We start from the raw sequence: 56,714 nt of genomic DNA, 5'->3' as shown, positions 1-56,714 counted from the left end.
CATATCCAGCTCAGCGTTGGAGTAGAAAGCCAGCGTGGAGGCCTCGTAGAAGCCCTGTGCAGCCAGCAGACGCTTGGTCTTGAGCTGCTGCTTCTGGTCGTAGTTCAGGCCGCCGTTGGTAACGGAGGCAGTGTTCAGGAAGGTGGGCACGATATGGTCGTAGCCGTACTCACGGATGACCTCCTCGGCCAGGTCCGGGAAGCTTTCCACGTCATCGCGGTACAGGGGTGCGGACACATCCCAGCTGCCATCGGCCTGCACATCCACGGTGAACTCCAGACGCTGCAGGATGTCGATCATGGTCTGGTCGGGCACGGTAATGCCCAGCACGGCGCAGATCTTTGCCGGGGTGGTGACGATGTGCTTGCGCTCCAGCGGGCGGCCATCGGTCAGATCGTATTCCAGCGTAGTGATATCACCGCAATCCAGCTGCTGGATCAGGTGCAGAGCGCGTGCCAGACCCAGCTGCGGAGAATAGCGATCCACGCCCTTCTCGTAGCGGGCAGAGGAATCGCTGTTCTGACCCAGTGCACGGCTGGTCTTACGCACGCTGTCGCGGGCAAAGGTAGCGCACTCGAACAGCAGGCTGGTGGTGTTATCGTCCATGCCGGAGTTTGCGCCGCCCATGATACCGGCCAGTGCCACCGGCTTTTCGGCATCGCAAATGACCAGATTGTTGGGGTTCAGGGTGAATTCCTTCTCGTCCAGCGTGACGATTTTTTCGCCCTCGTGGGCGCGGCGCACATCAATAGTGCGGCCGGCGACCTTGTTCAGGTCAAAGGCGTGCATGGGCTGACCCATTTCCAGCAGGGTGTGGTTGGTGATATCCACCACGTTGCTGATGGAGCGCAGGCCGCACAGTGCCAGATGGCGCTTCATCCAGCGGGGAGACTCGCCCATGCGGATGTTGCGGACATAGTGTGCCATATAGCGAGGGCACAACTCCGGTGCTTCCACCTTGACGGTGATGGGAGCGTCCGGCTCGCAGACGGCCTTGTAGTCCATGGCGGGCATATGCAGGGGCTTGCCCAGAACCGCAGCCACCTCGCGGGCAATGCCCAGAACAGACTGGCAGTCCGGGCGGTTGGCGGTGATAGAGATATCGAAGATGTAGTCGTCCAGACCCACCACCGGGGCAATGTCGGTGCCGGGGACAGAGTCCTCGGGCAGGATGAGCAGGCCGTAGACCTCAGAGCCCGGGAACAGGTCATCGTTCAGACCCAGTTCTGCGCCGGAGCACAGCATACCGTTGGACTCCACGCCCTGCATCTTGCGGGCCTTGATGGTGATACCGCCGGGCAGAGTGGAGCCATCCAGTGCGGTGGGCACGCAATCGCCCAGCTTCATATTAGCGGCACCGGTGCTGATGCGGATCTCGTGGCCGTAAGCGCCGCAGTCCACCACACACTTGGTCAGATGGGTGCCCTCCTGCTTTTCCATCTCCACGATCTTGCCGACGACCACCTTGCTGATGCCAGCATCCAGCGGGATGAGCTCTTCCACCTCGAAGCCGCAGGAGAACAGCTTCTCCTCCAGTTCCTGTGCGGTAACATCGATATCAACGAATTCTTTTAACCAACTGAAAGGTACTTTCATTGTTTGTTCTCTCCCCTCTTATTCGTGGAACTGCTTGAGGAACTGCAGATTATTCTCGAACATCAGACCGATGTTGTTGATGCCGTACTTCAGCATGGCGATACGCTCGATGCCGATGCCAAAGGCGAAGCCGGAGTACTCGTCCGGGTCAATGTTGCAGTTCTCCAGCACCTTGCGGTTGACAACGCCGCCGCCCAGCACCTCGATCCAGCCGGTGTGCTTGCACAGGGGGCAGCCCTTGCCGTGGCACTCGAAGCAGCTTACGTCCACCTCCACGCTGGGCTCGGTGAACGGGAAGTAGGAGGGACGCAGACGGGTGCGGGTATCGGCACCGAACATCTTCTGCACGAAGGTGTTCAGCGCGCCCTGCAAATCGCCCAGCGTGATGCCCTTATCCACGACCAGGCCTTCCATCTGGTGGAACATGGGGCTGTGGGTAGCGTCCGAGTCAGAGCGGAACACGCGGCCGGGGATCAGCACCTTGATGGGCGGCTTCTGGCTGTCCATGGTGCGGATCTGACCGCCGGAGGTCTGGGTGCGCAGCAGGAATTCATCGGACAGATAGAAGGTATCCTGCATATCGCGGGCGGGGTGATCCTTGGGCACGTTCAAGCGGGTGAAGTTGTGGTCGTCATCCTCGATCTCCGGGGCATCTGCCACGGCAAAGCCCATGCCGGAGAACACGTCGATGATCTGGTTGGTGACCAGCGTCAACGGGTGCAGACCGCCCACAGAGCGAGTCTTGGCGGGCAGGGTGATATCCACCGTCTCGGCGGCGTTGCGGGCAGCAAGTTCTGCCTGCTTCACGGCCTCGGCGGCGGCATCGTAGTCTGCCTGCACCTTCTGCTTGAGTTCGTTGATGATCTTGCCCATGGCGGGGCGCTCTTCCGGCGCAACGGTGCGCAGATTCTTCATCAGGGCAGGGATCTTGCCGTTTTTGCTGAGGTATTCCTGCCAGAAGGAAGCCAGCGTCTCCTTGCTGGACACCTGACCAAGGCTTTCAGCGGCCTGCTTGGCCAGCTCATCGATCATTGCTTGCATGGATTTTCTCTCCTTTATTCTTTGTGTTCATGGAGCGGAGTACAACAAAAAAGCTCCGTCCCCTGCCCGACTGCTCAGGCAAAAGGGACGAAGCTGTGACCATTTCTGCTCCGCGGTACCACCCGGTTTCCGTCCGCACAAAGGCAGACGGCACTCAAACGCCGTAACGGGGCGCAACCGTCCTGTGCTAATAGATGCGTCCGCATCGTTCGCGCAGACCGCTCGGGAGCGAACTTCAGCCCCTGCCGCACATGGAAGCCCTTTCAGCCGGTGAAGCTTCTCTCTTTGCCGTGCAGACAGCGCCTACTCTCTCCGTCGCTGCGTTTGGTATTATGATAACCAAGAGTTATGTTACCACATTTTGCGGCGGTTTGCAAGCCGCAGAGCGGTTTTTGTTTGTTGGAGTTGCGTTTTGCGCCCTCTTTTCGGTCAGGCGGCAGGACTCGCAGGCTGTTATGCAGCACACCGCGAACACCAGCAGGGCACAATCTGTCGGCACGCGCCGCATGGGCACTACACGGGCGCACAGGGTATTGAAGCTTTCCACGGCACGCTCCGGCAAGCCCAGATAAAACAGCGCCAGCGAAAGCGGCAGGTGCAGTGCCCTGCCCCATAATAAGGGTTTGAACGAGACCTCCGGCGGGCAGAGGGTGCGCACTTGCAGCAACACCGATGCGCCCTGCACGCTGAGCGCGGCGCAGCACAGCCCGCTTGCCCACAGACCGGTGCGGGCGGCGTAGTCGCAGCCGGAGCACACCTCCAGCAGCATCGCCGGAAAGGGTGCAAGCGCCGCAGGCAGCAGCAGCCCACAGCCTGCCGCCAACAGCCGGAAATACAGCACAAAGCCGCATAATTTCAGGTAGGTCACCGCCGCCTGTGCAAGGATGGCATCCAGCGCGGGCGGCGGTTCTGCTTGCGCGGCAGCGAGCGGCACGGTCAAAGGCTCCGGTATGCCGCGGACACGGCAGAGCAGCGCCGCCGTCAGCCAGCCCGCCAGCACCTGTGCAGCAAACAGGCACACCCCCGCTGTGCGGCTGCCCAGCAGCTGCTCCCCTACCGTCAGGATGACAAAGGATGGCCCGGAGCAGATGCAGGCAGGCAACAGAGCTGAAGCTTCCTGCGGGGTCAGCTCCCTGCTGCGGACTGCCTCGGCAGCAGCGGCGGCGGCAGGAGCAAAGCCGCCCACAAGGCCGATGAGCAGCACACTGCCCGCGCTGCGGCTGCGCAGACCGATACAACGCACCACCGGCCAGAGCAGCACGCCCAGCACCTCGCCCGCACCGCTGCGCATGATAAGCGCCGACACCACCAGAAACGGAAACAGCGACACCAGCAGCGGCCCGCCGCAGAGCGCAAGACCCTGCCGCAAGGCATCCGCACAGGTCTGCGGCGCGGCAAATACCAGCGCCGCCGTGGCTGCACCCAGCAAAAAAAGCCCCGGATGCAGCGGTTTGCAGCTTTTACTCATAAGCACGCCCTCCCCCTCCATATATATGGAAGCATGGGCTGTGCAATGTACAAGGCGCGGGACGGGAGGGACAAAGATGGCCAGAGCACACCACGACCGGCGCACCCCGGGCGACTGGCTGCGCGGGCTGTTCCGACAGCCGCCGCCCGGGTTTTACAGCCGCCCTGCCGTATACCTGAGCGGCGACCGGATGGAGATAGAGCATTTTTGCACGGTGTTGTTCTTTGATGAAAACAAGCTGTGTCTGCGGCTGGCGAAGGGGCGGTTCACAGTATACGGCAGCGGGCTGCGCATCTGCACCCTGACCGCCGCACGGCTGACGGTGCAGGGGCAGTTTTTGCGCACCGATTTTTCCGATGAATAGGAGGCCGTCATGGAAGCTGCAAGCCTTTGGGCCGGAGTGCGCTTTACCGCCCGGAACGGCAGCCCCGAGGCGCTTTTGACCGATGCCGCCGGGCAAGGGCTGCATTTGTATGGCATCTCTGCCCGGCCCGGCGGCTTTTGTGCCCATTGCGCAGCATGGCGGTACCGGCGACTTGTAGCCCTTGCCCGGCACAGGCGGGTGCGGCTGCGGGTGGATAAACGGAAAGGGCTATATTTTTTGCTGCGTCCGCTGCTGCGGCGCAAGGGGTTATGGACCGGGTTAGCCGCTTGGGGGCTGATACTGCTCTGGCTGCAAGGGCTTATATGGGCGGTGGACTACAGCAGCCTGACCACCGGGCAGCAGGCGCGGGCGAGTGCAGTGCTGCGCAGCTGCGGTTTGCAGCCCGGCACTGTCGTAATCGAGGAGCTGCTGCGCACCGGAGAGTACGCCCTGCTGGAAAGCGGCGAGTTCTCATGGGCAAGCCTGAATTTTGAAAAAGGCAGGCTTGCGGTAGAAGCTGCTCCTGCCCGTGCACGGCCCGAGATCGCCGCAGGCACTCTGCATGGGCTGCGGGCAAAGTGCAACGGAACGGTGCTGCGTACAAATCTTGCCAGCGGAACCATGCTGGTAGTGCCCGGGCAGACTGTGGAAGCCGGACAGGGGTTGATTGGCACGGCGCGCAGCGAGCGGGACGGCACCTTGATCTTTGCCCCGGCGGCAGGCACGGTAGTGGCACAGCTGGAATGGGAGACAAATCAAAGCATTCCGCTGGCAGAGACCCTGCCGCAGCTGACCGGCGCAAATAAAGCGAATTACCGGCTGTTTTTTGCCGGGCATTCTGCCGCACTTTCGCCCTCCGCGCCCGAGGGGGACGGGCTATACCGCACCCGGCATCTGCAATTAGAGGTTTTTGGTCTGCCCCTGCCATGTGCGGTGGAGGAGACCACCTATTACGGGCAGCAGCAAAAAACGCTGTACCGTACCGAGGCGCAGGCGCTTACGCTGGCACGGCTGCAAGGGCTGCGGGCGCTGCACGATGCTTTCCCGGATGCCGACATCCTCGCCCGTCGGGAGGCATGCACCGTGCAGGAGGAAACACTGCATTACAATGCGGTGTATACCGTGGCGGCAGACATTTGCACATAGCAAAAGCCAGATGGTTTGGAATGGTCTCCGCTTTGCTCTGACCATGCTCACCGGAAAGATCAATGTTTATTTACCGGTCTGGAAAATCTGCGGATTTTCCAGACCGGTCTTTTCACGGGAGGGAGTGTGACGGAAAACGGCAGCTGTAAAAGCAACTCGATTCAGAAGCGCAGAAGCAAAAAAGGCGGCTGCACACAACTGCGCAGCCGCCTTTTGAAAAGCAAAATTTTTTATTGTACGGAATGTTCGGCTTCAGCGGCCTGTGCAGCCTGTGCATCGTACTCAGCAAGCAGGGCGTTCAGGTCGTACTGGTACTTGCTGTGGCAGAAGTGGCACACCACCTCACAGTTGGGGTCCTCGTCCCGCATACGCACAAGCTCTGCACGGCCAAGGCTGAGCAGCATCTCCTTGGTGCGCTCGGCGCTGCAATCGCACTGGTACTGCACCGTGCGCTCGTCCAGCACGTTGGGGGCAAAGCCCGCCAGCGCCATCTGCATCATGTCCTCGGGGGTCTTACCGGCATGGAGCAGCTCGGTGACAGAGGGCATGGCGTTGATGTTCTTTTCCAGCTGGTCGATCTCAGCATCGGTAGCGCCGGGCAGCAGCTGCACCATAAAGCCACCTGCGCAGAGGATGGACAGGTCCTTGTCCACCAAAACGCCCAGCGCCATCACGGTGGGCACCTGCTCGCTGTAGGCATAGTAGCTGGTCAGATCCTCGGCGATCTCACCGGATACCAGCGGCACCTGCCCGACTGTGGGCTCCTTTTGCAGGCGGTTATCGCGGATGACGGTCAGCACGCCATCCTTGCCCACGGCAGTGCCCACGTCCAAATGGCCGTTGGCTTTGGCGGGCAGCTCCACCAGTGGGTTGTCGATGCAGCCCTTCACGTTGCCGGTGCCGTCGGTGCAGGCAATGAGCACGCCCGCAGGGCCGCCGCCCGCCACACGCAGGGTGATGCGGTCGCGGTCGTCCTTGAGCATAGAGCCCATCAGGGTCGCGCCCGTAAGCAGACGGCCCAGTGCCGCACTGCAGGTAGCGCTTGTGGTGTGAAGCTTTTCTGCTTTACGGACGATCTCGGTGGAATCCACACCGCAGAACACGACACCGCCGTTCTCGGACAGGCCGCGGATCAGGTTTGCCATAGGTTATCCCTCCAGTTGTGTATACTGTTTTGTTGCGCAGAAGAAGTAGCGCTGGCTTTCCTCGGTCAGCGGGCCAAAGGTTTCACCATCGCAGACTGTTTCCAGCGCAAAGCCGTGCTTTTCCAGCGATGCACGAATAGTATCCAGATCATAGGTATACTCGCAGAATTCCTCGTGGAAATGCTCGCCGGTCTCGTGATAATCAATGTCCACCGTGATCTCCACCTTGCGGTCGGCGGCGTTATAGTGGTTGCGCCACACGCAGGAGGCATCCTCTTCCTCAAAGGTAAATGCGTTATCGCCCAGAACCTTCTGATGCTTATAGGGGGTGTTCATATCAAACAGGAACACGCCGCCTTTTTCCATAAAAAAACCCGCATTGGCAATGGCGGTATCCAGATCCGGGATGTGGTTGAAGGTGTCAAAGGTGGATACTGCTGCCCGGATGGTGCCGTAAAGATCCAGCTTGAGCAGGTCCTGCCGGAGCAGCAGCAAACGACCGGAAAGTCCCAGCTGCTCGGCCTTATCCCGCACCACGCAGAGCATCTCCTCCGACTGGTCGATGCCGATCATATCGTAGCCCGCCTGCGTCAGCATCAGGGTCAGTTCCCCGGTGCCGCAGCCAAGGTCGGCCACAATGCCGTCATGGATGCCGTGGGCTTCCAGCTTTGCATGGATCTGGCTGTACAGGGCGTCGTAGTCTGCCTCGCCGTTGAATTCATCGTAAAAATAGGCAAATTCGTTGTAAGCCATGGCGTTACTCCGCTTCCTCGTTTTCCGCAGCCACTGCGGCGTTGAGCACCGCCTGCAGCTCCGGGATGCCGTAGCCGTTTTCGCCGCTGGTCAGCACCACTTTCTGGCAACCGTAGGGGCGGCAGATGTTTTCAAAGTCCTCCTGCGTTTTGGCAAGCTGGCTCTTTTTCAGTTTATCCGCCTTGGTCAGCGCCACCACATAGGGGATGCGGTGGTAGTGCAGATAGCGCAGCATCTGCAAATCGTCCGCGCTGGGGGCGTGGCGGCAGTCCAGCAGCTGCACCAGCAGGGTGTGGTGGCGGGGTGCCTCGAAGTAGCTGTTGATGAGGTCGTCCCAGCGCTCGCGGTCGGCGTTGCTCACCTTGGCGTAGCCGTAGCCCGGCAGATCCACAAAGTAGCAATCATCCACCGAATAGAAGTTGATGGTAGCTGTTTTGCCCGGCGTACTGGACACGCGCGCCAGATTTTTGCGGCTGCACAGCTTGTTGATGAGGCTGGATTTGCCCACGTTGGAGCGCCCCGAAAAGCTCAGCTCCGGGCGATCACTCTCGGGCAGCTGGCTGGAAATGCCATAGCTGGCAATAAAATCTGCTTTATTGAAGATCATGGCGTGTTCCTTTCTGTTTTTCAGCAGACAGCGCCCGGCTGGTTCTTCTCAGGCGCAGCGGGGATGCGGCTCTCCCCTGCCTTGGACTTTTTGGTGCGGGGACGGCCTGCGGTGCTCTTTGCTGCCTTCGGCTTGAGCAGGGCAGCAGCCAGCACCTGCGAGAGGTTCTGCATGGGCAGGAAGGTAAGATTCTTCTTGACCTCCTCGTCCACGTCATACAGATCAGGCTCGTTATCCTTGGGGATGAGCACGGTCTTCATACCCTCACGGTAGGCAGCCATGCTCTTTTCCCGCAGACCGCCAATAGGCAGCACATTGCCGTGCAGGGTGATCTCGCCGGTCATGGCTACATCGCCGCGCACCGGTACGCCGGACAGGCAGGACACCAGTGCCGTGGTCAGGGTGACGCCGGCACTGGGGCCGTCCTTGGGCACAGCGCCCTCGGGGGCGTGGATGTGCAGATCGCACTTTTTCAGCCGCTCGGGGTCGATGCCGTATTCCTCGGCGTGGACGCGCACCCAAGTGACTGCCAGCTGTGCGCTCTCCTTCATCACATCGCCCAGAGAGCCGGTAACGGTGATCTTGCCGGTGCCGTTATCCATGACCTGCACCTCGATGGGCAGGGTCTCACCGCCTACGCTGGTCCATGCCAGACCGTTGGCGATGCCCACGGCGTTGGTGCGGTTAAGGAAGTCCGGCTTGACGATGCGGGGGCCAAGCAGCTCTTCCAGCATGGTAGCGGTAACAGCTACGCTCTCCACCTCGCCGGCAGCGATCTTGCGGGCGCACTTGCGCAGCACGCTGGTGATGGTACGCTCCAGATTACGCACACCGGCCTCGCGGGTGTAGCCGTCGATGATGCCGTAGAGTGCGCTCTGGTTCATGGTGACCTTGCCGGTCAGGCCGCAGGCCTTGAGCTGCTTGGGCAGCAGATGCTTGCGGGCAATGTTATACTTTTCCACGCGGGTGTAGCTGGGCAGCTCGATGACGTCCATGCGGTCCCGCAGCGGGCCGGGGATGCTGCCCAAGTCGTTAGCGGTGGTGATAAAGAGCACATGGCTCAGATCAAACGGGATATCAATGAAATGATCGTTGAAGGTGCTGTTCTGTTCCGGGTCCAGTGCTTCCAACAGAGCCGCCGCCGGGTCGCCCCGGAAGTCCCCTGCCAGCTTGTCGATCTCGTCCAGCAGCATCAGGGGGTTGGAGGACTTGGCGGTGATCATGGCGCTGATGATCTTGCCGGGCATGGCACCGATGTAGGTGCGGCGGTGGCCGCGGATCTCGGCTTCGTCCCGCACGCCGCCAAGGCTGATGCGCACATACTTGCGGCCAAGGCTTTCGGCGATGGAGCGTGCAATGCTGGTCTTGCCAACGCCCGGAGGGCCGACCAAGCAGATGATCTGTGCCTTCACATCCGGTGCCAGCTTGCGCACGGCAAGCATTTCCAGAATGCGATCCTTGACCTTTTTCAGGCCGTAGTGGTCCCGATCCAAAATCTGCTGGGCGCGGTGGATATCCAGATCATCCACGGTCATGGTGTTCCACGGCAGATCCAGACAGGTATCCAGATAGGTACGGATGACCGTGGCTTCCTGATTGCTGCTCTGCATCCGGGAAAGGCGGTCTACCTCCTTGAGCAGCTTTTTCTCGCTGTCCTCGGCAAGGTGCAGCTCCCGGATCTTGCGGCGGTAATCATCAGCTTCGGCGTGGGTATCGTCCCCCTCGCCCAGTTCGTCGTTGATGATGTGCAGCTGCTCGTGCAGGTAGTAATCGCGCTGGTTCTTGTCCATGGACTCGTTGACCTTTTCCGCGATTTCCTTTTCGATTTTCATCACCTGACATTCGCGGCGCAGCATTTCCACAAGGCGCTGCAGGCGGCCGTTGAGGGTGTTTTCGTTCATCACGGCCTGCTTGTCCTCGTAGCGGAACAAGAGATTTGCCGGCATATACTCGGTAAGGAACATGGGGTCATCGCTGGAAACGATGGTGAACACCACGTCCTTGGCAAGGCGCGGGTTCATGCCCAGATACTCGTCAAAGCCGGTCTTGAGGGCGCGGAGCAGCGCTTCGGTCTCCACAGCTTCTTCGGGCTTTGCGGCACGCACCGGAGCGGAGCGCACAGCAGACAGCAGAAAATCGCCGGTGGTATCCAGCTCGGTCAGCTTGGCGCGGTACTTGCCCTCCACCAGCACCTTGACCAGCTCGTCCGACACGCGCAGCACCTGCTTGACCTCGGCTACTACGCCGTAGGTATACAGATCCTGCTGGGTGGGCTCGCTGGTTTCCATCTCCTTTTGGGCTACCAGAAACACGTTGGAGTTATTGGCCATGGCCCACTCCACGGCGGCAATGCTCTTTTCCCGCCCGACTTCAAAATGAACAAGGTTGTTGGGGAACACCACCAGCCCGCGCAGTGCGATGGTGGGTAGATGGAGCTCCTTACGCTCGACCTTGATGGTAACTTTTTCAGACATATACAAACACCTCCCGACTGCCGCTCGAGTTTCCATGCTGCGGCAGCGCTATCCTTTGGGGTCTTTTTGATAAAAATACAGTTGTTTCCTTATTATACAGATTTCCGGCCAAAATGCAACTGCCTTGCCGGAATGGTCGGTCAATCGGGGCGGTTTTCATGGGTGTTGAAGCCCATTTTGCCCAGCGCGGGCAGCAGCGCACGCAACGTGACCGAGGTGAGCGCACCCATGACAAGCCCCAGCACCAGCATGACCGGCGCGTAGTACAGCGACAAGGACGAGGAGATGATGACCCCCGCGCCCAGCAGCTGCCCCACGTTATGCGCCAGTGCGCCGCAGACCGACAGGATGAACCATGTGGGGCGCACCGGCAAAAGATAGTACAGCACCCACATCACCGCAAGGGACAAAAGCCCGCCGCACAGCGAGAGGAAGCCTGCCGTGAAACCGGACACCAGAAAGACGAACAGCGCCTTGAGCACATCCAGCACCAGTGCCTGCCGGGGACCCATGAAGAACAACGCGTACATGACCACGATGTTGGCAAGCCCCAGCTTCATGCCCGGCAAAAGCCCCGGGATGACCAGCGTACCCTCAATGAAGGAAAGCGCCATGGCCAGCGCAAACAGCAGACCGGACAGGGCGATGTGCCGTGTTTTTTGATAGCTGCGGTGATTTTTAGGCATAGAGGATACGCTCCTTTATTCTTCGGGCTGCTGCGTCTGCTCGTAGGCTTCCTGCTCTTCCATGGCGGCTTCCCATGCGGCAAAAAGCTCCTCCTGATGGAAGCGCAGGTCGCTCAGTTCATCGCTTTTCTGGCGCAGCAGGTCAGGGTCGTTGTAAACCTCCGGGGAGTTGATTTCGTTGTCCAGTTCCACCTCGCGTGCGCCACAGGCCTCCATCTCGTCCTCGCAGGCCTTGATCTTGGCGCGCAGCTCGGCGCGACGGCGGCGCTGCTCCTTGCCGTAGCCGGTCTTGGCGGGCTCGGCAGCCTTCTGGGCAGCCTGCACCGGGGCGGTGCGACCCATCAGGGCATCGTAGCTGGGGTAGAGCACTGCCTTGCCGTCCTCAAGGTAGAGGATGGGACAGGCCAGACTGTTCATCAGGTGACGGTCGTGGGTGACCAGCAGCAGGGTGCCGGTGTAGGCCATCAGCGCTTCGGTCAGGTTTTCGCGGGTATAGATATCCAAGTGGTTGGTGGGCTCGTCCAGAAACAGCAGGTTCGGCCGCTCCAGCACGATCTCCGCAAAGCGCAGACGCGCCAGCTCGCCGCCGGACAATGCTTCGCAGGGCTTGAACACGGTATCGCCCCGGAAGCCCAGCTTTGCAAGGTGGCTGCGCACTTCCAGCTCGGTCATGCGGGGGTACTTGTTCCAGATGACGTCAATGACCCTGCCCTGTCCCAGACGGTTCTGCTGCTGGGCAAAGATGCTGGGACGTGCTCCGGTGCCCAGCCGCACCATGCCGCCGGAGGGGCGGCGCTTGCCATCCAGCACCTGCATCAGGGTGGATTTACCCGCACCGTTGGGGCCGGCAATGATAAGCCGCTGCCCGCGGCAGACCGTATAGGTAAAGGGTTCCAGCAAGGTGCGCTCCCCGATCTTGATGCTGAGGTTTTTCAGCATCACCAGCTCATTCCACGGCTCTACGTCGTATTCAAAGCGAAACTTCAGCTGGTTGGTCTCGTCCTTTGGTGCCTCGGTGATCTCCAGCTTTTCCAGCTGCTTGCGGCGGCTCTGCGCCATTTTGGTGGTGGAGGCGCGCACAAGGTTGCGGTCTACATAGTCCTGCAGCTTTTCAGCCAGTGCCACGTCGGCATCGTGCTGCTTTTGGCGCAGGGCATCGGCAGCCTCCTTCTGGGGCAGATAGGCCGAGAAGTTGCCCTTGTAGGTGGTCATGGTCTGGAAGGACACCTCCCAGATCTTTGTGCAGACATTATCGAGGAAATAGCGGTCGTGGCTGACCACCAGCACCGCACCGGAGTAGCTCTTGAGATAGTTTTCCAGCCATTCCATGGTGGCAAAGTCCAAGTGGTTGGTAGGCTCGTCCAGAATGAGGACATCCGGTTTTTCCAGCAGCAGCTTCGCCAGACGCAGCCGCGTCAGCTCGCCGCCGGAGAGCACCGCAATGTTCTTTTGCCATGTATCCTGCGCAAAGCCCATGCCGGACAGCACCTTTTTGATGTTCACGTCCATGTTGTAGCCATCGGCGGCGTCTACGATGTTTTGTAAAGCATCGTGCTGTGCCAGCAGGTCGGCGTTGTCCGGCTGGGCAGCCATGCGGCGCTCCAAGATCTGCATCTGCGCCATGGCATCCAGCACCGGGGCAAAGGTGGCGCGCATCTCGCCGTAGATATCCAGTGTGGCATCCAGCTTTGCGTTCTGTTCCAGATAGCCCAGCGTCACCCCATGGGTCACGCTGAACTCGCCCTCGTAGTCCTGATATTCGCCGGTAAGGATCTTGAGCAGAGTGGTCTTGCCCGCACCGTTTTGTCCCACGATGCCGATGCGGTCTTCCCGCTCGACACTGGCGGTCACATCGTGCAGCACTACTTTTTCGCCAAAGGTCTTACCCAGTTTTTCTAAATGTATCAGCATAGTTTTGATCCGTTATCCGTTCTTTTCAGTTACACCATAGGTTTCAGCACTGGTGGCGGCGGTTCTTCAGGCCAACGTTGGCCAGTTCCTCCTGCTCCATCACCAGCGGATACAGCTCCTCCAGACTGGCGATCTCGTAGGTGGGGATCACCTTACCGGGGTTTTCGGCGTGGTTGGGGTTGTACCAGCAGGTATCCAGCCCGGCGTTGCTGCCGCCCTGAATATCGCTGGCCAGGCTGTCGCCCACCATCAGAACGTGCTCCCGGTTCTCCACGCCCAGCGCGCGCAGAGCCGCATCAAAGATGCGGGCATTGGGCTTTTCGCAGCCCATTTTCTCAGAGATGAACACGTCCTCCATAAAGTTCATCACACCGCTTTCTGCCAGACGGCGGGTCTGCACCTTCTGCGCGCCGTTGCTGACGATGGCCAGCGTTGCCACCTCAGAAAGCTCGCGCAGCACGTCCAGCACCTCCGGGCTCATCAGATCCGGGTGGGTGGACAGCTGCTCCAGATAGAAGCGGTTCATCTCCACACCGTCGCCGGCGGCATTGATGGCTTTTAAAAAGCGGCTGAACCGCTCGCCAAACAGCTTCTCGCGGCGGATCTGGCCTTTTTCCAGCTGCCGCCACAGTTCCTCGTTGATGGTGCGGTAGGTCTGCACGGTCTCAGCATCCGGCTCGATACCGTAGTTTACCAGCGTTTCGGCCAGCGCCTTGTTTTCGGCTGCATCAAAGTTGAGCAGCGTATTGTCCGCATCGAACAGGATGCAATAATATTTTGCCATAGTATCTCACTTTCTTTTCAGCATTTCCCACTTGTGTATCAACAGGGAGAAGCCAGCCCCACCCCCGGCAGAGCTGGCTTCTCGTTATTCAGAAACGATTTCATACGCAGACCGGTCTGTTTGTGCCGGGGCGTTGTCCGGGCACTGTGTCTTTCCCTCGCAGGGCGTCAGACCGCATTTCTGCATTTCTTCCTCCAATGCGCTGTTATCCACGTTTTCCCAGTCGGTATCGTAGTAATCCACGCTGCCGTTGGTCACGTCGTTCTCCCCGGGCAGGGAGGGTGTGCGCATTTCTTGCCAGTACATAGGGCTCCACCTTCCTCTCACGCCAGCCTATGCGGCGCGGGCGCGGAATGTGCCCTTAGTTAGCAGCTTCCTTGCTGGCGCTGGCTTCAGTCTTGGAGGACGCTGGCTTTTCCTCTTTAGAGGTTGCCGGTTCATCTTCCTTGGAGGAAGCCGTGTGCTCCTGCTTAGAAGAAGCGGTTTTTTCCTCCTTGGAGGAGGAGCTGCTCTGCGAAGAAGAAGTGGGCTTTTCTACCTTAGAAGAAGCCGCAGAGGAGGCGGGCTTCTCTACCTTGGAGGAGCTGCCGGTGCTTTCAGAAGTACCGTTCGAGGAGGAAGAAGCGGGCTTCTCCTCCTTGGAAGAGGCCGGTTTGTCCTCCTTAGAGGAGGACGTTTCTTCCTTGGAAGAAGCAGGCTTATCCTCCTTAGAGGATGCACTGGAACTGCTGCTGGACGAGCTGGACGATGCACCGCTGACCGAAAGTTCCAGCTTGTTGCTGGTCACAGTGCAGTCATTATAGCTGGCGGTGGCGTACACCCGGAAGGTGCCGCCCAGCATGGAGGGGTCTACCTCGCCCTTTACGGTGGTCTTGCCGGCAGCCTGTGTCACCTCGCTGCCATTGACATACCAGCGGATGCTGGAAGTATCCAGATACTTGCCCTTGAGGGTAGCTTTGAAGGTGTAGGAATCCCCCAGCGCAGCCTTGCCGCTGCTGCTGATCTGGATAGAGGCTGCCGCAAACACAGCGGTCACATCCACGTTCTGGTCAAAATTGGTATCCGTGCGGGTGCGCTTGGTCACGCCATCGCTCCACTTGACGAACACATAGCCGTCCTCCGGCACTGCGGTAACAGTAACAGTCTGGGCGGCGCTGGTCACCTTGACGGTAAGAGACTTGCCGCTCTCGTTGCCGCAGGTCAGGGTACCGCCGCCGGTTTTATCTACACGGTAACCGGCCTGATACTCCGTTTTTTCCTCAACAGCCGAGGAAGAGACTTCCTCCGAGCTGCTGGGCGCTTCCACGGCAGAGCTGGGGTTAGCGGTATACTCGGCGCGGGTGGGGATGTTATTGGTGTCCGGGCGGCGATCCTCGGTCTCATAGGCGTGGGTACGCAGATACTTCAGCAGCACCTTCAGACCTGCGGGCTTGAGGTGGATGTCCCCGCTCTGGTAGTAATCCACATTGCCGTAGCCGTTGGCGTCCTTGAGCGCCTCGGCAGAGTTGAGGAACTTGACGCCCAGCTGCTCGCACATGGTCAGCAGCGCCATGTTGAAATCATCAATACGGGTCTGGTCCATGTTGGGGTAGTTGGAGTGGTTGGACGGGACCGGCGGCACCGTGTTGACGATGATATCGGTATAGGGATAGCTGGCCTGAATGGCCTGTACCAGCGCGGTGTAGTTGCTGATAAAGTCCTCGGTGTTCATGCCGTTATCGTTGGTGCCCAGCATGATGACCACCCGGCGGGGCTTCATTTTTGCCACTGCCTGTGCGATGGTGTAGCGGTTATCGTCCCGCTTGAAGGTGACGATGCCCTCATGCAGGGCGGCGCTGGTGCCAATGCCCTCTTTTGCGCAGAACTGCTGCAATGAGATCAGACCGCTGGCGTACAGACGCACCGTGTTGGAATCGCCGATAAAAAGGGTCTGCTCCTGATAGGCATTGCCGGCATCGGCGGTCCCGGTGAGCAGCGCGCTGGAGGTCTCGTTGATCTGATAGTGGTCAGAGATATCCTCCTCCCCTTCCGGGGCGGGCGCGGGGGTAATAATAGAAGAATCCCCCGGCTGCTCCGTCGGGTTCTTGCCCCGCTTGAGCATGGTAAGGGTGATGCCGATGGTCAGCAGCGCCGCCAGTGCACACACGATGCACACCAGCACCGCCTGCTTCTGCATCGGGGTCAGTGCCTGATTCTCCTTTTGGTTATTGCTTCTCATATTCTATCCATTCTCCTTCCGAAGGAATGAAACTTCCTGTCATACCCGGGCTGCCAGCAGCCGGTCGGTAAGGTCGGCGCAGCTTTCGGCCAGCAGCACCGGATGGAAGGGTTCCAGCTCTTCCCGGCTGCCGTAGCCATACAGCACACCGGCAGCATCCAGACCGCAGTCGGCAGCGCCCCGCATATCATCGTTACGGTCGCCCACCATCAGCACCCGCTTGCCCTGCAAGGCGGGCTGGCTGAGCACATAACGCACGACCTCGGTTTTGGTGTCCCGGCTTTCGTCCATAGAGGCGCCGCCGATAAAATCAAAATACTGTGCCAGCCCCTGCTCTTCCAGAATGGGGGTGACCACCTTGGTGGGCTTGGAGGTGGCAGTGCACAGGAGAAAACCCGCGTCTTTCAGGGTTTGCAGCATCTGCAGAACGCCCGGGAACACGGCACACTCGTGACTGCCCTTCACCGCATAACTCGTGCGGTAAAGGTCGGTAGCTTTTTCGATCAGCGCCGGGTCGGTGAAGTGCTCGCCGAAGCTTTTGCGCAGGGGCGGGCCCAGATAGCGGCGCAGGTTGATGCCGGATACATCCACACCCATGGTGCAGAAAACCTCTTGCAATGTATGAATGATACCGGGGGCTGAATCGATCAGCGTCCCGTCCACATCAAATAGGATCGCATCATAATGCAGCAATATTTTATTCCTCGCTTTCATGGTGATACATCCAATAGTATAGCACAGATTTGATACATCAGCAATTCCAACAAAAGATTTTTCTGTCTCTTATGCAGAATTTTCCTAAAAAGGGAGGCCGCTGCGCCGTATTTTGCACAGCAGCCTCCCTTACGGCAGCGCGGGACAGCACAATGCCGGGCAGCCCGCGGGCTGCCCGGCATTGCATTTTCACGGATCAAATTGCAGCAGAGAGCGTCCCCTGCAAAAGCGTTACTGCGCAGGTGATGGGCAGCTGCTGTCCCCCGGGACATAGAGGTTGTTGGAGATGAACTCCAGCTTATCCTTGAGCACCAGCTCAAGGTTTGCTACGGCGTGCACCATGTTGGTAGCGGAGTCGTTCACCTCCAGCAGCTTGCAAAGATCCAGACCGTCCAGATCCATGGCTTTCTGCATCTTCCGGCTTTCGGCACACAAAATGTGGCTGAGCGCCGTTTCCTGCAAGGCAATGCTTTCCATCAGGTCCACGACAGCCTGATCCAGACTGACCTTGGGCATTTCCGGGCACTGAGAACGGGTACAGGGTGTATCGATCATCATAGGGCAAAACCTTCCTTTCCGGTCGTGTGCCCTATCCTATGCCGCGGCGGGTACGGCTGTTACTGCTTTTCTGCCTGTGCGTGCACCTTCTCGATGGTGTCGCGGTAGCCGCCGGAGCCGTACTGGATGCAGCGGTTGATGCGGCTGATGGTGGCAGTGCTGATCTCCACCGCCTTGACGATCTGCTCGTAGGTGGCACCGTCCAGCAGGAGCTTTGCAGCCTGTAAGCGCTGTGCCATATCCGAGATCTCCTTTACAGTGCACAGATCCTCAAAAAAAGCGTAGCACTCTTCCCGGCTCTCCAGACTGAGGATGGCATCAAAGAGCGCATCCGTCGTCTCGTTTCTTCTGGAATTTTTTTCAGCCATTGTTTTTCTCCTTATTATAATAGCGGCGGCAGCGGGCAAAACAGGCAGTGCTGCCGCACGGAATATTCTGCACGCTATTACTTTAGCACTTCAAAGTGTGAAAGTCAAGACCTGTGAGTGAATGGTTTTCAATTGTAGACGTGTTTAGTTTTATTCTCTTCACACATGAAAGAAAATCACCTAAAAATTATTCCCAGAAAATGGCTTGAATTGGCGTATCCTCTGAACTTGTGACGAAAATATTGACAATTGATGAAAACGGGAATAAAGTAGGACACAATCATTCAGCAAATGCAAGGAACAGGACATGATCTTCTGCATCACCCTCTTTCAGCGAGCCGCTTCTCGGGTGAAAAAGCGGCAGTCAGGAGCAGAGGACCCTCGCCTGCGAGCAGCCTGTGTGAACCGGGTTTTGTGCCCCTTAGTAGCACGGTGCCGTCCAGCCCACGTTATCGGGCAGCATGGTCAGTGTACCATGCGTGGGAGAGTGGCTGTTTTAACACAGCAAGCGAAGTGGTACCGCGGAGTATTGCTCCTGCCCTGGCAGGCGGGAGCAGAAGCCTTCGTCTTCGGAGTGTGGCCGGAAAACCCGGTCATGTGCCGAGGACGAAGGTTTTTTACGCTCCGGGGCAATGCTTTGCCGGACGGCAGTCTATCGTTCCGAACCTGTTGCGGAGTGAAAAAAGGAAAGAGGTAGAAAACTATGAACACGCTGGTCATCGTATTGATCGCAGCGGTGTGCCTGTTTGGCGCTTATGTGCTTTACGGCCGCTGGCTGGCTAACAAATGGGGCATTGACCCCGCAGCCAAGACTCCGGCTGTCGTCCACGAGGATGGCCGGGACTATGTGCCCACCAACGGCTGGACGGTGTTTGCCCACCAGTTCAGCTCCATTGCCGGCGCAGGCCCTGTCACCGGTGCCATTCAGGCCGCAGCCTTCGGCTGGCTGCCGGTGCTGCTGTGGGTGCTGCTGGGCGGCATCTTCTTCGGCGCTGTCACCGACTTTGGTGCCCTGTATGCTTCCGTTAAGAACGACGGCAAGAGCATGGGTATGCTGATTGAAAAGTACATCGGCAAGACCGGCCGCAAGCTGTTCCTGCTGTTCTGCTGGCTGTTCTGCGGCATCGTCATTGCCGCCTTTGCGGACATGGTTGCCGGCACCTTCAATGCCTTCGGCGCAGACGGTGCAATGGTCGAGGCCGCCAAGACCAACGGCGCTGCCGGTATGGTGTCCATCATGTTCATGGTGTTTGCCGTTATCTTTGGCCTGCTGCAGAAAAAGTTCAACTTCTCCGGCTGGAAGGAAAGCGTTATCAGCATCGTGTTCATCGTGCTGTCCTTTGTTATCGGCGCAAACCTGCCCCTGATCCTGGGCAAGGCCGCTTGGAGCTACATCACCTTTGTGTACATCTTCTTTGCCGCTGTGCTGCCCATGTGGCTGCTCAAGCAGCCCCGTGACCACATGACCACCTTTATGTTCGTGGCCATGATCGTGGGCGCTGTGGTTGGCCTGCTGGTTGCACACCCCACCATGAACCTGCCCGTGTTCACCGGCTTTACCAACGAAAAGCTGGGCACCATGTTCCCCATCCTGTTTGTCACCGTGGCCTGCGGTGCAGTTTCCGGCTTCCACAGCCTTGTTTCCTCCGGTACTTCCTCCAAGACCGTTGAGAACGAGAAGGATATGCTGAAGGTCGGCTACGGTGCCATGATCCTTGAAAGCCTGCTGGCTGTGCTGGCTCTGTGCGTGGCCGGTGCTGCCGCAGCTGCCGACGGCACCCCTGCCGCTGGTACCCCGTTCCAGATCTTCAGCCGCGGCGTTGCCGGTTTCTTTGAGATGTTCGGTGTGCCCGCCTACGCTGCTACCGTGTTCATGACCATGTGCGTTTCCGCACTGGCACTGACCAGTCTGGATGCCGTGGCCCGCATTGGCCGCATGAGCTTCCAGGAGCTGTTCAGCGTGGACGATATGGAGCACGCTGAGGGTTGGCGCAAGCTGTTCTGCAATGTGTACTTCTCCACCTTTATCACGCTGGTGTTCGGCTTTATCCTGACCAAGATCGGCTACGCCAACATCTGGCCGCTGTTCGGCTCTGCCAACCAGCTGCTGAGCGCACTGGTGCTGGCTACCCTGTGCGTGTTCCTGAAGGTGACCGGCCGCAGCAACAAGATGCTGTTCCCCCCGTTGATCATCATGCTGTGCGTTACCTTTACCGCATTGGTGCAGCGCCTGATCGCTATGGTCAAGGCCATCAGCACTGCCGCTTCTGTTACCATCCCTGCCGGTGAGACCACTTGGGGCGCTGTGTTCATCGCAAACGGCCTGCAGCTGATCCTTGCCGTGCTGCTGATCGTGCTGGGCCTGAACATTGTGTTCCACTCCTTCTCCGCTTACAAGAAGGCTGAGCACAACAGCGAAGCAAAAGTCTGATTCTAATCCTGCCATTCACAATCCTGTTTTCAATAAGCAAAACGCCGCTGACGATGCGCAAAGCCGTCAGCGGCGTTTTGTTTTATTCCGGCAGTTCCATTTCATGTTCCATGGGTACAAAGCCGAACTTTTCATACAGCGGCCTGCCCATTGCGGTCGCTTCCAGCGAGATGGCCGTCACCCCGCGCCGGTGCGCATCCTCCACCAACCGGGTCAGGATGCGGGTCGCAATGCCCTGCCGCCGGTACTGCGGTGCGGTGTACAGATTCATAAGGTAGGCTTTCCGACCGGTGGGGTTATGGACGGTGGGCATGACCTGAAAATAGCTCACGGCGCCGGTGCCTGCCAGCGTTTCACCGTCCCAAAGGAGATACGCCGTGTGGGTGTTCTCGGCAAAGGCCTTCTGGTAATAGGTCCGTGTCTGGCTCTCCACCTCCGGCAGCGGAGTATCTTCCGGCAGCTGATTGGCTGCCCGCAGCACCCGGCAGCGCACCGCTACCAGCAATTCCAGCTCTGCCAGCGTGGCTTTCTGTTCGGTAAGGTTCAGCAATTGTGTTCCTCCCAGCTTTGCAGAGCGGCCAGCTGGGTCTCGGTGTGGAACCAGTGCTCCCCGCCCTCCAGAATGGTCAGGTGCGCCCCGGTCTGCTGCCGGAACCGCTCCATAGCGGTGTGCCCGATAAGGGGGTCCGTATCGGCATAGAGCACCTGTGTGGGTACCTTCCAATGCAGCGGATGTTCCCGCACCCAGCACAGATACGGCCACGAGAGGGTCTCCCCCATGGCGGTGGGGATCTCCCCTGCCGCGTGCAGCTGCTCCTCCGTTACCCCTGCCTGCTGCATCAGGTCAAGGATCAGCTTTTCCATATCCACCACCGGGGAGACAAGCAGTGCCTTTTCCGGCGTTTGCGTCTGCAACGCCTGCATGGCAAACCACGCACCGATGCTGACCCCGTACACACGGATCTGCTTCCATACCGGCTGCACCCGGGCGTAGACCGCTTGCAACTCCCGGGTAACCACCCACGGCACCAGCTTTTCCGGGCTGTTTTTTCGGGTGCCGTGCTCCGGCAGATCGACAGCCAGAACCTGCCAGCCTGCCGGGCAAGCTGTGCGGGCAAAGCGGGCAGCCTCGGCTGCGCTGCCGTTTTTGCCATGGACATAGAGATAGACCTTACGGCTGCGCTTGCCGTACAGGACAGCCGGAATGCCTGCGATCTTGAGCTTAATTTTTTCCATAACAGTCCCTCCTGTTCTGGGGGCGTATTGCGCCCTGTTTTCTCTATGATAGCACAAGCAAAAGCCAAACACAAACAGGAAAAGAGGTAACAGATTTTTTTATGTTTGTCGTGAAAGGGATAAAAAAGAGCCACCGCACAGACTTGTGCGGTGGCTCTTGAGGTAGTGCTTCAGGTTTTGCTTAGCCGAAGATGTTGATCAGGATACCAGCAGCAACGGCAGAACCGATAACGCCGGCCACGTTGGGGCCCATGGCGTGCATCAGCAGGAAGTTGGAAGGGTTCTCGCTCTGGCCGACCTTCTGGGAAACACGAGCGGCCATAGGCACGGCGGAAACGCCGGCAGAACCGATCAGGGGGTTCACCTGACCGCCGGTCAGCTTGTACATGACCTTGCCGCACAGCACACCGGCTGCGGTGCCGAAGGAGAAGGCAATCAGACCCAGCACGATGATGAACAGGGTGCGGGTATTCAGGAAGGTGTTTGCACTGGTGGTGCAGCCAACAGACAGAGCCAGGAAGATGGTGATGATGTTCATCAGCTCGTTACCGGCAGTCTTCTGGATACGATCCACAACGCCGCACTCCTTCATCAGGTTGCCCAGCATCAGCATACCGACCAGAACGGCGGCATCCGGTACGATGAGAGAAACGATGATGGCGACCATGATGGGGAAGATGATCCTCTCGGTCTTGGAGACAGTGCGCAGCTGCTTCATGACCACAGAGCGCTCCTTGGAGGTGGTCAGTGCCTTCATGATGGGCGGCTGAATGACGGGCACCAGTGCCATGTAGCTGTAGGCTGCCACGGCGATACTGCCCAGCAGCTCAGGTGCCAGACGAGAGGTAACGAAGATAGCTGTGGGGCCGTCGGCACCGCCGATGATGGAGATGGCAGCAGACTGCTTCTGGGTGAAGTCTACCAGACCGGTAGCGGCCAGCAGACGGGCACCCATGTAAGTACCGAAGATACCAAACTGTGCGGCAGCGCCCAGCAGCAGGCTCTTGGGGTTGGAGATCAGGGGTGCAAAGTCGGTCATGGTGCCGATGCCGAGGAAGATCAGCGGCGGGTAGATGCCCAGCTTAACGCCCATGTAGAGCATATCGGCCAGACCGCCGTTGTTCAGGATCTCAACCCACATGGGGTGCTCCAAACCGTCACCAACGAAGTACTGCATGTGGATGATGCCGCTGCCGGGGAGGTTGGCAAGGATCATGCCAAATGCCATGGGCAGCAGGATCAGGGGTTCAAATTCCTTGACGATGGCGAGGTACAGCAGAAAGCAGCCCACGCAGATCATCACGGCGTACAGCCAGCCGCCGGGCTGGCCAAACTGTGCAAAGCCGGAACTTTGGAAAATACCGACCAGAGTATCAATAAACTGTGTCATGCTCTTCCTCCTGTGTTAAAACGGGGCCGTGGTGTCGTTCACGCCGGCCTTGCCCCAGCCATTTTTGCCACGACGCACTGCCTTAAGGGTGTACTTGCCGTTGCCCATTGCATGGATAGCAGCCATAATGGCGGCCACCACATCACCGGGGATGCCTTCCTCTACCTGAGGAGCGGGCGCAGCCTGCTGTACCGGAGCGGCAGCGGGCTTTGCGGCAGGTGCCTGCGCAGCAGCCTTGGCGGCCTTTTTCTTGGCATTCATCGAGTCGAAGATCTTGCCCTCCAGCGTGATGATAGCCATCAGCAGCACGAGGATCAGGAACACCAGCACGATACCAGTAATGGTAACGACCACATCGAAACCTAAGTCCATGGTTTTTCCTCCTGTTTGTTGGATACTGCAAGCGATACAACATCGTTAGCAGAAAATCAATTTGGGTATAGTATACCGTATTTTGCCAATCATTTCAACAAAAATTAACAAATTTTATTTTTGCTGCTTTGTGATATGACATGGACAAAACGAACCAAGCTTAGCGGCGGCCGATGCGCGGAGTAGCATCCGTAAAGCCGGTTTCCAGCTTATCACCGATGGAAAGGCTCTGCGCCGTGCCCAGTGCAACGCAGTTTACGGGATCCGGCGAGACGGTGACCTCCACCTTCAGTTCCTGGCTCAGATATTCGGTCAGACCGTGCAGCTGGGCGCCGCCACCGGTCAGCATGACGCCGTTGCGGTAGATATCGCCTGCCAGTTCGGGCGGGGTCTTTTCCAGCACCTGATGGGCTGCGGTGCCGATCTGCTCGCTGAGCATCATCACCGGCTCGTACAGATCATCGGTGGAAACGGTCACGCGCACCGGCAGACCGGTAAGCAGGCTACGGCCCTTGATCTCCATGCTCTCGTGGAAATCGGTCTTTTGGGGGCAGCAGGCAATGTGCTTTTTCAGTTCCTCGGCGGTGCGCTGGCCGATGGCGATGCTGTATTTGTTGCGGACATGCTTGAGGATCTCCTCATCGTAGTGGTTACCGGCCACGCGCACACTGGTAGCCTTGACCTTGCCGCCAAGGCTCAGCACGGCGATATCCGTGGTACCGCCGCCGATATCAATGATCATGCGGCCGTCCGGCAGGGTGATGTCGATGCCGGAGCCAAGGGCTGCGGCGATAGGCTCATCGATCAGGTACACCTGACGGGCACCGGCAGCCACCACAGCCTCCACCACGGCATCGCTCTCGATGCCGGTAATGGCGGCAGGTACACACACTGCCACCCGGGGCTTGACCATGTGGGAGCTGTACACCTGCTTGACAAAGCGGCAGATCAGCTCCCGGGTCATGGTGTGGTCACTGATGACGCCATCCTTCAGCGGGAAGATAGCGGAGATGTAGTTGGGCGTGCGTCCCACCATAGCCAGTGCTTTATCGCCGGCTTCCAGCACGGTGTTCTTGCGGGTATCCATTGCCACAACGCTGGGCTGGTTGAGCACCACGCCCTTGCCCTCCTGCGCAATGATGATGGTAGTAGTACCAAGGTCGATGCCGATATCATTCTGTGCCATAATTGCCTGATTCCTTTCTCTGCGTTCCTCTATCATGTATGTAACGCCCGCAGCTGCGGGCAAAAAACAAAGACTGCTTTAGTATAACATAGTTGCGGCAAAAAGTATACAAGCTTTGCCGCTGTTCTGCGCGGTTTTGTCAGGGATCCTCCCCTCCTGTGCTGAGCTGCTCCGGCGGCTGTCCGGCCTGCAGCAGGGCGCACAGACCGCTGTAACGCAGGTTCTGCCGGATGTTGCTCATCATGCTGTTCACCACGTCCCTGCGGCCCGCCACAACGCACAGCCTGCGGGCGCGGGTGACACCGGTGTAGAACAGGTTGCGGTAGCACAGCCTTGGCGGCACCTGCGCCACCGGCAGGATCACCGCCGGGAACTCGCTGCCCTGACTTTTGTGCACCGTGATGGCGTAGGCGATCTCCAGTTCGTTCAGGTTTTCCGCCGGGTAGAGCAGCCGCCGGTCGTCCATACGCACCACCATGGAGCGTTCCCTCAGGTTGATGCTTTCCACGATGCCGATGTCGCCGTTGTAGGCACCTACGCCCTGCTCGCCGCCGATGCGGTTCCAGACGATCTCGTAGTTGTTGCGCACCTGCATCACCTTGTCCCCTACCCGGAACACCCGGGCAGCGCTTTGCAGCTGGGGCTTACCCTTCTGGGGCGGGTTGAGCAGGTTTTGCAGCTCCACATTCAGCGCCTGCGTGCCGGTGGGGCCAAGCTTTGTGGGACACAGCACCTGAATATCCCGGATGGGGTCAAAGCCGTAGCTCCGGGGCAGCCGGGTGGTGACAAGGTCGCACACCAGACGCTGCGCAGCCTCGCCGTCCGTCTCCAGAAAGAAGAAGTCATCGGTCTTGCTGCCCTTTTGCAGCGGCTCACCGGAAATGATATGGTGGGCATTTTCCACAATGAGACTGCGTTTTGCCTGCCGGAAGATCTCGTTCAGGCAGACGGTGGGCACACAGCCGGAGCGGATGACCTCGCTGAGGATGTTGCCCGCACCTACGCTGGGCAGCTGGTCGGCATCGCCTACCATAATAATACGGCAGGTGTAGCGCAGCGCTGCAATGAGCGCCTGAAACAGCTTGACGTCCACCATGCTCATCTCGTCCAGAATGACCACATCGCACTTGAGCAGGTTTTTGTCGTTATGGATAAAGCTGACCACGCCGCCGGTATAGTCCACCTCCAACAGACGGTGGATGGTGCTGGCCTTGCGCCCGGTCAGTTCGCTGAGACGCTTGGCGGCACGGCCGGTGGGAGCACACAGGGCTACCCGCTCGGCCTGATTTTCCAGCAGCTGCAAAATAGCGTTGACGGTGGTAGTCTTGCCGGTGCCGGGGCCGCCGGTGAGCACAAGGCAGTTCTCGGTCATGGCCTTGCGGATGGCTTCCCTTTGCAGGGGGGCGTAGGCAAACCCTTGAGTCAGCTCTAATATCTGAATGTTTTTATCCAGCTCCCGCACGGCATTCTTGCCGCGCTTTGCCAGCAGATTCAGCCGGTCGGCAATGTCCTGCTCCGCTGCCAGAAGATCCGGCAGGTAGATATAGGGCACGGCATCGAACATTTTCACGGCCAGTTCTTCCGTTTCGATGCAGTGATCCAGTGCACGGGCCAGCTTTTCCGGCGGCTGATGGATAAAGTTGGAGGCAGTGGCCAGCAGCTGCGCCCGGGGCAGACAGGTGTGGCCGTTGCCCGCATTGTGGCGCAAGGTGCGCAGCAGAGCAGCTTCCAACCGCTGGGCACAGTCCCCTTCCATGTGGTAGTACTGGGCGATGCTGTCTGCGTGACGGAAGTCCAGCTGCAGCGGCTCGCCGCACAGCAGATAGGGGTTTGACGCGATGGCCTGCATTGCCCCCACGCCAAAGGCCTTGAACACCTCCATAGCCTTGCGGGGGCTGATCTCAAACTGTGCCAGATAGGCGATGAGCTCCCGCATGCCGAACATCCGCTTGAACTCCTGCTGGATGCGGTCGGCCTTATCCGGCGAGATGCCGGGAATCTTGGTCAGCCGGGCGGGGTCGTTGGCGATGACCTCCAGCGCTTCAGCCCCGAACATGTCAATGATCTTATCCGCAGTCCTTGCGCCGATATACGGCAGGGAACGGCTGGCCAGAAAGGCGTACACCGCTTCCAGATCCTTGGGCATATCGGTCTCGCATTCCTGCGCATGGAACTGGCGGCCATAGGTGGCGTGGTTTTCGTATCTGCCGCGGCAGATGACGCTTTCGCCTGCGTGCAGCTCGCCTACGATGCCACAGACCACCGTGAGCACCCCGCCGCCGGAGATCTCGAACACCGTATAGCCGTTATCCTCGTTCTCGTAGATGATATCCTCCACGACGCCTTCGATCTGTTCCAACTGCTGCTCGTCCACCAGCTCCACCTCCTTTGCACAGATATTATAAGTATAGCCCTTTTGGCGGGATTTGTAAATTGTAGAATCCGCAAAATCCCCGGGTAGCTCTCGCCTTTTTCCGGCGGTTGTGCTATACTGGGCGCAAACACTACGTCACGAAATGAGGAGCAACAATGGAGATCATCATTCATCAGGCCATTCTGCACGTTCTGGATACCACCATGGATGCGCCGGTGCTCAGCGGCGGGCCCATGGAACTGACCGCCGAAAAAAACGCCTACCTGCAGAACCACATTGAAAAGCTGCTGGCCAGCGACGACATCCGCCAGTGCCGCCCGCTGCCGGATTCGGCCTTTAAAAATGAGCTGGAGCACAATCAGGACTTTGTGGACCTTTCCTGCCGCATTGCCGGGGTGCTGTTCGACTATATGCACGCCCACACCACCATCCCCGGGGCAGACCTTGCCGTGGTGGATTTCACCCGGGACGGCGCGCCGTGGCTGGGCATTCTGAAGCTGAACTACAAAAACGGCTACACCCACTATACGGAGACCGTGGAGGGTGCGCCGGTGAACTCCATTATCCAGCAGCGCGCCTGCCTGCCCACCCAGAGCGGCAAGGTGGAGGAGGGCGCACTGGTAGACCTGACCGATTACTCCATGCGGCTGCTGGAAAAGAAGTATGATATTGACGGCCATAAGGAGTTTTATCTCTCCACCGTGGTGTTCCAGTACACCACCGCTCAGCCGGAAAAGAAAAAGCTGCAGGCCATTCAGGAAGCCGCCGTGCAGGCTGTGCAGGAAAACTACGCCGAAACGCCCCATGTGGAGGCACAGGTGGCCATGATGATCGCCAATCAGGCCGCCGACAACGACAATCAGGTGTCCATCCAGCAGGTGCGCCAGCAGCTGGAAGAGGAATATCCTCTCGCCGCCGTGCCCTTTGACGACTATGTGGAAAAGAGCGACATCATTGACAGCGCCGCCCAGCCGGTGACCGTGACCCCTGCCCGCATCCGCCGGATGGAAAGCCGCAGCCTGCGCACCGCCAACGGCATTGAGGTAAAGATCCCCACCGAGCTGTTGAACGCCGAATCCGAGGTAGAATTCCTGCACGCTGATGACGGCAGCATCTCCCTGCTGATCAAAAATGTCATTTTGTAAGCTGTAACAGCAAAATCTTGTAAAACCCTGCGTTTAGCCTTGCTATCCGCAGGGTTTTGTGCTATACCTGTGTTGTATCTTTCGTGGTATACGCGTTATAGCCTTAGAGGAGGACTATACAATGGAACTGGCTCTTATTACTGCACAGCAGGTTGCGGTCTTGTTCCTGCTGATCGGCACAGGCATGGTGGCGGTCAAGACCGGTGTGCTCAAGTTGGAAAACAAACAGGCGCTTTCCAATCTGCTGGTGTACATCATTGTGCCAGCCATGGTGGTAAACTCTTACCGCATGGAGTTCAGCGCCCAGATCTTGCACAATCTGCTGGCAGCTTTTGGTATGAGCATTCTGTCCGTGCTGCTGGGCACCGTGATCACCCTGCTGCTCACGGTACGCAAGACCGACAGCCGGATGCCCATTTTCCGGTTTGCCTGCATTTTTTCTAACGCAGCGTACATGGGCTTCCCGCTCATTTCGGCGCTGTTCGGCTCCGAGGGTCTTTTGTATGCCAGTGCCTACGTTACCGTGTTCAACATTCTGCTGTGGACGCTGGGCTACGGTCTTGTCAGCGGCGGCTCCAGCGTAAAGGAGGTTGCCCGCAGTCTGGTGCGCACCCCGGTACTATATGCCATTGTGGTGGGCTTGGGCATCTATCTGCTGCAGATCCCACTGCCTGCCCTGATCTCCCAGCCGCTGGAACTGCTGGCCGGGGTGAACACCCCGCTGTCCATGCTCATCACCGGGATGCTGATCGCCGCCGGTGACGTGCGCAGCATCGTGACCGACAAGCACATCTGGAAGCTTGCCTCCGTGCGTATGCTGCTGATCCCGGCGGCTACGCTGGCACTGTTCGGGGTGCTGGGCTTCCACGGCACTGCCGCACAGGTGGTCACGCTGCTGGAATGCTGCCCGGCTGCCGCCATCACCTCGGTATTTGCGGTGCAGTTCGGCCACGATGAGCACTTTGCCGCCGGAAGCGTGGTGCTGACCACCCTGCTCAGCATCGTCACCCTGCCGCTGTGTGCGCTGATCATCACCATGGTGATGTAAGACGTCCTGCGGCGGTGCCGCTATATTTATATTGTAAGGAGAGCCGTCGTGCATCGTGTTGTACGGCGGCTCTTTGCTTTGGCAAGCGGAGATCATTTTCGACCATTGCCACACAAAACAAAAAAGCCATCGCTTTTGCATTTCTGCATCAACGATGGCTTCGTATTGGAGCGGCCGACGAGGCTCGAACTCGCTACCTCCACCTTGGCAAGGTGGCGCTCTACCAGATGAGCTACGGCCGCATATCCGGTGCATTTATCCCTGCACCCTCCCGAGCGATTCTTGCGAATTTCGGGGTCCCCGCGAAAGCTTGCAAAGCAAGATTTTGTGGGGAAAAGGAGAAAATCTGGTATTCATCACAGAAGTCTTGCCTGCAAGACTTCCCGATGAATGACAGGACTTTCGACGTGGTGCCTCCGATCGGAATCGAACCAATGACACGGGGATTTTCAGTCCCCTGCTCTACCGACTGAGCTACAGAGGCAAATACGACCCGGATCGGGCTCGAACCGACGACCCCCAGCGTGACAGGCTGGTGCTCTAACCAACTGAGCTACCGGGCCATATGGTGGAAGTTAACGGGCTCGAACCGCTGACCCTCTGCTTGTAAGGCAGATGCTCTCCCAGCTGAGCTAAACTTCCACATATGGAGCGGCCGACGAGGCTCGAACTCGCTACCTCCACCTTGGCAAGGTGGCGCTCTACCAGATGAGCTACGGCCGCACATTCCATTTGTTTTTGCCGGTCTGTTGTCCGGCGACGATGGTTATTATACCGCACACTCCGGCAGTTGTCAACCACAAAATTACATTTTTTTGAAAAAGAATGTCTTTTAACTCTGGTACGTTCTTTTTATTTTTCATACGGCGATTGCACTCCCCCTTTTCGCTCTATTTCGCGCGGCTGTGTGTACGGGCAAAATACAGTTGCTTTCTATTTCACAAACTATTATAATAAAGAGGACGCTTTGTCAAACGGAAAATGCACCCGCGCGGATGCAGCTTCCATTTATAGAAAAGAAAAAGGAATTGCCAGCAAAAAGGAGCTAACGCAATGTATAAGATCACTGAAAAGGTCGCGCTGAACCCCACCGTGACAAAGATGGTCATTGAAGCCCCGCTGATTGCCAAAAAGGCAAAGCCGGGTCAGTTCATCATTGTACGTCCGTTTGAGGACAGCGAGCGTATCCCCCTGACCGTGGCCGGTTACGACCGCGAAAAGGGCACCGTAGATATCATCTTCCAGATCGTGGGCGGTACCACCATGGAGCTGAACAGCCTGAACGCAGGCGATTGTGTCCACGATTTTGTCGGCCCGTTGGGTCGCGCCACCGAGACCGAGGGTCTGAAGAAGGTGTGCGTTGTGGGCGGCGGCGTAGGCTGCGCCATTGCACTGCCCATTGCCAAGGAACTGCACGATCAGGGCTGTGTGGTGCACAGCGTGGTCGGCTTCCGCAACAAGGATCTGCTGATCCTTGAGGACGAGTTCAACGCCTGCAGCGACGAGCTGCGCATCATGACCGATGACGGCAGCTACGGCACCAAGGGCGTGGTCACCGCTGCGCTGGACGAGCTGGTGGCTGCCGGCAACCAGTACGATCTGGTCATCACCATCGGCCCGCTGATCATGATGAAGTTTGTGGTCAAGACCTGCCAGAAGCACGGCCTGAAGAGCATCGTTTCCATGAACCCCATTATGATCGACGGCACCGGTATGTGCGGCGGCTGCCGCCTGACCGTGGGCGGTCAGACCAAGTTCGCCTGCGTGGACGGCCCCGACTTTGACGGCGATCTGGTGGATTTTGACGAGGCAATGGCACGCGGCACCATGTACCGCCCGTTTGAGGCACACGCCCGTGAGGCAGCCTGCAACCTGTTCAAGACTCAGGAGGGAATGTAAAATGGCTTTCAATATGGATCCCAAAAAGTGCCCCATGCCCACGCAGGACCCCAACGTCCGCAATAAGAACTTTAAAGAAGTGGCTCTTGGCTACACCGCCGAGATGGCTGTGAACGAGGCCAAGCGCTGCATCGGCTGCAAGAACAAGCCCTGCCAGTCCGGCTGCCCCGTGGGCATCGACATCCCGGAGTTTATCGCCCATGTTGCCGAGGGCGACTTTGAGGCCGCCTATCAGGTGATCAACCGCTCCTCTTCCCTGCCTGCTGTCTGTGGTCGTGTCTGCCCGCAGGAGAGCCAGTGCGAGGGCAAGTGCACCCGCGGCATCAAGAATGAGCCGGTGGCCATTGGCCGTCTGGAGCGCTTTGTTGCCGACTGGCACCGCGAGAACGTGCACACCGCACCCATCGTACCCGAATGGAACGGCCATAAGGTTGCCATCATCGGCGCTGGCCCTGCCGGTCTGACCGCTGCAGGCGATCTGGCAAAGCTGGGCTACAAGGTCACCGTTTACGAGGCTCTGCACGTTGCAGGCGGTGTGCTGATGTACGGCATCCCCGAGTTCCGTCTGCCCAAGGCCATCGTCCAGCAGGAGATCGACGGCCTGAAGAAGATGGGCGTGGATTTTGAGTGCAACATGGTCATCGGCAAGGTGCTGACCATTGACGAGTTGATGGGCGAGTACGGCTATGAGGCCGTGTTCGTAGGTTCCGGTGCCGGTCTGCCCCGCTTCATGAACATCCCCGGCGAGAGCTTGAAAGGCGTGTACTCTGCCAACGAGTTTTTGACCCGCTCCAATCTGATGAAGGCTTACCTGCCCACCAGCAAGACCCCCATCCGCACCGGCAAGAAGGTTGCCGTTGTGGGCGGCGGCAACGTGGCTATGGACGCTGCCCGCAGCGCCCTGCGTCTGGGTGCCGAGAGCGTGTACATCGTTTACCGCCGCGGCATGGCTGAGCTGCCCGCCCGTAAGGAAGAGGTGGAGCACGCCGAGGAAGAGGGCATCATCTTCAAGACCCTGTGCAACCCCGTTGCCATCCACCCGGACGAAGACGGCTTTGTACACTCCATGACCTGCATCGAGATGGAACTGGGTGAGCCGGACGCTTCCGGCCGCCGCCGTCCCATTGAAAAGCAGGGCAGCGAGTTTGAGCTGGAGGTGGATACTGTGATCATGAGCCTGGGCACCAGCCCCAACCCGCTGATCCGTTCCACCACCCCGGGTCTGGAGACCAACAAGCACGGCTGCATCGTGACCGAGGGCGACGAGGGCAAGACCAGCCGCGACGGCGTGTACGCCGGCGGCGACGCCGTGACCGGTGCTGCTACCGTCATCAAGGCCATGGGTGCCGGTAAGGCAGCTGCAAAGGCCATGGACGAGTACATCCGTAATAAGTAAGCAAATAGCATAAACAACGAGGGCGCTGCACGGTAAATGTGCAGCGCCCTCGTTCCGTGTAAAAGTTTTTTTAAATGCCCGCCGCTTGCGCTCTGGGCATAATTAGTGGAAACCCTATTTTGAAGAATAAGCCCGGAAAGTCTGCGGACTTTCCGGGCTTAAATTTTCATGGGAAGGACACAGCCAAATACGGCATCTGTTTTAATGTACGCTGGCAAGCTCCTTTACGGGGCGGCCGGTGCGGGTCATTTCAATCTTACGGGATTTATCGTAGCAGTAGCGGATGATGGCCTGCCGCCGCACAATGCCGATGAAAATGCCCCGGTCATCCACCACCGGGACGAAGTTCTGGTTCATGGCGGCTTCCACCAGTTCATCCATGCTGGTGGTCACCGTGACGGCTTTGTAGTCCCGCTTATGCGCAAACTCTGAGATGGGAATGTCCTCGGCCGCTTCCAGATCCAGACCATGGTATTTTTTCAGTCCCCACAGGATATCGCCTTCGGTCAGGGTGCCCACATATTCGCCCTTGCGGTTCAGCACCGGAATGGAGGCGTAGCGGTTGTTTTCCCACTTTTCCAGCGTCTGCCGGAGGGTAAAGTCATCGTAAACGTACATCAGATCCTGCTTTGGGGAAAGAAAAAAGAGAATGTTCATGCCAACAACTCCTATCGCATTTTTTGCAGGCAATGCCTGTTGGAACGGTCTGCCAATGTGCCGTGCGTCCGGCGTATTCCGGGAAGTATCATGGGAAAAGGGGGCTGGCAGCCCCTTTCCCTCTCTGTTTCTATTTTAGCACTTTTTCATAGACAAAGAAAGCCAGACAAGGAAGCTTTTATAATTTATTCACAGATTGTTTTTCTTTATTTGTCATACTTTCCGTTTTGATGGGTTCCGCACAGCCTGCCTTCAGCATACCACGCCCACTGCGCAAAGCAGCGCGAGGGGTGTCGGGTACAGCCAGACTTTTTTCTTTACAAAAACCATGCAAAAAGAGGGCAAAAAGCGGTAAATCCAACAATTTGAACTGTACAACCACGGTGCAAAGTTGTATAATAGGGTGGGTGTTTATCTGAGGCAAGCTTCGTTTTGCGCAGCCAACGCCCCCGACCCTTGCGTGTATTTTTATGAAAAATAACATAAAGGAGCAGAGCGACTATGATCACTTCCCGTTTCCCGCTTGGGAATGTCAGCTTTACTGATGGGTATTTTTCCACCCTGGTGGGTGAAGCCACCAAACAGTGCTACGGCGTTGCTGCCATGGCTCCCCGTAATATGACTGACGCTGTGAAAAGCATGGTATACGGTTCCGATTACCCGGAAAAGGGTGTGCGCGTGACCCAGCAGAATGGGCGTCTGGTCATCGAGCTGCACATTGCTGTCAGCTACGGTCTGAACATTTCCACTGCCGCCCGCAGCATCTCCCACCGCGTCAAGGACGAGGTGGAGCAGGCCACCGGGCTGAAGGTCGCCCGCGTGGTGGTGTCCGTGGATGACGTCATCGCCTGATTTGTCTGCAAACCCGAGCCGGGATTTTCCGGCCAGATACTAAGGAGTAAAAACAATGATTTCTGGTAAGATCCTGCGCGACGCCATCATTTCCGGCGCCAACAACATCAACAACCAGCGTTCCCGCGTGGACGAGCTGAACGTTTTCCCCGTGCCCGATGGCGACACCGGCACCAACATGGGCATGACCGTGGGCGCTGCCGTGCGTGAGCTGGAAGCTCTGGACGACAGCTGCACCGTGGGCGAGGCTGCCAAGACTGCTGCTTCTGCCATGCTGCGCGGTGCGCGCGGCAACTCCGGTGTTATCACCAGCCTGCTGTTCCGCGGCTTCTCCAAGGCGCTGGAGGGCAAAAAAGAGGCTGACGCTGCCGATATCGTGGCTGCCCTGCAGAAGGGTGTTGAGGGCGCTTACAAGGCCGTGATGAAGCCCACCGAGGGCACTATCCTGACCGTTGCACGCGTGGCCTCTGAGGAAGCTGCCGCCAGCGATGCCGCCGATGTGCCCGCCCTGTGGGACGTGGTGCTGACTGCCGGTCAGAAGGCACTGGAGGACACCCCCAACCTGCTGCCCGTGCTGAAGAAGGCCGGCGTTGTAGATGCAGGCGGTCAGGGCATTATGGTCATCTTTGAGGGCATGGGCAAGGTGTTCCACGGCGAGGACATGATTGCCGGCGGCGAGGCTTCCCCCAACAAGGCAAAGCTGTCCACTGAAAATGCCGGTAAGGGCGTGTTCACCGACGACCTGATGAAGGTGGAGGACATTACCAACGGCTACTGCACCCAGTTCCTCATCAATAAGTACGAGGGTGCCAGCGCCGCCAAGATGCGCGCCTTTGCAGAGTCCAACGGCGACAGCGTGGTCTGCATTGAGGATGATGATGTCATCAACCTGCACGTTCACACCGCCGACCCCGGCAAGATTCTGAGCGAAGCCATCAAGTACGGCTATCTGACCAACTTCAAGATCGAGAATATGCACGAGCAGTTCCTTGCCCGCCAGAAGCAGGGCAAGAGCCTTGAAAAGCAGGCTTCTGCCGAGAAGGCTCCCTCTCAGGCCAGCGAGTTCATCTATGCTGCCGTGGACCCCAGTCGCGACTACGGCTTTGTGGCTGTTGCCGCCGGTGAGGGCCTGAAGGCTGTGTTCACCGATCTGGCAGCAGACGCTGTGGTGTCCGGTGGTCAGACCATGAACCCCTCCACCGAGGACATTCTGGCAGCTATCCAGAGCGTACCTGCCAAGACCGTGTTCGTGCTGCCCAACAACAAGAACATCATTATGGCTGCCGAGCAGGCACAGAAGCTGGCCGACCGTCAGGTGGTGGTGCTGCCCACCCGCACCGTGCCCATGGGCATTACCGCACTGCTGAACTTTGACCCCTCTGTGAACGCCGAGACCAACACCATCAACATGATGGCTGCTGCCGACAAGGTGTCCACCGGTCTGATCACCTACGCCGCCCGCGACAGCGAGTACGACGGCAAGCGCATCCGCAAAGGCGAGATCATGGCGCTGGAGAACGGCAAGATCGTTTCCACCTCCACCGATATCACCAAGGCCACCTACCGTCTGGCACGCAATATGTGCAAGAAGGATTCCAGCTTTGTCACCATTATTTCCGGCTGTGACGTGAGCGACGAGGATGCCGAAAAGGTTACCGAGATCGTCAAGGCAAAGTGCCCCAACCATGTGGAGGTAAGCCACATCCGCGGCGGCCAGCCTGTTTACTACTATATGATCAGCGTGGAGTAAGTGCTCCCCTGCTCTGATCTGTATCACTGCAAACAAAAATCTCCGCATTGGGTAATCACACCCAGCGCGGAGATTTTTTGTTTTATGACTGTTTTAGAAAAAGCTTACCTGACTGCTTTCGGGCAGGTCGCCCAGTGCACCCACCTGACGCAGACGATCCAGAATGCTGCTGCCCACACCGGAAGCCTGCTGCAGTTCCTCCACCGAGATATACTCCTCTCCGTGGATGGTCACACGCTCCAGCGCCTCGGCGGCTGCACCGCCGAGACCCTTCAGGGCGCTGAAGGGCAGACGCACCTTGTCGTCCTCCACCACATACTTGGAACCGCGGCTCTTGCCCAGTTCGATGGGCAAAAACTCGTACCCACGGCTCAGCATCTCGTTGACCAGCTGCAAGCTGACCAGCACGTCCTCGTCCTTGGCGTTCTTTTCCTCTTTCAGACGGCGCTTGACCGCCTCCATGTGGGCGCGCGCCACGGCAGCACCGCCAATGGCGGCTTCGTAGTCGATATCATCGCCGCGCACGGTAAAGTACACCGCATAGAAGGCCTGAGGCTTGTAGATTTTGTACCACATCAGGCGGATAGCGCTCATCAGGTAGGCCACAGCATGGGCCTTGGGGAACATATACTTAATCTTGCGGCAGCTCTCGATGTACCAGTCCGGCACCTCATGCTCCCGCATGGCTTCCTCCCAGCCCGGCTGGAAGCCGCCCTTGGCCACCTTGCCCTTACGCACAGCCTCCATGATATCAAAGGCCATCTTGGGTTCCAGCCCCTTGCGCAGCAGGTACAGCATGATGCTGTCACGGCAGCCGATGACCTCTGCAATGGTGCAGGTGCCGCTGCGGATCAGCTCGTCCGCGTTGCCCGTCCACACGTCCGTGCCGTGGGACAGACCGGAGATCTGGATCAACTCCGAGAAATTCTTAGGCCGTGCTTCCACCAACATTCCGCGCACAAAGTTCGTGCCCATTTCCGGGATGCCGAAGGTGCCGGTCTGGCTGTCGATCTGCTCCGGGGTCACGCCAAGTGCTTCCGGGCTGGTCAGCAGGCTGTACACCTTGGGGTCGTTCATAGGGATGCTGTCCACCGAGATGCCGGTGTATTCCTCAAAATACTTGTAGAAGGTGGGCATATCGTGGCCCAGTTCGTCCAGCTTGAGCAGGGTGTCGTGCAAATACTTGAACTCGAAGTGGGTGGTCAGCAGACCGCCCGCCACGTCATCCGCCGGGTGCTGGATGGGGCAGAAATCGTAGATCTCGTAGGTGTCCGGCACGACCACCATGCCGCCGGGGTGCTGGCCGGTGGTGCGCTTGACGCCGGTGCAGCCCAGCGTCAGGCGGTTTTCCTCGGCGTGATTGACGGTGCGCTGCCGTTCGTCCAGATATTTTTTAACGTAGCCGTAGGCCGTTTTATCCTGAATACCGGACACCGTACCGGCCTTGAACACGTTGGCCTTGCCGAACAGTTCCTCGGTGTAGCGGTGCACGTTGGACTGGTACTCGCCGGAGAAGTTCAGGTCGATATCCGGTTCCTTATCGCCGTAGAAGCCGAGGAAGGTCTCAAAGGGGATGTCATGGCCGTCCACCAGCATCCGGGTGCCGCACTGGGGGCAGTTTTTGTCCGGCAGGTCAAAGCCATCGTCCACGCTGCCGTCAGTGATAAACTCGCTGTGCTTGCACTTGGGGCAGCGGTAGTGGGGCGGCAGACTGTTCACCTCCGAGATGCCGGAAAAGTGCGCCACGGCAGAGGAGCCGACAGAACCACGGCTGCCTACCTGATAGCCGCCCGCATTGGAGTAGGCCACCAGCTTGACCGCAATGACGTATAGAACCGCGTAGCCGTGGCCGCAGATGGAATCCAGCTCCTTTTGCAGCCGCTTTTCCACGATCTCAGGCAAGGGGTCGCCGTAATCCCGCTTGGCGTGCTCCCATGTGGCATCGCGCAGCTGCTGCTCTGCGCCCTCGATGCTGGGCGGGTAGGTGCCCCGGGGGATGGCACGCACATTATTGTCGATCATGGCGGCGATCTTGCGAGGGTTCTTTACCACCACCTCGTAGGCCTTTTCCTTGGGCAGATAGTAGAACTGCGCCAGCATATCCTGCGTGGTGCGGAAGAACAGCGGCGGCTGGTTGTCGGCATCCTTAAAGCCGTTGCCCGCCTGCAATACGGCGCGGTAGATCGCATCCTCCGGCTCGGTAAAGTGCACGTCTCCGGTGGCGATGACCGGCTTGTGTAGATCCTCGCCCAGCTTGATGACGGTGCGGTTGAACTCCTTGATCCGCTCCTCGCTGTCCACCTTGCCGTCCCGCACCATATAGGCGTTGTTGCCCAGCGGCTGGATCTCAAGGATATCATAGTAGGCGGCGATCTTTTTCAACTCCTCATAGCTGGTGCCGTCCACGATGGCGCGGTACAACTCGCCTGCCTCACAGGCACTGGTGAGCAGCAGGCCGTCACGGTACTTGTTCAGCAGGCTGCGGGGCACGCGGGGCTTTTTGAAGAAGTAGTTGACGTGTGCCTCGCTGACGATCTTGTACAGGTTCTTCAGTCCCATCTGGTTTTTGACCAGAATGATGAGGTGGTAGTACTTCTTTTTCAGCACCTCGCGGTTGCCACCCAGACCGGTGTTGATCTCGCTGACCTTGGTTACCTCTTTTTCCGCTAAGTCGTTCAGCATCACGCAGAAAATGCGTCCCAGTGCAGCGGAGTCCTCGCAGGCGCGGTGCGCCTCATAGGTGGGCAGCTCCAGATGCTTGTTGATAGTGCCCTGTTTATAGTTGTGCAGACCGGGGTACATGGTCTGCGCCATGGTCAGGGTGTCGATATAGGTAGGCTCCAGCTTGATGCCGCTGCGCTTAGCAGCTGCCCGCAGAAAGCGCATATCAAAAGCGTGGACGTTGTGACCCACCAGAATGCGGTCGCCGGCAAAGGCAAGGAAAGCTTCCAGCGCCTCCTTTTCACTGGGGGCATCCGCTACCATCTCGTTGGTGATGCCGGTCAGCTCGGTGATCTTGGGGGTGATGGGCTTGCCGGGCTTGACGAAGGTATCAAACTCCTCCACCACCTCGCCATTGCGGATGATGACCGCGCCAATCTCGGTAAGATACTCTACCCCGGGGTCAAGACCGGTGGTCTCGGTATCGAACACGCAGAACTCGCCGTCCAGCGGCTGATCCTTTACGCCATAGACGCAGGGCACCATGTCGTCCACAAAATAGGCTTCACACCCGTAGATGAGTTTGAAATTCGGGTCCTTTTTGTGGATGTCATCGGCTGCCAGCATGGCTTCCGGGTAGCCCTGACACACGCCGTGGTCGGTGATGGCAATGGCGGGGTGTCCCATGCGGTGCGCCAGCTTGACGATGCCGCCGGGGTCGCAGAAGCCGTCCATGCTGGAAAGCTTGGTGTGCAGATGCAGCTCCACCCGCTTTTCCGGGGCGGTATCCTCTCGCTTTTTGCGCTCCACGATCAGCACATCGTAGGGGTACACGATGTAGTCGTGCTCGTATTTATCGTAGGAGCAGTCGCCCCGCACAATGACCGTGCTGCCCTTGCCGATGCCCTCCCACTTGGAGCAGTCCTCCCCTTCCTGTGCGCGGACTTTCAGGTTGATAGAACCGGTATAGTCTGTGATGGACACAGTATAGATCTTGCGGTAGTTGCCCTTGACCTCGGTAAAGAACACATCGCCCCAGATCATGCACTTGCCGCCCTCGCCGCCCAAGTCCTTGAGGGGAGTAAGGTTTTTGGGGGTGAACATTTTGCCGTGGAAGATGGTGACCGGCTTGTCGGTAAGGTTGAGTCCCTCCACCTTGATAGACGGTGCGGTGTTCTTTTTCTCAAACTTGACCACCGGCGGTGCGATCTTGCGCTCCAGCTTTTCTTCCATCTGCTGCTGCTCGGCCGCAGTCACCGCGCTTTGCAGCGTCACCTTTGGGGTAACGCCGGTGTGCTCGGCAATGCGCTTGGCAAGCAGTTCCTCAAAGCCCATCTCCTGCAAAAACTTTGTACCGTGGCACACCCCCACCGTGATGTTCTGCCCGGTGATGGTAATGCTGCTCCTGTCCAGAAAGCCGTTGATGGGCACACCGTCCCGCTTCATGTCCTCCAGCAGGGTGCGCAAAGCGTGCTCGTCCAGCATGGTATAGCCGAACAGGTTTTTGATCTTCAGTTCAAAGCCTTCATAGTCCGGCTGCAGGGAAGCCAGCAGCCGGGCGCAGAGGTTCTGATCCAGCGGGGCGGCGCTGCGCAGGGTAAACTCGACCTGCCGGTCCTGCCGCAGCATCCGGGCGTGCTCCACGATCACCTGCCCGAAACAGGCCGCAAAATCCGGGTCCGCCATAAACTGCGGCCACAGCTGGGAAACAAGTGGTTTCACAAATGGTACTCCTTTTTGGTGGGTTCTTTACAACACAAACTGCCGCACCCGTTTTTGCAGGTGTGGCAGTAGGGAAAAGTTTCTTGTCAATCCGGTGCAAGGGTCTCTGTTTTAAAGACCTGATAGCCCTCATAATGGTAGCTTGCATCAATGCCCTTCATATACACTTCGCGGTCATTGATCTGATCCGTCAGTGCCGCACGCAGCAGGGTCTTGATTTCTAAGTCCCTGATGGGGCTGCGCTCCATGGCAAGAAGATAATCCTCCTTGTCCACGCGGCTCCAGTCCACCACTTGATGCAGCTCTTTTTTCAGGATGCAGTCCAGCCAGATACGGGTGCTGCGGCCATTGCCCTCCCGGAAGGGGTGCGCAACGTTCATCTCCACATACTTTTCAATGATCTGGTCAAAAGTTGACTGCGGCATGGCATCGATGCCCTCCAGCGCCGCATGCAGGTAAATGACCGGCGCAAAGCGGAAATTGCCCTTGGCGATGTTCACTGTGCGCAGCTGCCCGGCAAAATCGTAGATTTCCCCGAACAGATACGCATGGATCTTTGCAAGCCCTGCAAAGGTACCTACCGGAAAAGTATCCAGCAGACCAGTATCATACAGCGCCAGCGCCTTCTGCTTGCTCAGCTTTTCCTCTGCGCGGGCAAGGGCGACCTCATCGGTCAGCCCCAGTTTGTTTTGCAGTGCCATAAAACAGCTCCCATCTTACAGTTTATAGATTTCATCCATGAACTGTTCCAGAATGTTATCGCCGGTAAGCTTTTTGATGGGCTGGCCGTGGATGAACAGCACGGCCTCGCCCTTGCCGCCTGCAATGCCGATATCGGCTTCGCGGGCTTCGCCGGGGCCGTTGACAACGCAGCCCATCACGGCCACCTTGATGGACTTTTTGTAGCCCTGCAGCCGCTTTTCCACCTCGTTGGCGATCTCGGTGCAGGGGTACTGGGTGCGTCCGCAGGTAGGACAGGTGATGACCTCCGGCCCGGTGACGGGGAAGCCCACGGCGCGCAGGATGTTGAAGCCTGCTTCCACCTCTTTTTCCGGGTCGGCAGCCAGCGACACGCGGATGGTGTCGCCGATGCCCTCCAGCAGCATCCCGCCGATACCCATGCCGCTTTTCAGCAGGCCCATCTGATAGGTACCGGCCTCGGTGACGCCCACATGGAGCGGGTAGTCGGTGACGGCGCTGAGCTGACGGTAGGCTTCCATCATACGGGGTACGTTGGAGTTTTTGATGGAGATGACGATGTTATTGAAATCGAACTTTTCCAGCAGGCGCACATGGTACAAAGCGCTTTCCACCATGGCTTCCGGGGTGGGTGCGCCGTAACGCGCCAGAATGTGCTTTTCCAGACTGCCGCCGTTGACGCCGATGCGGATGGGGATGTTCTTCTGCTGGCAGGCATCCACCACCGCCTTTACCCGGTCGTCATCGCCGATGTTGCCCGGGTTGATGCGGATCTTATCCACGCCCACATCCGCGCAGGCCAGCGCAGCCTTATAGTCAAAGTGGATATCCGCCACGATGGGGATATTCACCGCGTTTTTGACGGCCTCGATGCACTTTGCATCTGCCGGGCTGGGGCAGGTCACCCGCAAAATCTGACAGCCAGCGGCTTCGCACCGCTTGGCCTGTGCCACATTGCCCTCAATGTCCTCCACCGGCACATTGAGCATGGTCTGCACCGCAATAGGGTTGCTGCCGCCAATGGTCACATTGCCGATCTTCACTTCACGTTTTTTCTGCCGCATAAGGGTTCCCCTTTCTTATACTGTCCCGGTAATAAGCCGGAGAATATCGTTGTAGGTTGCAAAGAGCATCAGCCCGAACAGCAGCCCGAAGGTTGCAAGGGTGAGCACGCTTTGCAGCTTTTCCGGCACAGCATGGCCGGTGACGCCTTCAATGACCAAAAATACCACCTTGCCGCCATCCAGCGCCGGGAAAGGCAGTAGGTTTAGGATACCAAGGTTGACGGTAATCAGCGCCAGCAGTTCCAGCAAGTCCTGCCAGCCGTAGCTGGCGGCCTGCCCGATGGCCGACACGATGCCCACCGGGCCGGAAAGGTTGTTGATGCTCTCCCGCCCGCGCAGCAGGTCAATAAGAGAGGTGAACACGATGCGGCCGTAATACAGCACGCTGTTGCCCGCCTCCCGCAGCACATTGCCGGGGGTCTTTTCCAGCCCATAGACGGAAAAGCCGATGCTCATGTGGGTCTCGCCCTTCTCGTCCTGCCATGTGTCGAACTGCACCCCCGGCAGCTGCACCTTTTGGCCGTCCCGCAGGACGGTAAAATCTGCGCTGTAAGACCGGGTGCGCACCAGCTCATACAGGATATCATTAGCCACAAAGCAGCGGCGGCCGTTCACCGCCAGAACCTTGTCCCCCGCCTGCAGGCCGGTCTGCCCACAAAGAGCACCGTCCTGAATGGCGTAGATGGTCTTGCTGGTGATAGGCTCATTCTGGGCGGCGATCAAAAACACCAGCACCACAAAGCCCAGCACGAAATTCATGACAGCACCGGCTACCATGACCAGTGCCCGCTGCCATACCGGTGCCTCGTTCAGAGGGATGCCGGTGGGCTGCACAGACGCTTCCGTCTCCGGGGCGGGCTGCTCCTGCACAGTATGAGCAGTTTCTGCCTGCTGGCTTTCGGGGCTTTCCTCCCCTTCCAGCGCTACAAAGCCACCCACAGGCAGGGCACGCAGACTGTACTGGGTGCCTTTATGATTCTTTTTCCAGAGCACCGGCCCCATGCCGATGGAAAACTCATTGACCTGAATGCCGCAGAGCTTTGCCACTGCAAAATGCCCGAATTCATGGATGGCGATCACCGCGCTGAACACGAGCAGCGCAGCAAGGATGGTGATAATAAATGACATTCGTTCTCCCATATCGCCCCGGAGCCGTTACAAAAACAGCGTCTGGGCGTATATTGCTGATAAAGCGTTACAGGTGTGCCCGCACGAATGCGCGCGCCATGCGGTCGCACTCGTACACGTCTGCCAGCGTATAGTCGCCGCCAAAGCTGTCGCTATCCACAACAGCCTCCACCAAGCGGCCGATATCCAAAAAGCCGATCTTGTCCTCAAGGAACAGCTTAACGGCTTCCTCGTTGGCACCGTTGGCGGCGCAGGGGCCAAGACCGCCCTTGCGAATGGCCTTTTTGCAGGCGGCAAGGCAGCGGAAGGTCTTTTCATCGGCCACGTCGAAGGTGAGCAGCTTCAGGGTGGTAAAGTCCAGTTCCGGCACTACACCCGGCACACGCTTGGGGTAGGTCAGGGCGTACTGGATGGGGATGCGCATATCCGGCACACCCAGCTGCGCGATGATCGAATTATCGCTGAACTGCACCGCAGAGTGGACGATGCTCTGGCGCTGCACCACGATCTGAATTTTTTCCGGCGGCAGACCGAAGAGCCATACAGCCTCGATGAGTTCCAGACCCTTGTTCATCAGGGTGGCAGAATCGATGGTGATCTTCGCGCCCATATTCCAGTTGGGGTGCTTGAGGGCATCTGCCCGGGTCTTGCCGCGCAGCTGCTCGGTGGTCATGCCGAAGAAGGGGCCGCCGGAGGCCGTGAGCAGAATTTTGGTCAGGCTGGGGGCGCTTTCCTTATCCTGCAGGCACTGGAAGATGGCGGAGTGCTCGCTGTCCACAGGAAGCAGCTGTACCCCGTGCTTTTCCACAGCCTGCGTGACCAGATGACCGCCGGTGACAAGGCTCTCCTTGTTGGCCAACGCCAAGTCGTGGCCGCTTTCGATGGCGCACAGGCTGGCACCAAGGCCGGCAATGCCCACCACGCTGTTCAGCACCACATCCGGGCCGTCCAGCGCTGCCAGCTCCTTCAGCCCCTCCGGGCCGGTAAGCAGCTTGGGCGCGTTTGCCCGGCCTGCCAGCGCAGCGTCCAGCTTTGCGGCGGCATCCGGGTCGGTCATGCAGACATATTTGGGGTGGAACTCCTCGATCTGCTGCAAGATCTTTTCCACATGGCTATGGGCAGAAAGGCCATAGACCTCGTACCCTTGGGCGCGGATGACATCCAGACTCTGGGTACCGATGGAACCGGTAGAGCCCAGCAGCGTAATTTTTTTAGACATAACAGCTTCCTCCCCTGTATCAGGCGTAGAACACGGCGGTAATGACCATGGTCACGAAAGGCGCAATGAACATCACGCTGTCGAAGCGATCCAGAATGCCGCCGTGACCCGGGAAGATGGTGCCGTAGTCCTTGATGCCGCACTGGCGCTTGACCACGCTGGCAAACAGATCGCCGTAGATGCCCAGCACTGCGGCGATGCAGCCCAGCAGCGCGATGATAACATACATGGAAACGCCGATATTAGAGCGGGTAAAGGCTTCCATGCGGTTTGCCGCAATAGAGTAGATGAGGGTAGCGACCACGCCGAACACCATGGTGCCCAGCACACCGCCGATGGCGCCCTCCACCGTCTTTTTGGGGCTGACCACCGGGCACAGCTTATGCTTGCCAAAGGCGCGGCCTGCAAAATAGGCACAGGTATCGCCGCCCCATGCAAAGCAGAGGATGAGCAGAATGAAGAAAACCGCATCATAGCCAAATTTTTCCACCGGCAGACGCTCCTTGAGCAGGATAAAAGAGTAGAAGCAGAAGATCACGATGCCCGAAAACACCAAAAGACCGCTGGCCTTCTGGTAGCTGATGGTGCCGTTGCGCACCACCAGATAGATGGCAAAAAAGGTGACCAGTACAAAAGACATGGGCATGACCAGCTTGCGCATGGCGCTGTAACTGGAAAGCATGACCAGCAATGTGTAGGGTACCAGCACTGCGTACATGAGCCAGTCCTTTTTTTCAAAGCCGAGGGCGCTGTAAATCTCGTGGATGGCGATCAGGGTGATGGCTGCGATCACCAGATTGAACACCATGGTGTTGAAGGTAAACATCACGCCAATGAGCACAAGAATGCCCACGATCGCAGTAATAATGCGTGTTTTCATAGGTTTGATCTCCTTTGTTCTTCCGGCAGCAGTCCCTTGCAGGGCAACGCATTCCGACCCGAGGAAGTACCGGGTCTGCACCCTAGGTGCAGGGTTTGCAATACGGTTACTGAACCGCTCAGATGCCGCCGAACCGGCGGCTGCGGTGGTTGAACTCCTCAATGGCGGTGTCCAGATCGGCGCGGGTAAAGTCCGGCCAGAGCACATCCATCTCCACCAGTTCCGAATAGGCGGCCTGCCAGAGCATGAAGTTGGACAGCCGCTTTTCACCGCTGGGACGCAGGATAAAGTCCGGGTCCTTCTGTCCGGCGGTGTACATGGCATCGCTCATCATCTGCTCGTTGATGTCCTCGGGGCGGATCTCGCCTGCTGCGGCCTTTGCAGCCAACTGCTGCGCCGCCCGCACGATCTCCGGGCGGCCACCGTAGTTGATGGCGATGTTCAAAGTCATGCCGGTCTTGCAGGCAGAGTCCCCTTCCAGTTCATTCATCATCTTTTGCAGCTTGGGATCCAGCGCGGTGCGGTCACCTAAGAACTTGATGCGGATATTGCGGTTTTTGTAGTCAAAACCCTCGATGAGGTACTGGGCGAACAGCTTCATGATGGCACCCACCTCTTCCAGCGGGCGCTTCCAGTTCTCGGTGGAGAACGCGTAGAAATACACCGATGCTACGCCAAGTTCATCGCAATAGTTGGCAATATCCTTGAACACCGCCGCTCCCTTCTTATGTCCTGCGGTGCGGGGCAGACCGCGGTTTTTCGCCCAGCGGCCATTGCCGTCCATGATGATGCCGATGGAAAGCCCCTCGGCAAATTCTTTGGGGTGTGCCATTTATACCTCCCGGCAGCAGGGCTGCCCTGCAAAAAGTGCCGCGCACCTTTCACCAGCGCACGGCACCTCCCAATCGTTATTGTGTGCTGCGGATCAGACGGCCATGATCTCCTTCTGCTTTTCTTCCACGGCAGCATCAATGTTCTTGATATACTTATCGGTCAGCTTCTGGACATCCTCTTCCATGGTCTTCTGGGTATCCTCGGTCAGTTCGCCGGCCTTCTTCATAGCCTTGGCCTTATCCATAGCATCGCGGCGCACGTTACGCACGGCAACCTTGGCGTCCTCGCCCAGCTTGGAGACTTCCTTTGCCAGCTGCTTGCGGCGCTCCTCGTTGGGTGCGGGGAAGTTCAGGCGGATGGTAACGCCGTCATCAATGGGGGTAATGCCCACATCGCTGGCCATGATTGCCTTGCTGATGGGACGCAGCAGAGTGCGATCCCAAGGGGTGATGGTGAGGGTACGTGCCTCAGAGACTGCCACAGCTGCCAACTGCTGGATGGGGGTGGGAGCACCGTAGTAATCCACGACCACCTTATCCAGCACGGCGGGGTTTGCGCGGCCTGCGCGCACAGCGGCCAGCTCTCGGCTCAGGTGCTCCACAGAGCTCTTCATCTTATCTTCGAAAACCTTGGTGTTGCTGCTCATTGTCGTTGTTCTCCTGTTTCTTTATTCTATTGATCCATGCAGGCAGCGTACTGCGCCGCTGCTGCTCTATCCAATCGTATGCAGTTGCACCGGGGTGCTATGCTCAGCCCTCATAGACCAGCGTGCCCACGTTCTCGCCCTGCACAGCCCGTGCGATGTTGTCCGGGTCGGCCAGATCAAACACCAGAATGGGCAGCTTGTTGTCGCGGCACAGGGTAGCTGCGGTACCGTCCATAACAGCCAGCTGATCTTCCAGCACCTTGGTAAAGGTAAGGGTATCGTACTTTTTGGCGTCCGGGTACTTGTGGGGGTCCTTATCGTAAACGCCGTCCACCATGGTTGCCTTGAACATCACGTCGGCGCTCACCTCCACGGCGCGCAAGGCGGTAGCCGTATCGGTAGAGAAGAAGGGGTTGCCGGTGCCGCCGCCGAACACAGCGATCTTGCCCTCGTCCATAGCGCGCAAGGCATCCTTGCGGGTAAAGGCAGGAGCCACCTGCGGCATGGTGATCGAGGTGAACACCTCGGTGGGCACACCCAGCTGTTCCAGCTTATCGGAAACAGCCAGTGCGTTCATCACCGTAGCCAGCATACCGATCTTATCGGCCAGCGTGCGCTCCATCTTACCGCTGGAGCGGCCGCGCCAGAAGTTGCCGCCGCCTACCACGATGCCGATCTGCACGCCAAGCTCGTGCGCCTTTTTCACGCCGCCGCAAATGGCGTCCATGGTGGGCTCGTCAAAGCCCCTGCCCTTTTCGCCGCCCAGCGCCTCGCCGCTGATCTTTAAAAGGATACGCTTATATTTCAATGCCATAATCCAAACACCACCTGTTTTATCTTTCGCCGGATAGCCCGGCATTTTTACTATACTATATTTTACAATAAAATTCCCACAATGTAAACAGTCAAACGCGCCGTTCTTCGCAAAGCTTTTGTGAACGGATGCGCAGCGCCCGCAAAGCCTGCTTTTGTTCCGGGGGGATGCGGTAGCTTTCCACCGCTTTCTGAATGGTCTTGTTGTGCGTCCACACGTCCAGCCGCTTTTCGGTCAGCCACGGCAGTGCCGCTGCCGGCTGCTTTTCCAGTGCAGTGGCAAAATACCACGCCCGCATCATATTGACATAGTATTCCTCGCTGTGCACCGCCGCAACCCAAGCCAGGTATTCCGACCGGAAGTCATCGTCCAGATAATACCGCATCAGCATCCCGATCCCGTAGCGCACGGTATACACTTGGTCAGAGCCCAGCCAGCGCCGGATAGCAGGCAGCAGCTCCGGCTTATGCTGCGCAAACACCTTGGGGCTGAAGCAATCGCAGACTGCCCAGTTATCCACATAGGGCAAAAAATGCTCGGTAGCTTCCAGCGCCGCGCCGTAGTCCCGGACAGCCTCCAGCAGAAAGGCGTGGAGGGCGTTTTCTTCATAATAAAAATGCGGAAGTTTTTGCAGAAATGTCTCCGCTTCCGGGGTATTTGCCAGCTGTTTTGCCAGCTTACGCAGCAGCGGCACCCGCACCCCAATCACCGTTTCCGGTGGCAGGGTGGGCATCAGACGGCTGTAAAAGACCCGATATTCCTTATCTTGCAGCGCAAACAGCTGCGCACGGATCACATCCACTTCCGGCATTTCGTCACTTCCCTTCTGCATCATTGTACCAGATGGGAGGGAAAATGCAAAGAGAAAAGGCTCCACCTTTTCAGATGAAGCCTTTGGAGCATCCCGCGCTTTCTATAATAGTATCCCCGTTTCTGTTTTTCCTGCTTGTTTACCCCACTCTCTGCCGCTTATCCAGCCGCATCTTATCGGCGATCATCGCAATGAACTCGCTGTTGGTGGGTTTTCCGCGCAGGTTGTGGATGGTATAGCCAAAGTAGCTATTGAGGGTATCCACGTCTCCCCTGTCCCACGCCACCTCGATGGCGTGGCGGATTGCGCGCTCCACACGGCTGGCGGTGGTGCCGTTTTTCTTGGCGATTTCCGGGTACAGGCGCTTGGTCACAGCGTTGATGTACTCCGGCTCGTTCATGGTGAGCAAAATGGCATCCCGCAGGAACTGATATATAATAGGTAGGCAATAAATTCAGTCAAAAATCTCTGTATTTATCGGTGTGCGTGCAAATGATTCATTATGCTGCCAGTATACGACTTCTACGCTCAAATTGCAACATTTTCTAGGGCAAAAATAAAAGACCCTGTAATTTTCATGGCAGCCCTAGAGGGCCAGCATAAATATCACAGGGTCTTTCTTCATCTTACCGGCCACTCCAATCTAAAACAGACCTATCGGGTCAACGATGAGTGTCAGATGAAATTATTTCAGGTGGTCGGAGAAAAACATTCAGTCAGGATATTGTTTGCCCTTTTCTCTTCCTCGCCTCAAATATCAATTATTTCCCGTTCAGCTTCCGCTGGCGCTCGTATTCCACATCAGCGGCCAGAGCCTCCTGCGTGAACGAGTTGTTCTTCCACCAGGCCACGAGAGAAGCCACGGTCGTGATACCGACACTTACCAACTGCTCCAGCTGAGCACTTTCGATGGGAAGAACCGGCTTACCCAGAGCAGAAAGCACCTGGTTGGTCAGGGCCAGCAGCAGAACAGCAGTTCGTGCGATGGTACCAGCCGAGATGCTGCGGTTCGTTACAATATGCGCATTCATATGTTAGTCCTCCTTGATTGGCAGCCCCTTGGCGCGGGTGTACAGTTCTGTACCAGTGCCGTTTCCGCCAAGAGCATGATAACTATTATAAAGGTATTCCAGATTTTTCAGAGCCGACGTGTTAATGTACCCCTCTTTGAGAAAGAAGGTAGACATCTGATACAGCCGATCGTGCATGATGGCGAGCAAACCGTCCTTGATGTTCTTGTACTCGGTCATCTTTTTGATGAGGTAGCCCCAGCCAAAACTAAGTAATCCGATTGCCCATTCCATCCAGTGAGCGCTGATGAAGGAAAGAATACTCTGCATTGGCATCACCCCCTCCACCGGCTCTTTTCTTTGCGCACGTCCACGTGCACCCAGCCGTTCGCTCTGCCAAGGCCGGGAGGATAGATGCCAACGCCTCCCCTGCCCGCAAGCAACTTGTCTGCATAGGCATAGACCTGCTCCACGCTGATACCCTGCACCTGAATATCCGCCGCCTTGCCATAGAGGTGCTGGCTGTACTTGGCGGCATTCTTCTGTTTAGCGTTCCAGCTTGCCGTGCGGAATGCACTCGTGATGGACACAGGCTTGTTGAAGTGGGTACGAATCTTCTCCAGAATCTCCACAAGCTCTGTATCCACGAAAATCGGGTCAGAGCCGTCTCGACAATAAAACTCCCGAACTTTGAAGTGTTCCGAGAGCTTCAGGTTGCCGTTCTTCAGAAGAGAATATGCTTCGATGCTCATATACCCTCCTTATTCCTCGGAGGTCACATCTGCTTCCTCACTTGCACCCTTAGCGTTGCTCTCGGTCTCCGCCGTAACAGGAACCTGAGGAGTCTCAGTAACCGGCGCGGCTGCCACGGCCACTTCTTCCTCTTTCTGTACGGGATAGCTTTCGCCGGTGATCTCCTCGTACTCGTACTCCGTGATCCAGCCCTGTTTCACGGCATTCACGACCTGCCGCTTCTTCCACATGTGGTACTTGTAGTAGGAACGCACATCATTGAACTTCTTACTGTGATTTGCCATTTTGAACTCCTCCTTACAGCTCGGGGTCAACCATCATGCTCAGATAATCCAGCTGTGCCTTCAGAGCCATCTGCTCCAGTTCCTCTGCCGGAATATCCCGCAGGATGAACCACCACTCTTCGCCCATCTTGCTGATCTGCACCAGTTCCATGTTCTCATGCTTCTCGATGGTGTCACCGCCCTCGATGGTCACTTCTGTCAGATTGTCCTCGAACATCTCTTTGGTGACTTCGGTGGTACTGATGAAGTTGTTACCGTTCAGCTTCAGGCTGCCGAGGGATGTGCCATCAGCCAACGTAACCTTCCATGCCCTTTCTTCCATGTTACACTCCTTCCGAACAGCTTCACGTACAGACTGTTCATCTTATAGATTTGGTCGCGGCTCATATACTTGTAGTTCCCGCTGAGCCAGGAGCGAAAATAACCATCAATTTCTTCTATGGTTACGATTCCTTTGTCCAGCAGGCGCTTATAAGCCTTTAATTTACGGCGTTCTCTTGTGATTGCTTTTGGGTGAATTCTTCGTACAACCACTCCATTTTGAAGCAACGTATACTTCATCTGAAGGTAACGATACTCGCCAGAAAGCTTGCAGATGTGCGTCTTTTTCTCATTGAGAATCAGCCCGTACTCTGCCGCGATTGTCTTGACACCCTCTAAAACCTTCAGAAGCACTTCTTTGCTCCGATGGATGATATGCATATCGTCAGAATAGCGGCCTTGATGCTTCATGCCGCAGACAATTTTACAGTAGTTATCGATTCGGTAAGGAAATGTGATACCAATGTTTTGCGCCAGCTGGTTGCCAATATCGGCTCCCTTTGCCAGCATCTTTTCACCGGTCAAAAGCTCTTTCGGCACGCCCATGTTCATAAAAGGGTCAACCTTGCCATTCATCATGGCTTCAATGTCCTCGTCCGAGAATCGGCTGACATCCATCTCGAACGTCTTGAAAATCTCATCCATCAAGTCCTCGGTGATAAGCCGAAGTTCATCACTTAGACCGCTCTTTTCGAGTAGCTCATGAAGCACCGCCTTACACGGTTCATGCTGAATGTTCGCATAATACCCGCTGAAGTCGATAAAAAGCACATACCCTTCATTCGTACCTTCTTCGCGGTAGTAGTTACGCAGGTCATTTTCAAAACGCCTTCGATGAAATGCTACGCCTTTCCCCTTCTGAGATGCCGAATTGTCGTACTGTAGAAACTTTTGTAGATATGGAGTCAGCACCTCGTCACAAATTACATGATTCACCGCCTTGTCAGGGGTCACGATGCTGGAAATGAGGCGTTCCTTTCCTCGCTCACGATATCGGAACTTCATACTCCCTTTCGGATGGTAAGTTCCATTTTGAAGTGCCTTCTGTAATTTTGCTGTGATGAGAAGCTGATTCAACTTATAAAGTTTCGAAGCATACTTAAACTGGGAGCCATTCATTGCGCGGTCTCCCGCATCATAGAGAACGTTTGTGTCGTAATAAGGATTCATTTTGCCTCATAAACTGTGCTGTAAGTTCATCGGTCGTAACCGGAACCGTCACAGTTATCATTCATCGGGTTATCTCCCGAACGGATAGCCTTTCCTTTCCCATTGCCGTGTAGGGAATCCTGTCCATAATGCACGGATGTGAAATCGGGACGAACGCCATTCTCATTCGAAGCGTTGTTGTAGTTCGCATTACCGTTGTTGTTCACATTCGCGAAGTACGTAGACGAAACTTTTCAAAGGCTACCCAATTGTTGTTATTCGGACTTTGCGGCTGTCTGAATGTGCGGTAGGAAACGCCCGTTATCAGATTGCCGCAATTTTTTAATGAGGTTGAAGTCTTTCTCAAGCTTCAATACAATGCGCGTGTATTTGTTTTTGTCAGCAGGCAGAACTTTTGCAATATAGTTCAGTTCGTCCTGGAGCACATTGCAACATTCCAGCGCTTTGTCCAGTTGCAGTCTGCGCTCCTCAAACTCACTCATATTGACAGGACTGATCGTGTTAGCTGCCCGAAGGTGTGCCGATATTCCACGAGAAAGCCTCAGAACCTCGTCCCGCTCTTTCTCAATAAACCACATACTAAAGTCCTGATTAGTCTCCCGAAGTTGAGCTGCAGCTCGTTCCCGCAGCGCATCGTCCTGAATATAATCTGTGACTTTACGGATGTGCTGTTCCAGCCGTTTTTCGCTGTACCCAAAAGTCAGCATCAACTCCGTTGTAATTTCAGAGCGAATATTCTGGGCCAGTGCCAAAGCATCCAATGAGGTCGCTTTTCTCCTACTTTTAGGAATATTAGACACGCAAAAATCCTTCTTTCAAACAAAAAATAACGGCGGCACAAGGCCGCCTGATGGTTGATCAACCGATGGGGAAAGCGGGACGAACGCCACCCTCAATCGAAGCGATGTCGTAGTACGCATTACCGCCGTAGCTCACAGACGCGAAGAACGCAGACGAAACTACATCTCGCAGCCAGAACCACTGGCGGTTCGAGATCAGATGCGGTGCAAGCTGGAACAGGGGCAGCTGGCTCTTCTCCACAGTATAGTTCGTGGGAATCGTGCTGCCGTCGCTGGCAGGAGCGAAGATATGGCTGCCGTAGACCATGTTCTCGTTCATCAGCTCCACATCGCTATCGAACCATGCGCCGCCAGAAGGCTTACCGTTAGTCACAGCATTGGTCAAGAAGACACGATGGGTCAGCACATGGTCTGCACCAAACACTGCAACCGCCTTCTCCTTGGCCTGTGCCAGACCTTCAAGGCGCATCAGGCTGTTGATGTAACCGCCCTCGGTCGTATTGGTTGCGTTCATGTTGTGGGTGTACAGCTGGGTGTCCGGTACGATGACCACATGGTGACAATCGAAACTGGTGTCACCGGACTTCAGGTAATAGTCAAAAGCGGCGATACGATAATTCACGCCGCCGTTGGACCAGTAGTCACCCACGTAGAGGTCGTCAAAGGTACCCGCCTTGATGGCTGCCAGCTGTGCCTCCGTGGGAGCAGAACCCAGGTTCTTACCACGGAAGATGCCGTTGTGTGCTGCAGCAGAAGCGGTCAGAACAGCTTCCAGACCAGTAGCCGCCTTTTCAGTTGCTGCCTGAGCCTTGCGTGCTGCATCTGCGCTTGCCTGCGTTGCAGCAATCAGCTGCTCCCAGGTAGTGCTGCCCTCATCAGGAAGGTCTGCCATTTCGGTACCGCTGTTCTCGCCAACGGTGTAGGGCACGTCTGCGCTGGTGACGATTACGCCATCGCGAATGCCCTGGAAGGTTACCTTGCCCTCGCCAGAAATTGCGGTCACGATAGCCGGGACGTTTGCCACGTTGTTTGCGAACAGGGTTGCCGGAGGCGTGATTTCCTTGTTCGGGGTGTGCCAGTAGGCGCTGATGGTCAGGTTCGCCCATTCATCGCGGGGCGAGATACGCAGAGCATAAACGCTCTTGTTGCCCTCATAGCCCATGTTCAGGGTGCTGCTGCCATCTGCCAGCTGTGCCTGACCATTCTTAGAAAGGATCAGATTCAATTCAGTCATTGATAAGTTACCTCCTCTTCTTCGGTCTTATCTTCGGTTGTGATCGGTTGCGGAGAATAAACAAATTCTCCATTTTGAATTCTATACTGCAGGATGATGCCCCGGCCATCCGGTATCTCATCCGTGTACAGCAAGCCATCAGGCGGGTGCTCGCGGTCTACAGGGAAAGAATCGTTCACCTTTCCAATACTGGTAATCGTCCCATCCGCTTTATACGTAGTAACATACATAGCACCACCTCCTCAAAGAAATCCGTAAATAACGACAGGCACGCAGCACTGATTGTGACTATTGAACTTAGCGCCGTATTCATTATTTGAGCCCGGATATAACGGAAGTCCTGGTAGTTTTTTAGTTTGATAATAACCACCCGGACCAAAAGTGATTCCTTTTTTGTTTGCAGTCACCTTGCGTGCACGAGAATAGTCCCATATATAAGAACACCGTGCTTCTTTTCCGTTCAGCATTACGATCGTGTACTGAATCAGACCGCCATCTGTCGAAGCACTATCAAACGGGCTTGTATAATACTCCTGGCAGCCAATCGCGATTGCTGCATAGGATGCCAGGCGGCCGTCTGAACAGATAACGGTTCCTGCAGCTATACCAGAGGTTGGATCAGCATTTTCCCAAAGAGGAACCAGATTACGGATGCCATTAAAAACCAGCCCCTCATCAGTCATGGTTACATTGCTGCTTCCATTGGGACCAACCTGAACTCCACCTGCGCCATCTTTGATGTAATCTGTTGCTGTTTTTCCGGCTTCAATAGCTTTGGTGTCGTCGGTGTACTTCGATGCTCTCACCCAATCACTTGCCACATAACTGCCGCTTTCACGGTCATGCTGACAGCACAAAATATCACCACTACCACCTTGTACCCAAAGGTCACCAACCTCATATGGAGGGTACGGCTGGGCGCTGAAGCAACGTACTTTTCCATCCGCAGTAGACTGTGCCCGTAAGGCATTCTGCAAAGCCTGCTGAACTTGCTTGTCTTCGATAACATCCCAATAGTAACCCCCACTGTTCTCTGTCCAGCGGTATCCAATACCCGTTGACTTGTCATAGTACAGGTCACCGATGTGAGCATGTTTCGCTTCAGGTGTTGTCCACTCAACAGCTGGATAGTTTTCTGCTGTAGGAACACCGGGATAAAACCATGAGCAGATGCTGCTATCTACTTGTGTTTGCAAAGAGTCCATACGGGTCATCGCATCGAGAAGGCCCTGCGTATTCTGATTACCGATCTCCAGTGCGCTTTCCATTTTATACTGGTAGGTACGCTTGTAGGATGCAAAGCTACCGGACATGGTTTCAAAATCCAATCCGAACGTATACTCTGTATTTTCAAGATTATCGAGTGTGAATACAATCTTGGAACAAAGAAAGTCCGAACTGATTTCATGCGGCAGACTTACAACATGAACTTTGTCACCAAAATCAATTTTGTCAGTATTGACATTGATTCGATGCAGGTCAAATGCGCGAATCGTAATTTTAATTGCCATCTCAACAGCCTTATTCAGCATTCGTTGCCCGTTTGCTTTCAAAGTGTTTCGATTGGTTACATCTTCCCAGATAACTGATTTTTGGATTTTGCCAAAGAGTGCAATGGCACTATCAGACTGCAAATAGTTTTTTCCGCCATTTACAAGTTTGATATCAACACGGTTTCCTTTGCTGTCAGCCTTGCCAAGCGGAATGATCTGTGTGTAAACATTGGAAGCATCCACATACTCACTCAAATCCAGAAGATTTTTGCCAAATTCGATAATCTGGCTAGATGCTTTTCCAATGTCGTCCACAAAATCAATGTAAGATACACCTTTTTCCCTTCGGATGTACAAATATCTATCGTAATCACTCAGGTCTACCTCGTCCTTACCAACTTTACCGGTCGATGCACCAATAAGATTGCCGGAAATAAGATTCCAAACGTTCGTGTAGTCCGTTGTTTTGGGATAGATAAGCACATCTGTAAAGGCTCCTCGTACATTGCCGAGTTTGATCATTCGCTCTTCCGAACATTCAGAAGCATAGTGCTCAATAAGCTTCTTGAAATACTCCCCCATTTTGATTCCTTTTTTGGAATAATCATGTGGTTCATATTGAATATCGTTCAGAAAAGCCAGTTCACCTTCACAAGTAACTGCCTTGGTGTTGTAAAAGTCTTTCGCGTCGTTTAATACACGACCTTTCCAGAGCACCTCGTCATCTTCTCGAATCGTAATGATCGTCTTCAGTTTTTTCAAACTGGAGTACATCGGATTGGTGAATGGCAAATTAAACGTAAAGCTGCCTGCTTTATTCAGTTCAAGCGTTGCCTGAGGTTCTGTAATGGCATATCTCTCATCCAACAGTCGTGGCGAATAGAACAGTTTGTTGTCAGCATATACGCTAAACATACTATAACCATCCTCCAATCGCCTGTAAGCTCACTGTCCCATAGCCTTTCGCAACAATAGACGTCGTTTCCCCTGGTATCAACATGATAATGGGGTCAACCCACGTGCCTTTTGCAAGCGATGTTGTATACCGTCTGCTAGATGTTGTGAACTCGATGGACATAGTATTCCCAGAAGACAATTCGATGCCCAATTTCGGACAAATCGGCTCGCCCGTATAATTGCTGACCGAACCAGAGAAAATAGTAGCGCTGCCATTAACGGCAGTTTTCACAACTTTCCCAATGTCTGCAAACTTGTGCTTATACGGGTTGAAGCTGTAGTTTATGGTGAGCATGGTGTGACCGTTGCTTTGTTTGGGATTGTCCACCCAGCATCGGCCTTCATAAAAATAGGCCGCATCTTCTTCCAAACTAACACGAAGTCGTTTGCCCTGAAGTGCGGCCATCACCTTGCTGTAGATCGTCATAAAGGGTTCGATGTCATTTTCTACATAAAAATCCCAGCTTCCTTCTCGCATGTTAAATACCGGGTAGCCCGTCAATGCTTGTGCTGCATCAATTACGCCACTGCCACCCGGCAAGTCGATATTATGCGTTTTTTCGGTCGGAGGCACAACGATGGGGCGTTCTGCAGGCGTGAGGTGCCAATCAGACCACGTGTTGTACTGTCCAAAATTCACAGAAT

General features: G+C 56.8%; 52 protein-coding genes, 5 tRNA genes and 1 pseudogene (2 of these 58 cut by a window edge). 9 read left to right on the top strand and 49 right to left on the bottom strand.

Annotated features, from left to right (window positions below; genetic code table 11):
- The 3 genes from pheT to WMO44_RS04680 all read right to left on the bottom strand — a co-directional run.
- On the bottom strand, positions 1 to 1,596 hold the 5' portion of the coding sequence (gene pheT / locus WMO44_RS04690) for a phenylalanine--tRNA ligase subunit beta (RefSeq protein WP_349151904.1). It extends 816 nt beyond the left edge of the window; the window shows 1,596 of its 2,412 coding nt (coding positions 1-1,596); it begins with the start codon at positions 1,594 to 1,596; its stop codon lies off the left edge, out of view.
- Between the two features lie 18 nt (positions 1,597 to 1,614).
- Positions 1,615 to 2,637, bottom strand: a complete 1,023-nt coding sequence (pheS, locus tag WMO44_RS04685; RefSeq protein ID WP_055185221.1) for a phenylalanine--tRNA ligase subunit alpha — start codon at positions 2,635 to 2,637, stop codon at positions 1,615 to 1,617.
- A gap of 346 nt (positions 2,638 to 2,983) precedes the next feature.
- A complete protein-coding gene (locus tag WMO44_RS04680; RefSeq protein WP_349151903.1) occupies positions 2,984 to 4,105 on the bottom strand; it encodes a hypothetical protein in 1,122 nt (373 codons plus the stop codon).
- Positions 4,106 to 4,181: 76 nt separating this feature from the next.
- Here WMO44_RS04680 and WMO44_RS04675 point away from each other — a divergent pair, with 76 nt between their 5' ends.
- Positions 4,182 to 4,469 (top strand): YabP/YqfC family sporulation protein, encoded by a 288-nt coding sequence (locus tag WMO44_RS04675; protein ID WP_170126622.1) that lies wholly within the window; start codon positions 4,182 to 4,184, stop codon positions 4,467 to 4,469.
- Between the two features lie 9 nt (positions 4,470 to 4,478).
- Positions 4,479 to 5,615 carry a sporulation protein YqfD gene (locus WMO44_RS04670; protein ID WP_349151902.1) on the top strand — a complete coding sequence of 379 codons (1,137 nt, stop codon included), beginning with the start codon at positions 4,479 to 4,481 and terminating at the stop codon, positions 5,613 to 5,615.
- A gap of 230 nt (positions 5,616 to 5,845) precedes the next feature.
- On the opposite strand, the gene hslO is transcribed toward WMO44_RS04670, so the two are convergent.
- From hslO to WMO44_RS04610, 12 genes are all read right to left on the bottom strand, one after another.
- A complete protein-coding gene (gene hslO, locus WMO44_RS04665) occupies positions 5,846 to 6,760 on the bottom strand; it encodes an Hsp33 family molecular chaperone HslO (RefSeq protein ID WP_349151901.1) in 915 nt (304 codons plus the stop codon).
- A gap of 3 nt (positions 6,761 to 6,763) precedes the next feature.
- Positions 6,764 to 7,513, bottom strand: coding sequence for a class I SAM-dependent DNA methyltransferase (locus WMO44_RS04660; protein ID WP_349151900.1), 750 nt, complete (start codon positions 7,511 to 7,513; stop codon positions 6,764 to 6,766).
- 4 nt (positions 7,514 to 7,517) lie between these two features.
- A complete protein-coding gene (gene yihA, locus WMO44_RS04655) occupies positions 7,518 to 8,120 on the bottom strand; it encodes a ribosome biogenesis GTP-binding protein YihA/YsxC (protein ID WP_005924021.1) in 603 nt (200 codons plus the stop codon).
- A gap of 20 nt (positions 8,121 to 8,140) precedes the next feature.
- Complete coding sequence (gene lon, locus WMO44_RS04650; RefSeq protein ID WP_118657314.1) at positions 8,141 to 10,594, bottom strand: endopeptidase La; 2,454 nt, start codon at positions 10,592 to 10,594, stop codon at positions 8,141 to 8,143.
- A 140-nt stretch (positions 10,595 to 10,734) separates the two neighbouring features.
- Complete coding sequence (locus tag WMO44_RS04645; RefSeq protein ID WP_349151899.1) at positions 10,735 to 11,280, bottom strand: Gx transporter family protein; 546 nt, start codon at positions 11,278 to 11,280, stop codon at positions 10,735 to 10,737.
- Between the two features lie 15 nt (positions 11,281 to 11,295).
- Positions 11,296 to 13,191, bottom strand: coding sequence for an ABC-F family ATP-binding cassette domain-containing protein (locus tag WMO44_RS04640; protein ID WP_349151898.1), 1,896 nt, complete (start codon positions 13,189 to 13,191; stop codon positions 11,296 to 11,298).
- Between the two features lie 43 nt (positions 13,192 to 13,234).
- Positions 13,235 to 13,975: a YjjG family noncanonical pyrimidine nucleotidase gene (locus tag WMO44_RS04635; protein ID WP_349151897.1), complete on the bottom strand. Its 741-nt coding sequence runs from the start codon at positions 13,973 to 13,975 to the stop codon at positions 13,235 to 13,237.
- Between the two features lie 84 nt (positions 13,976 to 14,059).
- Positions 14,060 to 14,281 (bottom strand): hypothetical protein, encoded by a 222-nt coding sequence (locus WMO44_RS04630; RefSeq protein WP_349151896.1) that lies wholly within the window; start codon positions 14,279 to 14,281, stop codon positions 14,060 to 14,062.
- A gap of 55 nt (positions 14,282 to 14,336) precedes the next feature.
- Positions 14,337 to 16,193, bottom strand: coding sequence for an SGNH/GDSL hydrolase family protein (locus tag WMO44_RS04625; RefSeq protein ID WP_349151895.1), 1,857 nt, complete (start codon positions 16,191 to 16,193; stop codon positions 14,337 to 14,339).
- A 39-nt stretch (positions 16,194 to 16,232) separates the two neighbouring features.
- Complete coding sequence (locus WMO44_RS04620; protein WP_349151894.1) at positions 16,233 to 16,907, bottom strand: HAD hydrolase-like protein; 675 nt, start codon at positions 16,905 to 16,907, stop codon at positions 16,233 to 16,235.
- A gap of 231 nt (positions 16,908 to 17,138) precedes the next feature.
- A complete protein-coding gene (locus WMO44_RS04615; protein WP_097779775.1) occupies positions 17,139 to 17,465 on the bottom strand; it encodes an alpha-helical endospore appendage domain-containing protein in 327 nt (108 codons plus the stop codon).
- 59 nt (positions 17,466 to 17,524) lie between these two features.
- Positions 17,525 to 17,833, bottom strand: a complete 309-nt coding sequence (locus tag WMO44_RS04610) for a YerC/YecD family TrpR-related protein (RefSeq protein ID WP_349151893.1) — start codon at positions 17,831 to 17,833, stop codon at positions 17,525 to 17,527.
- A gap of 703 nt (positions 17,834 to 18,536) precedes the next feature.
- Here WMO44_RS04610 and WMO44_RS04605 point away from each other — a divergent pair.
- Positions 18,537 to 20,264, top strand: coding sequence for a carbon starvation CstA family protein (locus WMO44_RS04605; protein ID WP_349151892.1), 1,728 nt, complete (start codon positions 18,537 to 18,539; stop codon positions 20,262 to 20,264).
- Positions 20,265 to 20,346: 82 nt separating this feature from the next.
- On the opposite strand, the gene WMO44_RS04600 is transcribed toward WMO44_RS04605, so the two are convergent.
- The 6 genes from WMO44_RS04600 to recD2 all read right to left on the bottom strand — a co-directional run bounded on the left by WMO44_RS04600 (position 20,347) and on the right by recD2 (position 26,822).
- Positions 20,347 to 20,814 (bottom strand): GNAT family N-acetyltransferase, encoded by a 468-nt coding sequence (locus WMO44_RS04600; protein ID WP_330221054.1) that lies wholly within the window; start codon positions 20,812 to 20,814, stop codon positions 20,347 to 20,349.
- Complete coding sequence (locus tag WMO44_RS04595) at positions 20,808 to 21,500, bottom strand: alpha/beta hydrolase (protein ID WP_349151891.1); 693 nt, start codon at positions 21,498 to 21,500, stop codon at positions 20,808 to 20,810. Before WMO44_RS04595 ends, WMO44_RS04600 begins: the two co-directional genes overlap by 7 nt.
- Before the next feature lie 181 nt (positions 21,501 to 21,681).
- The gene (locus WMO44_RS04590; protein WP_005923974.1) at positions 21,682 to 22,890 is read right to left on the bottom strand and encodes a sodium ion-translocating decarboxylase subunit beta; all 1,209 of its coding nucleotides are present in this window, start codon (positions 22,888 to 22,890) and stop codon (positions 21,682 to 21,684) included.
- Positions 22,891 to 22,905: 15 nt separating this feature from the next.
- Positions 22,906 to 23,262: an OadG family transporter subunit gene (locus WMO44_RS04585; protein ID WP_097779770.1), complete on the bottom strand. Its 357-nt coding sequence runs from the start codon at positions 23,260 to 23,262 to the stop codon at positions 22,906 to 22,908.
- A gap of 160 nt (positions 23,263 to 23,422) precedes the next feature.
- Positions 23,423 to 24,448 (bottom strand): rod shape-determining protein, encoded by a 1,026-nt coding sequence (locus WMO44_RS04580; protein ID WP_349151890.1) that lies wholly within the window; start codon positions 24,446 to 24,448, stop codon positions 23,423 to 23,425.
- A gap of 139 nt (positions 24,449 to 24,587) precedes the next feature.
- Positions 24,588 to 26,822 carry an SF1B family DNA helicase RecD2 gene (gene recD2 / locus WMO44_RS04575; RefSeq protein WP_349151889.1) on the bottom strand — a complete coding sequence of 745 codons (2,235 nt, stop codon included), beginning with the start codon at positions 26,820 to 26,822 and terminating at the stop codon, positions 24,588 to 24,590.
- Between the two features lie 155 nt (positions 26,823 to 26,977).
- Here recD2 and WMO44_RS04570 point away from each other — a divergent pair, with 155 nt between their 5' ends.
- Both WMO44_RS04570 and WMO44_RS04565 read left to right on the top strand, forming a co-directional pair.
- The gene (locus WMO44_RS04570; protein WP_097783645.1) at positions 26,978 to 27,967 is read left to right on the top strand and encodes a nucleoid-associated protein; all 990 of its coding nucleotides are present in this window, start codon (positions 26,978 to 26,980) and stop codon (positions 27,965 to 27,967) included.
- Positions 27,968 to 28,088: 121 nt separating this feature from the next.
- Entirely contained in the window at positions 28,089 to 29,015 is a 927-nt protein-coding gene (locus WMO44_RS04565; protein ID WP_349151888.1) for an AEC family transporter, read from the top strand.
- Positions 29,016 to 29,181: 166 nt separating this feature from the next.
- On the opposite strand, the gene WMO44_RS04560 is transcribed toward WMO44_RS04565, so the two are convergent.
- The 5 genes from WMO44_RS04560 to WMO44_RS04540 form a co-directional block, all read right to left on the bottom strand.
- Positions 29,182 to 29,257, bottom strand: a tRNA-Gly gene (locus WMO44_RS04560).
- A gap of 166 nt (positions 29,258 to 29,423) precedes the next feature.
- Positions 29,424 to 29,499 (bottom strand) — tRNA-Phe (locus WMO44_RS04555).
- A gap of 5 nt (positions 29,500 to 29,504) precedes the next feature.
- Positions 29,505 to 29,578, bottom strand: a tRNA-Asp gene (locus WMO44_RS04550).
- Between the two features lie 3 nt (positions 29,579 to 29,581).
- Positions 29,582 to 29,657: transfer RNA gene (locus tag WMO44_RS04545), tRNA-Val, on the bottom strand.
- Positions 29,658 to 29,662: 5 nt separating this feature from the next.
- Positions 29,663 to 29,738: transfer RNA gene (locus tag WMO44_RS04540), tRNA-Gly, on the bottom strand.
- A gap of 330 nt (positions 29,739 to 30,068) precedes the next feature.
- Between WMO44_RS04540 and WMO44_RS04535 the strand changes: the two genes are divergently transcribed.
- Complete coding sequence (locus WMO44_RS04535; RefSeq protein WP_005923953.1) at positions 30,069 to 30,914, top strand: sulfide/dihydroorotate dehydrogenase-like FAD/NAD-binding protein; 846 nt, start codon at positions 30,069 to 30,071, stop codon at positions 30,912 to 30,914.
- 1 nt (position 30,915) lies between these two features.
- Positions 30,916 to 32,310, top strand: coding sequence for an NADPH-dependent glutamate synthase (gene gltA / locus WMO44_RS04530; RefSeq protein WP_117930158.1), 1,395 nt, complete (start codon positions 30,916 to 30,918; stop codon positions 32,308 to 32,310).
- Between the two features lie 201 nt (positions 32,311 to 32,511).
- Here the strand turns inward: gltA and WMO44_RS04525 are convergent, their stop codons facing one another.
- Positions 32,512 to 32,967 (bottom strand): CBS domain-containing protein, encoded by a 456-nt coding sequence (locus WMO44_RS04525; protein ID WP_055185182.1) that lies wholly within the window; start codon positions 32,965 to 32,967, stop codon positions 32,512 to 32,514.
- 501 nt (positions 32,968 to 33,468) lie between these two features.
- On the opposite strand from WMO44_RS04525, the gene WMO44_RS04520 reads away from it, so the two are divergent.
- Together WMO44_RS04520 and WMO44_RS04515 are read left to right on the top strand one after the other, a co-directional pair.
- Positions 33,469 to 33,819, top strand: a complete 351-nt coding sequence (locus WMO44_RS04520) for an Asp23/Gls24 family envelope stress response protein (RefSeq protein WP_055185180.1) — start codon at positions 33,469 to 33,471, stop codon at positions 33,817 to 33,819.
- Positions 33,820 to 33,874: 55 nt separating this feature from the next.
- Complete coding sequence (locus WMO44_RS04515) at positions 33,875 to 35,569, top strand: DAK2 domain-containing protein (protein ID WP_097779764.1); 1,695 nt, start codon at positions 33,875 to 33,877, stop codon at positions 35,567 to 35,569.
- A gap of 93 nt (positions 35,570 to 35,662) precedes the next feature.
- Here WMO44_RS04515 and WMO44_RS04510 read toward each other — a convergent pair whose 3' ends face one another.
- The 22 genes and pseudogenes from WMO44_RS04510 to WMO44_RS04405 all read right to left on the bottom strand — a co-directional run.
- Positions 35,663 to 39,916 carry a PolC-type DNA polymerase III gene (locus WMO44_RS04510; protein ID WP_435387727.1) on the bottom strand — a complete coding sequence of 1,418 codons (4,254 nt, stop codon included), beginning with the start codon at positions 39,914 to 39,916 and terminating at the stop codon, positions 35,663 to 35,665.
- 122 nt (positions 39,917 to 40,038) lie between these two features.
- Positions 40,039 to 40,653 carry a protein adenylyltransferase Fic gene (gene fic, locus WMO44_RS04505; RefSeq protein WP_349151886.1) on the bottom strand — a complete coding sequence of 205 codons (615 nt, stop codon included), beginning with the start codon at positions 40,651 to 40,653 and terminating at the stop codon, positions 40,039 to 40,041.
- Positions 40,654 to 40,668: 15 nt separating this feature from the next.
- Positions 40,669 to 41,715: a flavodoxin-dependent (E)-4-hydroxy-3-methylbut-2-enyl-diphosphate synthase gene (ispG, locus tag WMO44_RS04500; protein WP_349151885.1), complete on the bottom strand. Its 1,047-nt coding sequence runs from the start codon at positions 41,713 to 41,715 to the stop codon at positions 40,669 to 40,671.
- Between the two features lie 15 nt (positions 41,716 to 41,730).
- Entirely contained in the window at positions 41,731 to 42,843 is a 1,113-nt protein-coding gene (locus WMO44_RS04495) for a M50 family metallopeptidase (RefSeq protein ID WP_349151884.1), read from the bottom strand.
- 67 nt (positions 42,844 to 42,910) lie between these two features.
- Entirely contained in the window at positions 42,911 to 44,062 is a 1,152-nt protein-coding gene (dxr, locus tag WMO44_RS04490) for a 1-deoxy-D-xylulose-5-phosphate reductoisomerase (RefSeq protein ID WP_349151883.1), read from the bottom strand.
- A gap of 19 nt (positions 44,063 to 44,081) precedes the next feature.
- Complete coding sequence (locus WMO44_RS04485; protein WP_113621110.1) at positions 44,082 to 44,942, bottom strand: phosphatidate cytidylyltransferase; 861 nt, start codon at positions 44,940 to 44,942, stop codon at positions 44,082 to 44,084.
- Positions 44,943 to 45,060: 118 nt separating this feature from the next.
- The gene (gene uppS, locus WMO44_RS04480) at positions 45,061 to 45,774 is read right to left on the bottom strand and encodes a polyprenyl diphosphate synthase (RefSeq protein WP_117930162.1); all 714 of its coding nucleotides are present in this window, start codon (positions 45,772 to 45,774) and stop codon (positions 45,061 to 45,063) included.
- A 93-nt stretch (positions 45,775 to 45,867) separates the two neighbouring features.
- The gene (gene frr, locus WMO44_RS04475; protein WP_055185167.1) at positions 45,868 to 46,422 is read right to left on the bottom strand and encodes a ribosome recycling factor; all 555 of its coding nucleotides are present in this window, start codon (positions 46,420 to 46,422) and stop codon (positions 45,868 to 45,870) included.
- Between the two features lie 103 nt (positions 46,423 to 46,525).
- Positions 46,526 to 47,236: a UMP kinase gene (pyrH, locus tag WMO44_RS04470; protein ID WP_349151882.1), complete on the bottom strand. Its 711-nt coding sequence runs from the start codon at positions 47,234 to 47,236 to the stop codon at positions 46,526 to 46,528.
- 91 nt (positions 47,237 to 47,327) lie between these two features.
- Entirely contained in the window at positions 47,328 to 48,047 is a 720-nt protein-coding gene (locus WMO44_RS04465) for a DNA alkylation repair protein (RefSeq protein ID WP_349151881.1), read from the bottom strand.
- 139 nt (positions 48,048 to 48,186) lie between these two features.
- Positions 48,187 to 48,480 (bottom strand): annotated as a pseudogene (locus WMO44_RS04460) (sporulation initiation factor Spo0A C-terminal domain-containing protein); the annotation flags it as partial.
- 328 nt (positions 48,481 to 48,808) lie between these two features.
- Complete coding sequence (locus WMO44_RS04455; protein WP_097779756.1) at positions 48,809 to 49,078, bottom strand: phage holin; 270 nt, start codon at positions 49,076 to 49,078, stop codon at positions 48,809 to 48,811.
- Positions 49,079 to 49,081: 3 nt separating this feature from the next.
- A complete protein-coding gene (locus WMO44_RS04450) occupies positions 49,082 to 49,387 on the bottom strand; it encodes a hypothetical protein (protein ID WP_349151880.1) in 306 nt (101 codons plus the stop codon).
- Between the two features lie 5 nt (positions 49,388 to 49,392).
- Positions 49,393 to 49,809, bottom strand: a complete 417-nt coding sequence (locus tag WMO44_RS04445; protein WP_349151879.1) for a YcbK family protein — start codon at positions 49,807 to 49,809, stop codon at positions 49,393 to 49,395.
- Positions 49,810 to 49,818: 9 nt separating this feature from the next.
- Positions 49,819 to 50,094, bottom strand: a complete 276-nt coding sequence (locus tag WMO44_RS04440; protein ID WP_349151878.1) for an XkdX family protein — start codon at positions 50,092 to 50,094, stop codon at positions 49,819 to 49,821.
- A gap of 13 nt (positions 50,095 to 50,107) precedes the next feature.
- Complete coding sequence (locus WMO44_RS04435) at positions 50,108 to 50,416, bottom strand: hypothetical protein (protein ID WP_349151877.1); 309 nt, start codon at positions 50,414 to 50,416, stop codon at positions 50,108 to 50,110.
- Positions 50,359 to 51,585: a reverse transcriptase domain-containing protein gene (locus WMO44_RS04430; protein ID WP_349151876.1), complete on the bottom strand. Its 1,227-nt coding sequence runs from the start codon at positions 51,583 to 51,585 to the stop codon at positions 50,359 to 50,361. Before WMO44_RS04430 ends, WMO44_RS04435 begins: the two co-directional genes overlap by 58 nt.
- Positions 51,586 to 51,839: 254 nt before the next feature.
- Positions 51,840 to 52,385, bottom strand: a complete 546-nt coding sequence (locus tag WMO44_RS04425) for a hypothetical protein (RefSeq protein WP_349151875.1) — start codon at positions 52,383 to 52,385, stop codon at positions 51,840 to 51,842.
- A gap of 58 nt (positions 52,386 to 52,443) precedes the next feature.
- Entirely contained in the window at positions 52,444 to 53,619 is a 1,176-nt protein-coding gene (locus WMO44_RS04420) for a hypothetical protein (protein ID WP_349151874.1), read from the bottom strand.
- Positions 53,616 to 53,849: a hypothetical protein gene (locus WMO44_RS04415; RefSeq protein WP_097779753.1), complete on the bottom strand. Its 234-nt coding sequence runs from the start codon at positions 53,847 to 53,849 to the stop codon at positions 53,616 to 53,618. Before WMO44_RS04415 ends, WMO44_RS04420 begins: the two co-directional genes overlap by 4 nt.
- A gap of 12 nt (positions 53,850 to 53,861) precedes the next feature.
- Positions 53,862 to 56,027, bottom strand: a complete 2,166-nt coding sequence (locus WMO44_RS04410; protein WP_349151873.1) for a phage tail spike protein — start codon at positions 56,025 to 56,027, stop codon at positions 53,862 to 53,864.
- A 1-nt stretch (position 56,028) separates the two neighbouring features.
- Positions 56,029 to 56,714, bottom strand: partial view of a hypothetical protein gene (locus WMO44_RS04405; protein ID WP_349151872.1) — the 3' portion only. Its footprint extends 13 nt past the window's final position; the window shows 686 of its 699 coding nt (coding positions 14-699); its start codon lies beyond the right edge, outside the window — the gene reads right to left on this strand; its stop codon occupies positions 56,029 to 56,031.

The sequence above is a fragment of the Faecalibacterium tardum genome (genome assembly GCF_040096515.1).
Classification (GTDB): Bacteria; Bacillota; Clostridia; order Oscillospirales; family Ruminococcaceae; genus Faecalibacterium; species Faecalibacterium tardum.
The sequence above is the reverse complement of the archived record's forward strand: the minus strand, read 5'-3'. Positions and strand labels throughout refer to the sequence as shown.

What these genes read in the sequence shown, in the direction of transcription:
- WMO44_RS04515 (WP_097779764.1), top strand. Translation starts at nt 33,875, where the DNA reads ATGATTTCTGGTAAGATCCTGCGCGACGCCATCATTTCCGGCGCCAAC.
- yihA (WP_005924021.1), bottom strand. Translation starts at nt 8,120, where the DNA reads ATGATCTTCAATAAAGCAGATTTTATTGCCAGCTATGGCATTTCCAGC.
- WMO44_RS04605 (WP_349151892.1), top strand. Translation starts at nt 18,537, where the DNA reads ATGAACACGCTGGTCATCGTATTGATCGCAGCGGTGTGCCTGTTTGGC.
- gltA (WP_117930158.1), top strand. Translation starts at nt 30,916, where the DNA reads ATGGCTTTCAATATGGATCCCAAAAAGTGCCCCATGCCCACGCAGGAC.
- WMO44_RS04645 (WP_349151899.1), bottom strand. Translation starts at nt 11,280, where the DNA reads ATGCCTAAAAATCACCGCAGCTATCAAAAAACACGGCACATCGCCCTG.
- WMO44_RS04565 (WP_349151888.1), top strand. Translation starts at nt 28,089, where the DNA reads ATGGAACTGGCTCTTATTACTGCACAGCAGGTTGCGGTCTTGTTCCTG.
- lon (WP_118657314.1), bottom strand. Translation starts at nt 10,594, where the DNA reads ATGTCTGAAAAAGTTACCATCAAGGTCGAGCGTAAGGAGCTCCATCTA.
- WMO44_RS04570 (WP_097783645.1), top strand. Translation starts at nt 26,978, where the DNA reads ATGGAGATCATCATTCATCAGGCCATTCTGCACGTTCTGGATACCACC.
- WMO44_RS04615 (WP_097779775.1), bottom strand. Translation starts at nt 17,465, where the DNA reads ATGATGATCGATACACCCTGTACCCGTTCTCAGTGCCCGGAAATGCCC.
- WMO44_RS04450 (WP_349151880.1), bottom strand. Translation starts at nt 49,387, where the DNA reads ATGCAGAGTATTCTTTCCTTCATCAGCGCTCACTGGATGGAATGGGCA.
- WMO44_RS04410 (WP_349151873.1), bottom strand. Translation starts at nt 56,027, where the DNA reads ATGTTTAGCGTATATGCTGACAACAAACTGTTCTATTCGCCACGACTG.
- WMO44_RS04435 (WP_349151877.1), bottom strand. Translation starts at nt 50,416, where the DNA reads ATGGAAGAAAGGGCATGGAAGGTTACGTTGGCTGATGGCACATCCCTC.
- WMO44_RS04455 (WP_097779756.1), bottom strand. Translation starts at nt 49,078, where the DNA reads ATGAATGCGCATATTGTAACGAACCGCAGCATCTCGGCTGGTACCATC.
- WMO44_RS04625 (WP_349151895.1), bottom strand. Translation starts at nt 16,193, where the DNA reads ATGAGAAGCAATAACCAAAAGGAGAATCAGGCACTGACCCCGATGCAG.
- WMO44_RS04675 (WP_170126622.1), top strand. Translation starts at nt 4,182, where the DNA reads ATGGCCAGAGCACACCACGACCGGCGCACCCCGGGCGACTGGCTGCGC.
- hslO (WP_349151901.1), bottom strand. Translation starts at nt 6,760, where the DNA reads ATGGCAAACCTGATCCGCGGCCTGTCCGAGAACGGCGGTGTCGTGTTC.
- WMO44_RS04680 (WP_349151903.1), bottom strand. Translation starts at nt 4,105, where the DNA reads ATGAGTAAAAGCTGCAAACCGCTGCATCCGGGGCTTTTTTTGCTGGGT.
- WMO44_RS04445 (WP_349151879.1), bottom strand. Translation starts at nt 49,809, where the DNA reads ATGAGCATCGAAGCATATTCTCTTCTGAAGAACGGCAACCTGAAGCTC.
- WMO44_RS04640 (WP_349151898.1), bottom strand. Translation starts at nt 13,191, where the DNA reads ATGCTGATACATTTAGAAAAACTGGGTAAGACCTTTGGCGAAAAAGTA.
- WMO44_RS04420 (WP_349151874.1), bottom strand. Translation starts at nt 53,619, where the DNA reads ATGACTGAATTGAATCTGATCCTTTCTAAGAATGGTCAGGCACAGCTG.
- WMO44_RS04620 (WP_349151894.1), bottom strand. Translation starts at nt 16,907, where the DNA reads ATGAAAGCGAGGAATAAAATATTGCTGCATTATGATGCGATCCTATTT.
- dxr (WP_349151883.1), bottom strand. Translation starts at nt 44,062, where the DNA reads ATGTCTAAAAAAATTACGCTGCTGGGCTCTACCGGTTCCATCGGTACC.
- WMO44_RS04635 (WP_349151897.1), bottom strand. Translation starts at nt 13,975, where the DNA reads ATGGCAAAATATTATTGCATCCTGTTCGATGCGGACAATACGCTGCTC.
- WMO44_RS04495 (WP_349151884.1), bottom strand. Translation starts at nt 42,843, where the DNA reads ATGTCATTTATTATCACCATCCTTGCTGCGCTGCTCGTGTTCAGCGCG.
- WMO44_RS04415 (WP_097779753.1), bottom strand. Translation starts at nt 53,849, where the DNA reads ATGTATGTTACTACGTATAAAGCGGATGGGACGATTACCAGTATTGGA.
- WMO44_RS04520 (WP_055185180.1), top strand. Translation starts at nt 33,469, where the DNA reads ATGATCACTTCCCGTTTCCCGCTTGGGAATGTCAGCTTTACTGATGGG.
- WMO44_RS04525 (WP_055185182.1), bottom strand. Translation starts at nt 32,967, where the DNA reads ATGAACATTCTCTTTTTTCTTTCCCCAAAGCAGGATCTGATGTACGTT.
- WMO44_RS04580 (WP_349151890.1), bottom strand. Translation starts at nt 24,448, where the DNA reads ATGGCACAGAATGATATCGGCATCGACCTTGGTACTACTACCATCATC.
- fic (WP_349151886.1), bottom strand. Translation starts at nt 40,653, where the DNA reads ATGGCACTGCAAAACAAACTGGGGCTGACCGATGAGGTCGCCCTTGCC.
- WMO44_RS04670 (WP_349151902.1), top strand. Translation starts at nt 4,479, where the DNA reads ATGGAAGCTGCAAGCCTTTGGGCCGGAGTGCGCTTTACCGCCCGGAAC.
- WMO44_RS04430 (WP_349151876.1), bottom strand. Translation starts at nt 51,585, where the DNA reads ATGAATCCTTATTACGACACAAACGTTCTCTATGATGCGGGAGACCGC.
- WMO44_RS04590 (WP_005923974.1), bottom strand. Translation starts at nt 22,890, where the DNA reads ATGACACAGTTTATTGATACTCTGGTCGGTATTTTCCAAAGTTCCGGC.
- WMO44_RS04485 (WP_113621110.1), bottom strand. Translation starts at nt 44,942, where the DNA reads ATGAAAACACGCATTATTACTGCGATCGTGGGCATTCTTGTGCTCATT.
- WMO44_RS04595 (WP_349151891.1), bottom strand. Translation starts at nt 21,500, where the DNA reads ATGGAAAAAATTAAGCTCAAGATCGCAGGCATTCCGGCTGTCCTGTAC.
- pheS (WP_055185221.1), bottom strand. Translation starts at nt 2,637, where the DNA reads ATGCAAGCAATGATCGATGAGCTGGCCAAGCAGGCCGCTGAAAGCCTT.
- ispG (WP_349151885.1), bottom strand. Translation starts at nt 41,715, where the DNA reads ATGCGGCAGAAAAAACGTGAAGTGAAGATCGGCAATGTGACCATTGGC.
- WMO44_RS04510 (WP_435387727.1), bottom strand. Translation starts at nt 39,916, where the DNA reads ATGGCGGACCCGGATTTTGCGGCCTGTTTCGGGCAGGTGATCGTGGAG.
- WMO44_RS04630 (WP_349151896.1), bottom strand. Translation starts at nt 14,281, where the DNA reads ATGTACTGGCAAGAAATGCGCACACCCTCCCTGCCCGGGGAGAACGAC.
- WMO44_RS04465 (WP_349151881.1), bottom strand. Translation starts at nt 48,047, where the DNA reads ATGCCGGAAGTGGATGTGATCCGTGCGCAGCTGTTTGCGCTGCAAGAT.
- WMO44_RS04610 (WP_349151893.1), bottom strand. Translation starts at nt 17,833, where the DNA reads ATGGCTGAAAAAAATTCCAGAAGAAACGAGACGACGGATGCGCTCTTT.
- WMO44_RS04535 (WP_005923953.1), top strand. Translation starts at nt 30,069, where the DNA reads ATGTATAAGATCACTGAAAAGGTCGCGCTGAACCCCACCGTGACAAAG.
- uppS (WP_117930162.1), bottom strand. Translation starts at nt 45,774, where the DNA reads ATGGCACACCCCAAAGAATTTGCCGAGGGGCTTTCCATCGGCATCATC.
- WMO44_RS04585 (WP_097779770.1), bottom strand. Translation starts at nt 23,262, where the DNA reads ATGGACTTAGGTTTCGATGTGGTCGTTACCATTACTGGTATCGTGCTG.
- frr (WP_055185167.1), bottom strand. Translation starts at nt 46,422, where the DNA reads ATGAGCAGCAACACCAAGGTTTTCGAAGATAAGATGAAGAGCTCTGTG.
- WMO44_RS04440 (WP_349151878.1), bottom strand. Translation starts at nt 50,094, where the DNA reads ATGGCAAATCACAGTAAGAAGTTCAATGATGTGCGTTCCTACTACAAG.
- WMO44_RS04660 (WP_349151900.1), bottom strand. Translation starts at nt 7,513, where the DNA reads ATGGCTTACAACGAATTTGCCTATTTTTACGATGAATTCAACGGCGAG.
- pyrH (WP_349151882.1), bottom strand. Translation starts at nt 47,236, where the DNA reads ATGGCATTGAAATATAAGCGTATCCTTTTAAAGATCAGCGGCGAGGCG.